General features: G+C 64.5%; 55 protein-coding genes (2 of these 55 only partly in view). 34 read left to right on the forward strand and 21 right to left on the reverse strand.

Annotated elements, in window-relative coordinates; all coding sequences use genetic code 11:
• Both hemL and thiD read right to left on the reverse strand, forming a co-directional pair.
• A protein-coding gene (gene hemL, locus AAHE99_RS10805; protein WP_342117155.1) for a glutamate-1-semialdehyde 2,1-aminomutase crosses the window boundary here: on the reverse strand, window positions 1-482 show its start. It extends 802 nt beyond the left edge of the window; 482 of the gene's 1,284 nt are visible here — the first part of the coding sequence; the start codon lies at window positions 480-482; its stop codon lies beyond the left edge, outside the window.
• A complete protein-coding gene (gene thiD / locus AAHE99_RS10810) occupies window positions 479-1,288 on the reverse strand; it encodes a bifunctional hydroxymethylpyrimidine kinase/phosphomethylpyrimidine kinase (protein ID WP_342117156.1) in 810 nt (269 codons plus the stop codon). The genes hemL and thiD overlap by 4 nt, the downstream gene beginning before the upstream one ends.
• A gap of 96 nt (window positions 1,289-1,384) precedes the next feature.
• On the opposite strand from thiD, the gene AAHE99_RS10815 reads away from it, so the two are divergent.
• The 6 genes from AAHE99_RS10815 to AAHE99_RS10840 all read left to right on the forward strand — a co-directional run bounded on the left by AAHE99_RS10815 (window position 1,385) and on the right by AAHE99_RS10840 (window position 11,581).
• Window positions 1,385-1,537, forward strand: coding sequence for a rubredoxin (locus AAHE99_RS10815; protein WP_028104578.1), 153 nt, complete (start codon window positions 1,385-1,387; stop codon window positions 1,535-1,537).
• A 147-nt stretch (window positions 1,538-1,684) separates the two neighbouring features.
• Entirely contained in the window at window positions 1,685-2,074 is a 390-nt protein-coding gene (locus tag AAHE99_RS10820; RefSeq protein ID WP_342117158.1) for a response regulator, read from the forward strand.
• 28 nt (window positions 2,075-2,102) lie between these two features.
• Entirely contained in the window at window positions 2,103-2,468 is a 366-nt protein-coding gene (locus tag AAHE99_RS10825; protein ID WP_342117159.1) for a response regulator transcription factor, read from the forward strand.
• 3 nt (window positions 2,469-2,471) lie between these two features.
• The gene (locus tag AAHE99_RS10830; protein WP_342117160.1) at window positions 2,472-3,017 is read left to right on the forward strand and encodes a chemotaxis protein CheW; all 546 of its coding nucleotides are present in this window, start codon (window positions 2,472-2,474) and stop codon (window positions 3,015-3,017) included.
• A 56-nt stretch (window positions 3,018-3,073) separates the two neighbouring features.
• Window positions 3,074-5,383, forward strand: a complete 2,310-nt coding sequence (locus AAHE99_RS10835; protein WP_342117161.1) for a methyl-accepting chemotaxis protein — start codon at window positions 3,074-3,076, stop codon at window positions 5,381-5,383.
• Between the two features lie 12 nt (window positions 5,384-5,395).
• The gene (locus AAHE99_RS10840; RefSeq protein WP_342117163.1) at window positions 5,396-11,581 is read left to right on the forward strand and encodes a hybrid sensor histidine kinase/response regulator; all 6,186 of its coding nucleotides are present in this window, start codon (window positions 5,396-5,398) and stop codon (window positions 11,579-11,581) included.
• Here the strand turns inward: AAHE99_RS10840 and AAHE99_RS10845 are convergent.
• The 3 genes from AAHE99_RS10845 to AAHE99_RS10855 are packed head-to-tail and all read right to left on the reverse strand — an operon-like array spanning window position 11,578 to window position 16,204.
• Window positions 11,578-12,645, reverse strand: coding sequence for a HupE/UreJ family protein (locus AAHE99_RS10845; protein ID WP_342117164.1), 1,068 nt, complete (start codon window positions 12,643-12,645; stop codon window positions 11,578-11,580). The two genes, AAHE99_RS10840 and AAHE99_RS10845, sit on opposite strands and share 4 nt — an antisense overlap.
• Entirely contained in the window at window positions 12,646-14,766 is a 2,121-nt protein-coding gene (locus AAHE99_RS10850) for a YHYH protein (RefSeq protein WP_342117166.1), read from the reverse strand.
• 55 nt (window positions 14,767-14,821) lie between these two features.
• Window positions 14,822-16,204, reverse strand: coding sequence for a cryptochrome/photolyase family protein (locus AAHE99_RS10855; protein ID WP_342117167.1), 1,383 nt, complete (start codon window positions 16,202-16,204; stop codon window positions 14,822-14,824).
• A 184-nt stretch (window positions 16,205-16,388) separates the two neighbouring features.
• Between AAHE99_RS10855 and AAHE99_RS10860 the strand changes: the two genes are divergently transcribed.
• Genes AAHE99_RS10860 through AAHE99_RS10890 form a run of 7 tightly spaced genes read left to right on the forward strand, consistent with a single transcriptional unit; the run spans window position 16,389 to window position 21,364 of the window.
• A complete protein-coding gene (locus AAHE99_RS10860) occupies window positions 16,389-16,964 on the forward strand; it encodes a YqgE/AlgH family protein (protein ID WP_342117168.1) in 576 nt (191 codons plus the stop codon).
• Complete coding sequence (gene ruvX, locus AAHE99_RS10865) at window positions 16,957-17,355, forward strand: Holliday junction resolvase RuvX (protein WP_342117169.1); 399 nt, start codon at window positions 16,957-16,959, stop codon at window positions 17,353-17,355. The genes AAHE99_RS10860 and ruvX overlap by 8 nt, the downstream gene beginning before the upstream one ends.
• Window positions 17,342-17,863 carry a bifunctional pyr operon transcriptional regulator/uracil phosphoribosyltransferase PyrR gene (gene pyrR / locus AAHE99_RS10870; RefSeq protein ID WP_342117170.1) on the forward strand — a complete coding sequence of 174 codons (522 nt, stop codon included), beginning with the start codon at window positions 17,342-17,344 and terminating at the stop codon, window positions 17,861-17,863. The genes ruvX and pyrR overlap by 14 nt, the downstream gene beginning before the upstream one ends.
• Entirely contained in the window at window positions 17,856-18,821 is a 966-nt protein-coding gene (locus tag AAHE99_RS10875) for an aspartate carbamoyltransferase catalytic subunit (RefSeq protein ID WP_342117171.1), read from the forward strand. The genes pyrR and AAHE99_RS10875 overlap by 8 nt, the downstream gene beginning before the upstream one ends.
• Window positions 18,818-20,125, forward strand: a complete 1,308-nt coding sequence (locus tag AAHE99_RS10880; protein WP_342117172.1) for a dihydroorotase — start codon at window positions 18,818-18,820, stop codon at window positions 20,123-20,125. The genes AAHE99_RS10875 and AAHE99_RS10880 overlap by 4 nt, the downstream gene beginning before the upstream one ends.
• Window positions 20,106-20,903, forward strand: a complete 798-nt coding sequence (locus AAHE99_RS10885; protein ID WP_342117173.1) for a lysophospholipid acyltransferase family protein — start codon at window positions 20,106-20,108, stop codon at window positions 20,901-20,903. The genes AAHE99_RS10880 and AAHE99_RS10885 overlap by 20 nt, the downstream gene beginning before the upstream one ends.
• Entirely contained in the window at window positions 20,900-21,364 is a 465-nt protein-coding gene (locus AAHE99_RS10890) for a TPR end-of-group domain-containing protein (RefSeq protein WP_342117174.1), read from the forward strand. Before AAHE99_RS10885 ends, AAHE99_RS10890 begins: the two co-directional genes overlap by 4 nt.
• On the opposite strand, the gene AAHE99_RS10895 is transcribed toward AAHE99_RS10890, so the two are convergent.
• Complete coding sequence (locus tag AAHE99_RS10895) at window positions 21,361-22,206, reverse strand: symmetrical bis(5'-nucleosyl)-tetraphosphatase (RefSeq protein ID WP_342117176.1); 846 nt, start codon at window positions 22,204-22,206, stop codon at window positions 21,361-21,363. The two genes, AAHE99_RS10890 and AAHE99_RS10895, sit on opposite strands and share 4 nt — an antisense overlap.
• A 50-nt stretch (window positions 22,207-22,256) precedes the next feature.
• Here AAHE99_RS10895 and rfbB point away from each other — a divergent pair, with 50 nt between their 5' ends.
• The 12 genes from rfbB (at window position 22,257) to AAHE99_RS10955 (ending at window position 34,529) form a co-directional block, all read left to right on the forward strand.
• On the forward strand, window positions 22,257-23,324 hold the full coding sequence (rfbB, locus tag AAHE99_RS10900) for a dTDP-glucose 4,6-dehydratase (RefSeq protein WP_342117177.1): 1,068 nt from the start codon (window positions 22,257-22,259) through the stop codon (window positions 23,322-23,324).
• Window positions 23,324-24,223, forward strand: coding sequence for a glucose-1-phosphate thymidylyltransferase RfbA (rfbA, locus tag AAHE99_RS10905; RefSeq protein ID WP_342117178.1), 900 nt, complete (start codon window positions 23,324-23,326; stop codon window positions 24,221-24,223). The genes rfbB and rfbA overlap by 1 nt, the downstream gene beginning before the upstream one ends.
• Window positions 24,220-24,765, forward strand: a complete 546-nt coding sequence (gene rfbC / locus AAHE99_RS10910; RefSeq protein ID WP_342117179.1) for a dTDP-4-dehydrorhamnose 3,5-epimerase — start codon at window positions 24,220-24,222, stop codon at window positions 24,763-24,765. Before rfbA ends, rfbC begins: the two co-directional genes overlap by 4 nt.
• Window positions 24,762-25,622 (forward strand): dTDP-4-dehydrorhamnose reductase, encoded by an 861-nt coding sequence (rfbD, locus tag AAHE99_RS10915; RefSeq protein WP_342117181.1) that lies wholly within the window; start codon window positions 24,762-24,764, stop codon window positions 25,620-25,622. Before rfbC ends, rfbD begins: the two co-directional genes overlap by 4 nt.
• Window positions 25,623-25,796: 174 nt before the next feature.
• Complete coding sequence (locus AAHE99_RS10920) at window positions 25,797-26,894, forward strand: MraY family glycosyltransferase (RefSeq protein WP_342117183.1); 1,098 nt, start codon at window positions 25,797-25,799, stop codon at window positions 26,892-26,894.
• Window positions 26,895-26,945: 51 nt separating this feature from the next.
• On the forward strand, window positions 26,946-27,260 hold the full coding sequence (locus AAHE99_RS10925; protein WP_342117184.1) for an H-NS histone family protein: 315 nt from the start codon (window positions 26,946-26,948) through the stop codon (window positions 27,258-27,260).
• 30 nt (window positions 27,261-27,290) lie between these two features.
• Entirely contained in the window at window positions 27,291-28,670 is a 1,380-nt protein-coding gene (locus tag AAHE99_RS10930; RefSeq protein WP_342117186.1) for a phosphomannomutase/phosphoglucomutase, read from the forward strand.
• Window positions 28,670-29,635 (forward strand): lipopolysaccharide heptosyltransferase I, encoded by a 966-nt coding sequence (gene waaC / locus AAHE99_RS10935; RefSeq protein ID WP_342117187.1) that lies wholly within the window; start codon window positions 28,670-28,672, stop codon window positions 29,633-29,635. Before AAHE99_RS10930 ends, waaC begins: the two co-directional genes overlap by 1 nt.
• Window positions 29,636-29,637: 2 nt before the next feature.
• Complete coding sequence (gene waaA, locus AAHE99_RS10940) at window positions 29,638-30,921, forward strand: lipid IV(A) 3-deoxy-D-manno-octulosonic acid transferase (protein WP_342117188.1); 1,284 nt, start codon at window positions 29,638-29,640, stop codon at window positions 30,919-30,921.
• A gap of 89 nt (window positions 30,922-31,010) precedes the next feature.
• Window positions 31,011-32,810: a CIA30 family protein gene (locus AAHE99_RS10945; RefSeq protein WP_342117189.1), complete on the forward strand. Its 1,800-nt coding sequence runs from the start codon at window positions 31,011-31,013 to the stop codon at window positions 32,808-32,810.
• Window positions 32,811-32,817: 7 nt separating this feature from the next.
• Complete coding sequence (locus AAHE99_RS10950; RefSeq protein WP_342117192.1) at window positions 32,818-33,927, forward strand: sensor histidine kinase; 1,110 nt, start codon at window positions 32,818-32,820, stop codon at window positions 33,925-33,927.
• Window positions 33,924-34,529, forward strand: a complete 606-nt coding sequence (locus AAHE99_RS10955; RefSeq protein ID WP_342117194.1) for a response regulator transcription factor — start codon at window positions 33,924-33,926, stop codon at window positions 34,527-34,529. Before AAHE99_RS10950 ends, AAHE99_RS10955 begins: the two co-directional genes overlap by 4 nt.
• Here the strand turns inward: AAHE99_RS10955 and AAHE99_RS10960 are convergent.
• From AAHE99_RS10960 to glyQ, 5 genes are all read right to left on the reverse strand, one after another.
• A complete protein-coding gene (locus tag AAHE99_RS10960; RefSeq protein WP_342117195.1) occupies window positions 34,526-35,326 on the reverse strand; it encodes a M48 family metallopeptidase in 801 nt (266 codons plus the stop codon). The genes AAHE99_RS10955 and AAHE99_RS10960 overlap by 4 nt on opposite strands.
• Window positions 35,327-35,409: 83 nt before the next feature.
• Window positions 35,410-36,111, reverse strand: coding sequence for a lysophospholipid acyltransferase family protein (locus AAHE99_RS10965; protein ID WP_446728913.1), 702 nt, complete (start codon window positions 36,109-36,111; stop codon window positions 35,410-35,412).
• 54 nt (window positions 36,112-36,165) lie between these two features.
• Entirely contained in the window at window positions 36,166-36,720 is a 555-nt protein-coding gene (gmhB, locus tag AAHE99_RS10970; RefSeq protein ID WP_342117198.1) for a D-glycero-beta-D-manno-heptose 1,7-bisphosphate 7-phosphatase, read from the reverse strand.
• A gap of 1 nt (window position 36,721) precedes the next feature.
• Complete coding sequence (gene glyS, locus AAHE99_RS10975) at window positions 36,722-38,824, reverse strand: glycine--tRNA ligase subunit beta (protein WP_342117200.1); 2,103 nt, start codon at window positions 38,822-38,824, stop codon at window positions 36,722-36,724.
• A 13-nt stretch (window positions 38,825-38,837) separates the two neighbouring features.
• A complete protein-coding gene (gene glyQ / locus AAHE99_RS10980) occupies window positions 38,838-39,734 on the reverse strand; it encodes a glycine--tRNA ligase subunit alpha (protein ID WP_342117202.1) in 897 nt (298 codons plus the stop codon).
• A gap of 173 nt (window positions 39,735-39,907) precedes the next feature.
• On the opposite strand from glyQ, the gene AAHE99_RS10985 reads away from it, so the two are divergent.
• Window positions 39,908-40,855 carry a hypothetical protein gene (locus tag AAHE99_RS10985; protein WP_342117204.1) on the forward strand — a complete coding sequence of 316 codons (948 nt, stop codon included), beginning with the start codon at window positions 39,908-39,910 and terminating at the stop codon, window positions 40,853-40,855.
• Here the strand turns inward: AAHE99_RS10985 and lnt are convergent.
• From lnt to miaB, 6 genes are read right to left on the reverse strand one after another with little or no spacing between them, the layout of a single operon-like run.
• Entirely contained in the window at window positions 40,852-42,390 is a 1,539-nt protein-coding gene (gene lnt, locus AAHE99_RS10990; protein WP_342117206.1) for an apolipoprotein N-acyltransferase, read from the reverse strand. The genes AAHE99_RS10985 and lnt overlap by 4 nt on opposite strands.
• Entirely contained in the window at window positions 42,390-43,268 is an 879-nt protein-coding gene (locus AAHE99_RS10995; protein WP_342117265.1) for an HlyC/CorC family transporter, read from the reverse strand. The genes lnt and AAHE99_RS10995 overlap by 1 nt, the downstream gene beginning before the upstream one ends.
• Before the next feature lie 42 nt (window positions 43,269-43,310).
• Window positions 43,311-44,426 (reverse strand): acyltransferase family protein, encoded by a 1,116-nt coding sequence (locus AAHE99_RS11000; protein WP_342117208.1) that lies wholly within the window; start codon window positions 44,424-44,426, stop codon window positions 43,311-43,313.
• Entirely contained in the window at window positions 44,423-44,884 is a 462-nt protein-coding gene (gene ybeY, locus AAHE99_RS11005) for an rRNA maturation RNase YbeY (protein WP_342117209.1), read from the reverse strand. The genes AAHE99_RS11000 and ybeY overlap by 4 nt, the downstream gene beginning before the upstream one ends.
• Complete coding sequence (locus AAHE99_RS11010) at window positions 44,868-45,938, reverse strand: PhoH family protein (RefSeq protein ID WP_342117211.1); 1,071 nt, start codon at window positions 45,936-45,938, stop codon at window positions 44,868-44,870. Before AAHE99_RS11010 ends, ybeY begins: the two co-directional genes overlap by 17 nt.
• A complete protein-coding gene (gene miaB / locus AAHE99_RS11015) occupies window positions 45,935-47,269 on the reverse strand; it encodes a tRNA (N6-isopentenyl adenosine(37)-C2)-methylthiotransferase MiaB (RefSeq protein WP_342117213.1) in 1,335 nt (444 codons plus the stop codon). The genes AAHE99_RS11010 and miaB overlap by 4 nt, the downstream gene beginning before the upstream one ends.
• A 94-nt stretch (window positions 47,270-47,363) precedes the next feature.
• On the opposite strand from miaB, the gene AAHE99_RS11020 reads away from it, so the two are divergent.
• Window positions 47,364-47,669 (forward strand): hypothetical protein, encoded by a 306-nt coding sequence (locus AAHE99_RS11020; RefSeq protein ID WP_342117215.1) that lies wholly within the window; start codon window positions 47,364-47,366, stop codon window positions 47,667-47,669.
• Window positions 47,670-47,871: 202 nt separating this feature from the next.
• Entirely contained in the window at window positions 47,872-48,213 is a 342-nt protein-coding gene (locus tag AAHE99_RS11025; RefSeq protein WP_342117216.1) for a hypothetical protein, read from the forward strand.
• A gap of 8 nt (window positions 48,214-48,221) precedes the next feature.
• Here the strand turns inward: AAHE99_RS11025 and AAHE99_RS11030 are convergent, their stop codons facing one another.
• Complete coding sequence (locus AAHE99_RS11030) at window positions 48,222-49,067, reverse strand: HDOD domain-containing protein (protein ID WP_342117218.1); 846 nt, start codon at window positions 49,065-49,067, stop codon at window positions 48,222-48,224.
• Window positions 49,064-49,402 (reverse strand): hypothetical protein, encoded by a 339-nt coding sequence (locus tag AAHE99_RS11035; RefSeq protein ID WP_342117219.1) that lies wholly within the window; start codon window positions 49,400-49,402, stop codon window positions 49,064-49,066. Before AAHE99_RS11035 ends, AAHE99_RS11030 begins: the two co-directional genes overlap by 4 nt.
• A 122-nt stretch (window positions 49,403-49,524) precedes the next feature.
• On the opposite strand from AAHE99_RS11035, the gene AAHE99_RS11040 reads away from it, so the two are divergent.
• The 3 genes from AAHE99_RS11040 (at window position 49,525) to AAHE99_RS11050 (ending at window position 51,984) form a co-directional block, all read left to right on the forward strand.
• Window positions 49,525-51,120, forward strand: coding sequence for a sensor histidine kinase (locus AAHE99_RS11040; protein ID WP_342117220.1), 1,596 nt, complete (start codon window positions 49,525-49,527; stop codon window positions 51,118-51,120).
• A 54-nt stretch (window positions 51,121-51,174) separates the two neighbouring features.
• Window positions 51,175-51,720 carry a DUF1697 domain-containing protein gene (locus tag AAHE99_RS11045; protein WP_342117222.1) on the forward strand — a complete coding sequence of 182 codons (546 nt, stop codon included), beginning with the start codon at window positions 51,175-51,177 and terminating at the stop codon, window positions 51,718-51,720.
• A gap of 90 nt (window positions 51,721-51,810) precedes the next feature.
• Window positions 51,811-51,984, forward strand: a complete 174-nt coding sequence (locus AAHE99_RS11050) for a hypothetical protein (protein WP_342117224.1) — start codon at window positions 51,811-51,813, stop codon at window positions 51,982-51,984.
• Window position 51,985: 1 nt separating this feature from the next.
• On the opposite strand, the gene AAHE99_RS11055 is transcribed toward AAHE99_RS11050, so the two are convergent.
• Together AAHE99_RS11055 and AAHE99_RS11060 are read right to left on the reverse strand one after the other, a co-directional pair.
• Window positions 51,986-52,195 (reverse strand): tautomerase family protein, encoded by a 210-nt coding sequence (locus AAHE99_RS11055; RefSeq protein WP_342117226.1) that lies wholly within the window; start codon window positions 52,193-52,195, stop codon window positions 51,986-51,988.
• 10 nt (window positions 52,196-52,205) lie between these two features.
• A complete protein-coding gene (locus tag AAHE99_RS11060) occupies window positions 52,206-52,937 on the reverse strand; it encodes an SDR family NAD(P)-dependent oxidoreductase (protein WP_342117227.1) in 732 nt (243 codons plus the stop codon).
• Between the two features lie 100 nt (window positions 52,938-53,037).
• Here AAHE99_RS11060 and AAHE99_RS11065 point away from each other — a divergent pair, with 100 nt between their 5' ends.
• The 3 genes in view from AAHE99_RS11065 to AAHE99_RS11075 are tightly spaced (at most 42 nt apart) and all read left to right on the forward strand, a layout consistent with a single transcriptional unit that may run on beyond the window.
• Window positions 53,038-53,937, forward strand: coding sequence for a LysR family transcriptional regulator (locus tag AAHE99_RS11065; RefSeq protein ID WP_342117229.1), 900 nt, complete (start codon window positions 53,038-53,040; stop codon window positions 53,935-53,937).
• A 22-nt stretch (window positions 53,938-53,959) separates the two neighbouring features.
• Window positions 53,960-54,781 carry a ChaN family lipoprotein gene (locus AAHE99_RS11070; RefSeq protein ID WP_342117230.1) on the forward strand — a complete coding sequence of 274 codons (822 nt, stop codon included), beginning with the start codon at window positions 53,960-53,962 and terminating at the stop codon, window positions 54,779-54,781.
• A 42-nt stretch (window positions 54,782-54,823) separates the two neighbouring features.
• Window positions 54,824-55,592, forward strand: the 5' portion of a protein-coding gene (locus AAHE99_RS11075; RefSeq protein ID WP_342117231.1) for an aldehyde dehydrogenase (NADP(+)). Its footprint extends 809 nt past the window's final position; the window shows 769 of its 1,578 coding nt (coding positions 1-769); its start codon is at window positions 54,824-54,826; the stop codon falls past the right edge of the window.

Raw genomic sequence — 55,592 nt, forward strand, 5'->3', positions numbered from 1 at the left:
GTGAGCAGGCCGCTGCCGGCCTTCACCAGCAGCGAGTCGGCGTGGCCGTGGTAGCAGCCTTCGAACTTGACGATCTTGTCGCGGCCGGTGGCGCCGCGCGCCAGGCGCAGGGCGCTCATGGTCGCTTCGGTGCCGGACGACACCAGGCGCACCTGTTCCAGCGACGGCACCAGGCGGCACAGTTCTTCCGCCATCTCGATTTCCGCTTCGGTCGGCGCGCCGAACGACAGGCCGCGCGTGGCGGCTTCCTGCACCGCCTTCACCACTTCAGGATGGGCGTGGCCGACAATCGCCGGGCCCCAGGAGCCGATGTAGTCGATATAGCGCTTGCCATCCGCATCCCAGAAGTACGGGCCTTCGGCGCGGGTGATGAAGCGCGGCGTGCCGCCCACCGAGCGGAAGGCGCGCACTGGCGAGTTGACGCCGCCCGGGGTGGATTTCTGGGCGCGTTCGAACAGGATGTCGTTTTTCGAAGTGGTCATGGTTTAAAGAATCGATTAGGGACAAAACGGCCCATGCCGTAACGCTGGGCATGGAGCAGGGTCTGGTAAGTGTATTGTTCGGCGCGTTCCACTGCCTCCGGTACCGGCAGGCCGTGCGCCAGCCAGGCGGCAATCGCGGCCGACAGGGTGCCGCCGGCGCCCACGAACGGGCCTGGCAGGTGCTGCCATTTATCGTGGCGCTGCACGCCTTCCGCGCTGTACAGGGTGTTGGCGCGCTGGCCGCCGCCGGCATTGGTGCCGGTCACCAGCACGTATTCGCAGCCCAGGTCGATCAGGTGCTCGGCATCGTCGGCCATGGTTTCGCCGTTGCCAAGGTCGCGCCAGGTTTCGGCCATGCGCGTCAGTTCCACCTCGGACAGCATCAGCAGCGTGCCCTGCGGCACCAGCAGCTGGCGCAGCACGGTCAGCAGCTCTTCGGGATCGTCCTCGTCGTCGGGCGGCGGCAGCTGGCTGCCGAAGGGATCAAGTACCAGCGGCGCGTCCGGATAGTCGGAGACGATTTCGGCGATGGTCGAGACATGTTCCAGGTGGTCCAGCGCGCCGACCTTGAAGGCTTGCACCGGCACGTCTTCCAGCACCATGCGGGCCTGGTCGGCCACCATGTCGGGATCGACGTGCTGCTGGTCCTCGACGCGCGCGCTGTCACCCACCAGCAGGGCGGTGGTGGCAGCCAGGCCGCGGCAGCCGAGGGCGTTGAACACTGCCAGGTCGGCATGCACGCCGACCGCGCCGACCGGGTCGGCCACGCCAAAGGTCAGGATCAGGGGAGAAGTTTGGTTTTGCACGGCGGGTAGATTAAGATACCTAATTCAGCATTTTACTTTATTAGAAGGTGACTCAACGTGAGCAGCATTGAACCAAGCCAGGAATTCCAAAGCTGGATGTGCCTGATCTGTGGCTGGATTTATGACGAAGCCGCCGGCCTGCCGGAAGAAGGCATCGCGCCTGGTACCCGCTGGGCCGACGTGCCCATGAACTGGACTTGCCCCGAATGCGGCGCGCGCAAGGATGATTTCGAGATGGTGGCCATCTGAAATTGCATTTCGACCAATTGAGTTTCCGTTAACCTAATAGGTGTTTCAAAGTAGTCATTTAAATAAGTGTTTCTTTTAAGCAGCAGTTGCCGCCACGGGCCAAATCCCTGTGCTATCGTAGCGAGACTATAGGGGAATGACTTTCAAATGACGCAAGGAACCGGACTGAAAATCATGGTGATCGACGATAGCAGCACCATCCGTCGCTCCGCCGAAATTTTCCTGACGCAAGCAGGCTACCAGGTAGTCCTGGCCGAGGACGGCTTCGATGCGCTAGCCAAGATCAACGACCACCAGCCGGCGCTGATCTTTTGCGACATCCTGATGCCGCGCCTGGACGGCTACCAGACCTGCGCGCTGATCAAGAAGAGCGCCAAGTTCCATTCCACCCCGGTGCTGATGCTCTCCTCCAAGGATGGCCTGTTCGACCGTGCGCGCGGCGCCATGGTCGGCTCGGCCGCCTACCTGACCAAACCCTTCACAAAAGATAGCTTGTTGGCTGCGGTGCGCGAGCACACGGCAGCCGCCAGCGCATAAAAATATATTGCATTACTAGAGGCAAAGCATGGCCATTCAACGAATCCTGATCGTCGACGACTCCCCAACCGAGCGTTACTACCTGACCGATATCCTGGTGCGCAGCGGTTTTACCGTCTCCACCGCTGAAAACGGCGAAGAAGCCCTGGCCAAGATCAAGGCCGACAAACCGCAACTGATCCTGATGGACGTGGTGATGCCTGGCCAGAACGGCTTCCAGGTCACGCGCGCCATCGCCAAGGACCCGGACCTGCAGGATGTGCCGATCATCATCTGCTCGTCCAAGAACCAGGAAACCGACCGCATCTGGGGCATGCGCCAGGGCGCCAAGGACTACCTGGTCAAGCCGGTCGATGCGGCCGAGCTGCTGGCCAAGATCGCCGCACTCGGTTAAGCGATGGCCACCGACCAGCAGGCGCCGACCGGCGCAGAACGCCGCAGCCGCCTGCGCCAGTACCAGGTGACGCTGCTCGAGCGCATGCAGGCCGCCAAGGCCGGCACCGGCAATGCCGGGCGCGAACTGGGGGTGCTGCTGGGCGGCCGGCGCTGCCTGCTGGACCTGACCCAGGTGGGCGAGATCGTGCCTTACCAGGCGGTGACGGCGGTGCCGCTGGCGCAGGACTGGTATCGCGGCCTGGCCAATATCCGTGGCAACCTGGTCGGCGTGGTCGACCTGGCGCGCTACATGGGCGAAACCGGCACCGTACCGGCGCCGGACAGCCGCCTGGTGACCTTTGCCGGCCACCTGGGCTTCAATTGCGCCATCCTGGCCAGCCGCGTGCTGGGCTTGCGCAACCTGGATGAAATGGTGGAGCAAGCGGCAGACGCTGGCGCGCCCCTGTGGGGCAGCCAACAATTCCATGACCGTGAATCGCAGCCGTGGACCAGGCTCGACCTGGCCGAACTGGCGCGCGAAGCACGGTTCCTGCAAATCGGCCTGTAACAGCGCACCGCCGGCGGCGGTCGCCAAAAAATCAAAAGCTATTGGGGGACGTAGTAATGGCATTTAAATTGTTCTCGCGCTCCGCACCGGAGTCCAGCGCAGAGCTGGGTTCCAATTCGGAGTTTTCCAGTTTCAGCCACTCGCAATACGGCAACACTACGGTGGCTGAACCGGCTGTCGAGCCGGAAACCGACGCTGCCACGGCCGAAGCGGCCGGCGGTGTGCGCGGCCTGCTGCAGCGCATGCGCAGCGGTGCGGTGGGCGAGAGCGCTGCCAACGTCAAGCTGCCCCTGATCGGCCACCTGCCCAGCCAGCGCCAACTGAGCCTGCTGACCACCACCCTCGGCGTGTCGATCATGCTGTCGGTGCTGTTCGTAGCCTGGAACGCCTACAACAGCGGGGTGGCCTCGACCCGTACCCAGATCGCGTCCGACGTGCTGATGCACTCGCAGCGTATCGGTAAGGCGGCGCCCAACGCGATTAAAGGCAATAAGGACGCTACCGCCCAGCTGGAAGATTCGCGCAGTGAACTGAACCGCGCCTTGCTGGTGCTGGCCGACGGCGGCCGCTATGCGGGCCGTTCCATCATTTCGGCGCCGGGCTCGGTGCTGCCGGTGCTGAACGAGGCGCGCAAGAAGTGGTCGGCCTCCGACAAGGCGGCCGCCACCATCGCCAAGTACAAGTGGGACCTGGCCGGTCTGGACGAAGTGCTGCAGAAACTGAACGCCATGTCGCCGGACCTGCTGTCGCTGACCGAGGAAGTGACGGCGGCGCGCCTGAAGCAGGGCGGCAGCGCGAAAGAACTGGCCGCGCTCGGCAAGCTGGGCATGCTGACCCAGCGCATGAGCCGCAGCGCCTCCAACTTCCTGACCGAGGGCGGCGTGTCGTCCTCCGAAACCGCGTTCCAGCTGGGCCGCGACGCCACCGTGTTCCGCCAGACCGTGGACGGTTTCCTGAGCGGCGGCGCGGGCTTGCCGGCCGTCACGGACGGCGAAACCCGCGAAAACCTGCTGGCGCTGAAAAAAGGTTTCGAAGACTACGACAAGCAGATCAAGTTCATTCTCGACCGTCTGGAAAAATTCTCGGCGGCGAAGGCCGGCGAACGCCTGCTGTTCGCGGAAAACGAACAAGTGCGCGCCAGCTTTGCCGCGCTGCAGGGCAAGCTGCGTGACGAACAGGACTCGTTGGGTGTCGCGTTCTGGTTGATGGTGGCCGGCCTGCTGATGACCCTGATCTCCGCGGCGGCGATCGGCCGCGTGCTGCTGCTCGATTCCCAGAACCGTGGCCGCGCTTCCGAGCGCCGCCGCCAGGAAGCGGAAGCCATGCGCCAGAAAGCGCAGCAGCAGGAAGAAGAAGCCAAGGCCATGAACGAGCAGAACCAGGCCGCGATTCTGCGCCTGATGAACGAACTGCAGGAAGTGGCGGACGGTGACTTGACCGTGCAGGCAACCGTGTCGGAAGACATTACCGGCGCGATTGCGGACTCGGTTAACTACACGGTGGAAGAACTGCGCGGCCTGGTGGGCCGCGTGACGGTGACGGCGGAGCAGGTTACCGCGGCATCGACCCACGCGCAGGGTATTTCGACCGACCTGCTGAATGCATCGCAGGCGCAGTCGAAGGAGATCCAGGAGGCATCCAATACCGTTGTGAAGATGGCCAACGAAATTACCGACGTGTCGCGCAGCGCGGCCGAATCGGCGGACGTGGCGCGCCAGTCGGTTGCGGCGGCACGCCAGGGTTCGACCGCGGTGCAGAACGCCATCAAGGGCATGGACGAAATCCGCGAGCAGATCCAGGAAACCTCGAAGCGCATCAAGCGCCTGGGTGAATCCTCGCAGGAGATCGGCGAGATTACCGAGCTGATTTCCGACATTACCGAGCAGACCAACGTGCTGGCGCTGAATGCGGCGATCCAGGCGGCATCGGCGGGTGAAGCTGGGCGCGGCTTCTCGGTGGTTGCGGAAGAGGTCCAGCGCCTGGCGGAACGTTCGGCCGAAGCGGCCAAGCAGATCGGCGCGCTGGTGAAAACCATTCAGACCGACACCCACGACGCGGTGGCGGCAATGGAAAAATCCACGCAGGGTGTGGTGGAGGGTGCCAAGCTGTCCGACGCTGCGGGTACTGCACTGAACGACATTTCGCAGGTTTCGGACCGCCTGGCGGAGCTGATCCAGGGCATTTCCTACGCAACCGGCATGCAGGCGACATCCGCCAACGGCGTTGCGCATAATATGCAGCACATTCTGCAGGTAACGCAGCAGACCCAGGATGGTACGCAGCAGACCGCGTCGTCGGTGCGTAAGCTGACCGTGCTGGCGCAGGAGCTGAAGAACTCCGTGTCGCGTTTCCGCATCTCCGCATAATTTATTGATTCTATGAGCAAAACTGATCTTTCCTTCACCGCCTTGCCGCAATACGACACCGGGCCGCTGTCCTGGGTCATGGGGGAAATCCGCGAGGCGCTGGCCCGCTCCCGCACCGCGCTGTTCGAGGCCGGCGGACGTGAACCGGAAGATCAGACCACGGCGCTGATGCACGCCAAGTCCCACCTGCACCAGGCGCACGGCGCCTTGCAGATGGTGGACGTGGACGGCGTGGCGCTGCTCACGCAACTGGCCGAAGTGGTGCTGGACCGCATGCGCGACGGCAGCCTGAAATGCACGCCGGACCATGCGCAGCTGCTGGCCAATATGTACCAGGCGCTGGTGGAATTCCTGGAGGAGCTGCTGGCCGGTGCGCCGTTCCAGCCGGTGCGCCTGTTCCCGTTCTTCCGCGACGTGCAGGATTTGCTGGGCATCGACCGCGTGCACCCGGCCGACCTGTTCTTCCCGGACGTGTCGCACGTGCCGGAGCTTCCTTCCGCCTTGCCGGCGGCCGGCGCCCCGACCGCAGCACCCGATTACAAAGCCCTGCGCGGCCGCTTCGAGCGCGCGCTGCTGCCGTACCTGAAAGCCGGCGATAACGCCAGCCAGGCGATCCATGCGGCGGCCTTGCAGGCGGCCATTACCGATGTGGCGGACCAGCAGCGCGAGCACAAGCCGCGCGTGTTCTGGCGCGCCATGCAGGCCTTCTCCGAGCTGGTGGTGGGCGGCCAGCTGGAAAGCAATCGTTACGTCAAACAGCTGTTCGGCCTGATCAACCTGCAGCTGCGCCGCCTGTCGGCCGGCGAGCCGGACCTGCCGGACCATGTGCTGCGCGAGGCGCTGTTCTTCGTGGCCGCCGCCGATCCCGCCACCTTGCCGCCGCTGGCGCGCCAGCTGCGCGCCGGCTATGCGCTGGATGGCATGGTGCCGCACGATTTCGAATCGCGCCGCTATGGCCGCATCGACGACGAGTCGCTGGAGGCCGCGCGCGAGGGTATCGCCCAGGCCCGTTCGGCCTGGCAGCGCATGGAGCAGAACGAGAGCAATCCCGAGCTGGATAACGAATTCGGCCAGTCCCTGGCCAAGGTGGCGGTGGCCAGCGACAAGCTTGGCCTGGGCGCGCTGGCGGCGCTGATGCGCCAGCTGGCGGAAGTGGCGCGCAATGCCGGCGCCGCCGGCCGCAGCGAAGCGCTGGGCCTGGAGATGGCGACTTCGCTGCTGTTCGCCGAACACGGCATCGCCCAGATCCGCCACCTGCCTGACGATTTCAACGCGCATGCCGATACCATCGCGGCGCGCCTGCAAGCCTTGCAGGCCGGCGCTGCGGCGCCGGAGCCGGCGCAGTGGCAGGGCAGCCTGGCGCGCCAGCTGCATGAGGACGATACCGTCGTCGCGCTGGCGCAGGAAATGAAGACCGGCCTGCGCCAGGTCGAAAAGGTGCTGGACGAGTACTACACCGACCCTGCGCACCGCGCGGCGCTGGGCGAACTGGATAAGGTGCTGCACCAGCTGCACGGCGCCTGCGCCATCCTGGACCAGGATGATGCGATGAATGCGGCAGCCCATGTGCGGCTGGAGATCGGCCGCCTGGCGGCCGGCAATGCCGACCCCGCGCACGAAGCCAAAGCGCTGGACGAGATTGCGCAGAACGTTGGCGCGCTGGGCTTCTTTGTCGATATGCTGGGGCAGAACCCGGCAGGTGCGCGCGAGCGCTTCTCCTTCGATCCCGAGCATGGAACTTTCCGCGCCGTGCCGTTCAAGAAGATTTCCGGCCCCGAGTCGATCCCGGTGCTGGAAGAAGCGCTGCCGGAGCCGGAAGCGGCGCCTGAGCCGGTGCTGACCGCGCCCGTGCCCGAAGCCGGCGCCGCCGGCGACGAGGCGGTGGAAGCCGAATTGCTGGAGATCTTCATCGGCGAGGCGCAGGAAGTGCTGTCCTTTGTGCGCGAGACGCTGGCGCGTCCGCATGATGAGATCTCCAATCTCGATACCCTGACCATGCTGCGCCGCTCCTTCCACACGCTGAAGGGCAGCAGCCGCATGGTGGGGCTGAACCGCTTCGGCGACGGCGCGCATGCGATCGAGAAGGTGATGAACCTGTGGCTGGCCGAGGAACGCGCCGCCAATGAGACGCTGTTTGGCCTGCTCGATTATGCGAGCGAGGAAATGTCGGCATGGGTTGAGGAGCTGGTGGCCACCGGCCATTCGGCCCGCAGCGAAGCGCCGATCGTCGCGGCCGCCACCCGCGTGCTGGATGGAGGGGCGTTCGAGCACCCTGGCTCCACCGCCGCCGGAGCACCCGCCGCGCCCGGATCCGCCGAGCCGCCGGCCGATGCCGATGCCGATGCCGATGCTGCTGCCGCTGCCGCCGTCGAGGATGCCGCCGAGGACGCCGCCGTGCCGGACGCGCCATCCGCCGACGCCCCATTCGTGCTGGAAGAACTGACACTCGACGTCCTGCCGGCCGACGACAGCGCAGAACCGCCCGCATCGCGCCCGACCAACGTCATCGAATTCCCAAGCGCCACCGCGCCGACTCCGCCAGCCCCGCCGGCTGACGACAACATGAAATTCGTCGGCCGCCTGGCGATCCCGCTGCCCCTGTACAACATCTACATGGCCGAGACGGACGAACTGGTCCGCCTGCTGTCGCGCGATTTCGGCGAATGGCGCCATGAACAGCGCCCGGTCAACCCGGACGCTTTGCATGCCGTCCACACCCTGACCGGCACCTCCGGCACGGTAGGCTTCAAACCGCTGCGCGAACTGTCCTACGCGCTGGAAACCACGCTGCAGCAGCTGCAGGCCCCAGCCCCGCACCTGGACCACGCCCAGCACGACCTGTTCGACTTCACCATCGAACGCGTACGGCAGATGTTGCAAAGCTTCGCCACCGGCGAACTGCCGCCGGAGCAGCCGGAGCTGATCGAAGCGCTGCACAAGCTGCGCGACAAACTGGCGCACCCGCCGGAAGTGGGCGACGCGCTCGACGCGCGCCTGGAGAATATCGTCGGCGAACCGGAGACCGAGGTGCTGGAAGAGCGCCTTGACCACCTCTTCACCGACACTTACCACAGCCTGATCGCCGACCCACCGCCGGCGCCTGAGCGCGCGGCCAAGCCGAAGCAGCAAGTCGTCACCCAGGACGAGAACATCGACAACCTGTTCGATTCCGCCTTCGACGACGCCTTCGACGCCCCGGCCCTCAAGCAGATCGCCCCCGCCGCCGAACCGCTGCACCTCGTGCCGCCCACCGACGCCACCGGGCCCGACGCCGCTGCCGCCGCCGACGCCACCGAGCCCGACGCCGCTGCAGCCGCCAACACTGAGCTCGACGCCGACGCCGCGTCCAATGCAGACGCCACCGCATCCGACGCCGCGCCCGCCGCCGCCAATGATGCTGACGCCGCCGCGTCCAGCGCCGACGCCGCTGCTTCCGCCGCAGCGCCTGCCACCGCCAACGAAGCTGACGCCGCCGATGCCGTCGCAGCATCCGACGCCGACGCCATCCCCGCGTCCGGCGACGCCGATGCAGCGACCGTCACCGACGCCACCGCGCCCACCATCGCCGAACCATTCCCTGCAGACGCCTTCGCCAGCGAATCCACCACCTCCAGCGAGGCAGCGGACATCGAAGCAGCCGCCCTGCGCGCAGAGCAGGATTCCGCCTCCGCCGAAGCAGCGATCGAAATCGACGCCATCGACGCCACCGCCCTCGCGGCAGGCGAAAGCATCGACGACGCCGTAGACCTCGACCACGCCTCCCCAGGCGAAGTACAAGTCGTAGAACTGGAAGAAAGCCCGCACCTGCTAGGTGCCAGCCAAACCGACATCCACGACGAGCTCGACCCCGACCTGCTGCCAGTGTTCCTGGAAGAGGGCGCCGACCTGCTGCCGCAAATCGGCGAAACCCTGCGCGCCTGGCACGCCAAGCCAACCGACTTCAGCCACGCCCACAGCCTGCAGCGCGTGCTGCACACCGTGAAAGGCAGCGCCAGGATGGCCGGCGCAATGCGCCTCGGCCAGCACGCCCACGAAATCGAAACGCACATCGAAAACATGGTGCACGCCGGCAGCGCGTCCCCGCACTCGTTCGACGAGCTGATGGCGCACTACGACCACGCCCTGCTGCTGTTCGAACAACTGCAAAACCCCGAAGCCTACGCCGCCGCCATGGCCGCCGCCCAAGCCGCCGCTGCGGCCGAGGAAGCCGGCCAGCCAGCGCAGCCAGCACCAGGCGCGCCGGCAGCACAGGACGGCGCTGCAGCCGCCGCGTCATCGGTCACCGCCCTGGCGGCACGCCTGGCCGCCGCCCACGCCCCGGCCGCGAAGGCCGACGAAGCGGAAGGCAGCGCCAAAGCCTCGCCACTGGTGCGCGTGCGCGCCGACATCCTCGACCGCCTGGTGAACCAGGCCGGTGAAGTGTCGATCACCCGCTCGCGCCTGGAAAACGAAGTCGGCTCCCTGCGCACCGCGGTCTCCGACTTCAACGAAAACTTGAACCGCCTGCGCCGCCAGCTGCGCGAAGTCGAAATGCAAGCCGAATCGCAGATCGCCTCCCGCATGTCGATCGCCGGCGAACGCGAATTCGACCCGCTGGAGTTCGACCGCTTCACCCGCCTGCAGGAACTGACCCGCATGATGGCCGAATCGGTGAACGACGTGGCCTCCTTCCACGAAGGCCTGATCCGCTCCATCGACAGCGCCTCCGGCGACCTCGGCCAGCAAGCCCGAATGACGCGCGACCTGCAGCGCGACCTGATGCGCGTGCGCATGGTGCCATTCAACAGCATCTCCGAGCGTCTGTTCCGCGTGGCACGCCAGGGCGCCAAGGAAACCGACAAACGCGTCAACCTCGACATCCGTGGCGGCGCGGTCGAAATGGACCGCAGCGTCCTGGAACGCATGGCCGCCCCGTTCGAACACCTGCTGCGCAACTCCATCGTGCACGGCATCGAACAGCGCGAGCGCCGCGTCGAACATGGCAAAGGCGAGACCGGCGAACTGCTGGTGCAAGTCAGCCAGCAGGGCAACGAAGTGGTGCTGGAATTCAGCGACGACGGCGCCGGCCTTGACCTCGAACGTATCCGCGCCAAGGCGCGCAGCGTCGGCCTGCTGGCCGAAGGCCAGGAAGTCAGCGATGCCGAAGCGTCCAACCTGATCTTCCAGCCCGGCTTCTCGACCGCCGATACGCTGACCGAACTGGCCGGCCGCGGCGTCGGCATGGACATCGTGCTGTCCGAAGCGCAAGCGCTCGGCGGCCGCGTGGAAACCTTCACCGAACAAGGCAAAGGCACCCGCTTCACGATCCGCCTGCCGTTGACGCTGGCCGTCACCCAGGTGGTGCTGATCGCCGCCGGCGGCCGCACCTTCGCGGTGCCAGCGCTGATGGTGGAGCAGGTGCTGCAGATGAAGGAAGGCGCACTGGCCGAAGCCACCGCCAAGGGCGCCGTGGTGCATCACGGCCAGCACATCGCGCTGCGCTACCTGGCCACGCTGCTGGGCGACGCCGAAGCACGTCCATTGCTGCAACGTTCCTCGCCGGTGATGATGCTGCGCAGCGGTTCCGACCGCGTGGCGCTGCACGTCGACGAGATCGTCGGCAACCGCGAGGTGGTGATCAAGAACATTGGCCCGCAGCTGTCGCGCATGCCCGGCATCGCCGGCGCCACCGTGCTCGGTTCGGGCGAGATCGTGCTGATCCTGAATCCGGTGGCCTTGCAGCTGCACGTGGCGCAGCATCCGGAACTGGCGCCGCGCACTGCCGCCACGCCGGCGCCCGCGCCGGCTGCCGCCGCCGGCGCCGCCGAAGCGGCCGTGCCGACCCGCGCCCACGGCACCATCATGGTGGTCGACGATTCGCTCACCGTGCGCAAGGTGACCCAGCGCCTGCTGGAGCGCGAAGGCTACCACGTCATGCTGGCGAAAGACGGCGTGGATGCGCTGGAGCAGATGCAGGACCGCCTGCCCGAGCTGATGCTGGTCGATATCGAAATGCCGCGCATGGACGGCTTCGACCTGACCCGCAACGTGCGCGGCGACGAAGCCACGCGCGAGATCCCGATCATCATGATCACCTCGCGCTCGGCGGACAAGCACCGCAACTACGCCTTGCAGCTGGGCGTGAACGCCTACTTCGGCAAGCCGTTCCAGGAAGATATCCTGCTCGGCGCTATCGCCGGCCTGCTGCCGCAGCGTTAAACCAAACGCTGCACCAGCCAGAGCGCGCCAACGGCGGCGGCCACCATCGAGGCCGCCGTCACCAGGCGCGCCCGCCAGTGCGGGTCCAGCGTCCGTCCGGCCAGGGCGAGCAGCAATAACGCGCCCGCCACGAAGGCCACCTGGCCTGCCTCCACACCGAGGTTGAAAGCCAATAAGCTCAGCGTCCGGTTGCCATCGGACAGGCCCATCTCCACCAGCACGGTGGAGATGCCCAGCCCGTGCAGCAAGCCGCAGCCGAACACCAGCCAGCTGCGGTGCCTGGTGGCGGCCGCGCCGCGCCACAGGTTATCGAGCGCCAGCAGCACGATGGAGGCCGCGATCAGCGGTTCCACCAGCGCCGGCGGCGCGCGGAAATAGCCAAGCGCGGACAGCGCCAGCGTGATGGCATGCGCCACCGTGAAGCTGGTCACCACCAGCAGCCAATAGCGCCAGCTGGCGCCGGCCACCAGTACCGTCAGCAGGAATAGCAGGTGGTCGGGCCCCAGCAGGATATGCTCGGCGCCCAGCGCGAAGTAGTCCTGGAAAACCGCCCATGGTCCGGCGAAAAACTGGTGTGCATTGCGTTCGCGCGTCAGCACGGCCACCTGCGTTTCTGCGCCCCGCACCACCTGCAGCGCGAGCCGCTGGCCCGCCGTGGCATCCGCATGAAATAGATGGACGGTGACGTGGGGTGCGGTGACGGGTGCGCCCCATTGGTAGCGGCGCAGCAGGACGAATTCGCGCTCGCCCTGTTCCGGGTGCGATAGCAGCATATCCTCGAACAGCACGCGGCCCGGCTGGCCATTGCTGCGCACTTCGAACATGGCGCTCAGCTGCGCGCTGATCATGCTGCGGTGCGCGTTGATTTCCGCCGCGTCGATCAAACCGTTGCCGTTGTCGTCGAAGCCGGCCAGTGCGGCGACCGGAATCGACACCGTCAGGTAGGCCGAATCGCCGACCAGCCGCAGGCCGCCCTGGCCGCCTGGCATCAGGTGCGCATGTGCGGCCGGCAGGGCAAGCAGCAGCAAGGCCGCCAGCCACCGCCAGGCCTTCAGAAGAACCATTTAGCGCGCGCCCGTGGTCGATGCCGCCGTGCCTTTGACGCAGCGCTGGATGAACGGGTAGGTATCCGTGATGTAGTAGTGGTAAATCCCGTTCGGGAACTCCGGCGTGACGCCGGTGCGGCCATTGCACTCGTCCAGGTCGCCCAGGCCGGCCACATACTCGTAGTCCTGCGTGAAGGTGCCCATGGCGGCGATGGAGGTCGATGGCCGGCCCGCCGACGCCGTGGTCTTCAGGCGGTAGCTGGAGGTCATGACCTTGGTGCCGCTGGTGGCATCGGTGGCGACGGTATAGCCGTAGCGCGCGTACATCGGGAAGCCATCCACCGCAAAGCCCACCAGCACCATGCCGGTCCCTTTGCCCAGCTTGGTGATGTATTTCTCCGGCATGCCGTGGTAGTGGTAGGCGCCGTCCGGCTGCACATGGGCGTTATTGACGTCGGTGCCGAACTTGAAATACGTCTGGTTCAGCGCTTCGATCTTCCATACGCCTGCGTTCTGGTAGCTCTCCGCCGTCGATGGATCGAACTTCACGCCGTTCAGCGCAAAGCCCAGGATGTGGGCGACCGCCGTGCCGGTGGTGCTGACCACGGCCGGCGCGGTGCTGCCGGTGAAGTTGACGCTGACTGCGCCGATGGTGTTCGGGTTGCCCGAGTTGGGGAAGGCGCCCACCTCGTGGTCGGGCACGCCGTTGCCGGTCAGCTTGCGCTGGGTGCCGGTGCAGGTGGTGGCCACGGTGCTGGCCATGCCGGTGGTCGGGTTGGTGGTGCTGTTGCTGTAGTTGCAGAACAGGCTTGCGGTGCTGGTGCTGTCGCCCGACGATCCGGAAGACGGTGTGACGCTGACCGCCGCCGAGGCGGCGCTGGTGCCGGCCGCATTGGCCGCCGTCACACTGCAGCTGTAAGCCGTGCCATTGCTCAGGCCTGTGACGGAGATCGGGCTGGCCGCACCGCTGCCGGTCCTGGTGCCGCCGCCGCCGGTGCAGCTCGCGGTATAGCCGGTGATGGCGGCGCCGCCGTTCGAGGCCGGCGCGGTAAACGCGATGCTGGCGCTGCCGTTGCCAGCCGTCGCCGCGCCGATGGTGGGCGCGCCCGGCACGGTTGCCGGTGGAAGATTGGGTTCGACCGGCGTCACGGTAACGCTGGCCGATGCCGCGCCGCGTCCCAGCGCATTGGTGGCGGAGACGCTGCAGGTGTACAGCACATTATTGGTCAGCCCCGACACCAGCAGCGGACTGTCCGCGCCAGTCGCGCTCTTGCTGGCGCCATTGCCGCTGCAGGTGGCGGTGTAGGCGGTGATGGCCTTGCCGCCATTGGAAGCCGGCGCCGTGAAGGCGATGGTGGCAGCGCCATTGCCCGCCGTCGCCGTCGCAGCTGTCGGCGCGCCGGGCACGGTATCGATCGCGACGCGGGTCATTGGCGTATACCGGATGCCGTTCACAATCGTCGGCAGCACCGCATCGTAATTTTCCTGGCTCGAGGCAAAAGCCGCCAGCACGTCTTCGAGCGGCGCCAGTTTCTGGTTCAACACGCTGAGCCAGAAATCGAAGCCGCCCTGTTCCGGAGCGCGGTGCAGGACGTTCAGGTAGAACGCCGTCACATACTGGCTGTTGCTGAGATTGGCGCCGAACAAATCCTTGAATTCCGTCGACGAGATGAACGCTGCCGACACCGCGCTCATGGCGACGCCGTTATCCAGCATGCTGATCCAGAATCCCAGACCGCCCGCATCCGGCGTGCGGTTCAGCGCCGCCTGGTAGAGGCGGAATGCCTTGCCGGGAATGCCGTCGACATCGAGGCTGATATTGGTATCGGCAAATTGCAGGCGCTGCGTGCGCGTGACGGTGGTGGCGCCGTCGCTGCCTTCCGTATCGGTCACGGTGTACTTGTCGCCGCTGGCGGTAATCGTGTAGCGGCTGGCAATGCCGCTGAATGCGACCGTCGAAACGCCGTTGCTGGCCGTGCTGCTGGTGGGCGCTGCCTGTTTTACGGCACCGCCCATTACCTTGCGTGCCGCAGCCGTTGCGCTATCGGCGTTGTCGGCTCCCCCGCAGCCGCTCAATAAGGCGGCGCCCGCGCACAGCGCCAGGACGGCGCTGGCGGCCGGATTCAATTTTATCGGCATAGTTGATCCCCACTGGATGTTTTTTCTTCCATTATCCGTGGGAATTGTGGATGAATTATGCAGATGTTGTTTTCACGACAGCATAGCGTTCCAGGGTACGTTTGCGGGCCTCGTCGTGGTCGACGATGGGCGCGCGCGGCAGGTGGATTTCCTTGGCCGACAGGCCTGCCAGCTGCGGCAGGTAGCGCTTGATGAACTTCCCTTCAGGGTCGAATTTCTGCGACTGGGTGATCGGGTTGAAGATGCGGAAGTAGGGCTGGGCGTCGCAGCCGGACGAGGAGGCCCACTGCCAGCCGCCGTTATTCGACGACAGCTCGAAGTCGTTCAGGTGCAGCGCGAAGTAGGCCTCGCCCCAGCGCCAGTCGATGCCCAGGTCCTTGCACAGGAAGGACGCCGTCACCATGCGCAGGCGGTTGTGCATATAGCCGGTGCGGTTCAGCTGCAGCATGGCCGCATCCACCAGGGCGTAGCCGGTGCGGCCCTCGCACCAGGCGGCGAACAGCTGCTCCGCCTCCGGCCCGCTTTCCCATTCGATCTTGTCGTAAGCCGGCTTGAACGAGCCGCCCACCACATGCGGGTTGTGGAACAGGATCTGCATGTAGAACTCGCGCCAGACCAGTTCCGACAGCCACACCGCACCGCCTTCGCCTGCCGCGCCGCGTGCCGACATGGTCATCACCGTGCGCACCAGGTGGCGGACCGATACGGTGCCGAAGCGCAGGTGCATCGATAAATACGACGGCCCCTTGATGGCCGGATAGTCGCGCGCCACGCCGTAGCCGGCGATGCGTTCCAGGAAGCCGTCAAACAGCTGCGGCCCGTTGCCGATGCCCAGTTCGTGCAGGTTGGTGCGTTCGAAGCCAAGGTCGGCCAGCGACGGCAATACGCTGCGCCCCGCCGCGAAGCGTCCGCGCCGCCCCGGCTCCACGGTCCACGGCGCCAGCACCGACGGGTCGGCCTCCAGCTTGCGCAGCCAGGCGTTCTTGTACGGCGTGAAGACGGTAAACGGCTTGCCGCCCTGCGTCAGCACCTCATCGCGCTCGAACACCACCTGGTCCTTGTAGGTGCGCAGCTCACGGCCCGCAGCGCGCAGGCTCGCGGCGACCGACGCATCGCGCGCGATGGCGGCCGGTTCGTAATCGTGGTTGGCGAACACCACCTCCGCGCCCAGCTCGGCGGCAAGGGCTGGAATTGCCGTCTCGGCAACATCATGGCGTACGATGAGGTGCCCGCCGGCTGCTTCGAGCTCGGCAGCAAGTGCGGTCAGCGTGTCATGGATAAACTCAACCCGGCGGTCGGCGGCCGGCAGGGAATCCAGGATGGCGCGGTCAAAAATAAAGGCGCAGTAGACTGTTGCACTAGAGGCAAGTGCATGGTGCAAGGCAGCGTGATCGAACAACCTTAGGTCTCTGCGCAACCAGACGAGGGCGTTTTTCATGGCTGGATCGGCAATTCATAGTAAACTGTCGTTATATCCGACAGTTGCAGCGCGGATATTACAGTAAAGAACTCTTAACAGTCCTGCATAGAGAGCAATCATGAAAAAAGTCAAATTGACCAGAAGCATGCCTGTGCCGGGATTGTTGCCGGAAACTAGTGAACTGAAGGAGCTAAAGGCACATATGACTGCCCCTGCGCTCAACCTGGCGAATCACTTCCTGATCGCCATGCCATCCATGCAAGACCCGATTTTTGGCGGCACGGTCGTGTATGTATGCGAACACAATGAAAACGGCGTGCTGGGCGTCGTGATCAACAAGCCTACCGATATGACCATGGAAGTGCTGTTCGACCGGATCGACCTGGAAGTGTCGTCCGCCGCCGAGCGCCACCTGGAATCCGAGCCGATCATGTTTGGCGGCCCGGTGCAGGATGACCGTGGTTTCGTGCTGCACACCCCCGGTGCGCATTACTCGTCTTCGCTGACGGTGACCAACGACGTCGCCTTCACCACCTCCATCGACGTGCTGGAAGCAGTGGCCCGCGGCCATGGCCCGGAACGCATGATGGTGTCGATCGGCTACGCGGGCTGGAGCCCTGGCCAGCTGGAGGACGAGCTGGCCCGCAACGGCTGGCTGACCGTCGCCGCCGACCCGCGCATCGTGTTCGATGTGCCGATCGAGGACCGCTACAACGCCGCCATGAAACTCCTGGGCTTCGATCCGCTGATGCTCAACTCTGAAGCGGGTCATGCATAGTCCGGAAACTGTTTTAGGCTTCGACTTCGGCATTAAACGCATCGGTGTCGCAATGGGAAACACAATGATCGGCCAGGCCTCTCCCCTGGCCGTCATTCAATCCGCCGTCAACGATGTACGCTTCGCCGAAATCAAGGCCCTGATCGACAAATGGGGGCCGACCAGGCTGATTGTGGGCCTGCCTTTCCACCCGGACGGGGCAGAGCACGAAATGACGGCGCGCTGCCGCAAGTTCGCCAATCAGCTGAACGGCCGTTTCAACCTTCCCGTGGTGCTGGTCGACGAGCGCTACTCTTCGGCGATGATCGCAGCCAAGCGCGGCGAAATCATCGACGACCGCGCCGCCGCCATCATCCTGCAACAATACTTTGACGAATATGTCCCACATTGATCCCCAACTGCTCGACGCGGAAGCGCTCTACGCCAACCTGCTGCAGCAAGTGCGCGCCGGCATTGAAGGCGCGAACGATCCGGCCATTGTCGGCATCCACTCCGGCGGCGCCTGGATCGCCGAGCGCCTGGCCAAGGACCTGAACCTTACCGCGCGCCTGGGCGTGCTGGACGTCTCCTTCTACCGCGACGACTACGCGAAGAAGGGCCTGCCGGCGGAAGTGAAGCCGACCCATATCGGCTTCGACGTCAACGGCGCCAGCATCGTGCTGGTGGACGATGTGCTCTACACCGGCCGCACCACGCGTGCCGCCATCAACGAATTGTTCGACTACGGCCGCCCGGCGCGCATCATGCTCGCCGCGCTGGTGGACCGCGGCGAACGCCAGCTGCCGGTGGCCGCCGACTTTGTCGCCGCGCACACCCGTTGCGCGCCGGGCCAGGCGCTGCGCCTGACGCAAACCGGCGACGGAAAGTTTTCCCTGACTATTGAACAGAACCATGCTTAATCCGCAACTCAACAAAAACGGCGAGCTACAGCACTTGCTGTCGACCGAGGGCCTGCCCAAGGCCATCATCAACCAGATCCTCGATACCGCCTCCTCTTTCGTGTCCGTCTCGGACCGCGAAGTGAAGAAGGTCCCGCTGATGCGCGGCAAAAGCGTTTTCAACCTGTTTTTCGAGAATTCCACCCGCACCCGCACCACCTTCGAGATCGCGGCCAAGCGCCTGTCGGCCGACGTGATCAACCTGAATATCGCCGCGTCTTCCGCCAGCAAGGGCGAGTCGCTGCTGGACACAATCGACAACCTGTCCGCGATGCACGCCGATATGTTCGTGGTGCGCCACTCGCAATCGGGCGCGCCCTACCTGATCGCCAAGCACCTGCAGGATACCAAACAGAACCACGTGCACGTGGTGAACGCGGGCGACGGCCGCCACGCGCACCCGACCCAGGGCCTGCTGGACATGTACACCATCCGCCACTACAAGAAGGACTTCACCAACCTGCGCGTGGCGATCGTGGGCGACATCCTGCACAGCCGCGTGGCGCGTTCCGACATCCACGCCCTGACCACGCTGGGCGTGCCTGAAATCCGCGCCATCGGCCCGCACACCCTGCTGCCGGGCGGCCTGGAGCAACTGGGCGTGCGCACCTTCACCAATATGGATGAAGGCCTGAAGGATGTGGACGTGATCATCATGCTGCGCCTGCAGAACGAGCGCATGAGCGGCGCGCTGCTGCCGTCCGCCGGCGAATACTTCCGCGCCTACGGCCTGACGCCGGAGCGCCTGGCGTTGGCCAAGCCGGACGCCATCGTGATGCACCCGGGCCCGATGAACCGCGGCGTCGAAATCGATTCCGCCGTGGCCGACGGCCCGCAAGCGGTGATCCTGTCGCAGGTCACCTTCGGCATCGCAGTCCGCATGGCGGTAATGAGCATCCTCGCAGGTACCCAGGCATGAGCAACGTATATATCAAGAACGGCCGACTGATCGATCCGGCCAACAAGATCGACTCCAAGCAAGACCTGTACATCGTGGACGGCAAGGTTGCCGCCATCGGCAGCGCACCGGCCGGCTTCAAAGCCGACCGCACCATCGACGCCGCCGGCAAGGTGGTGGCGCCGGGCCTGGTCGACCTGTCGGCGCGCCTGCGCGAGCCGGGCTTCGAATACAAGGCCACGCTGAAATCGGAAATGCAGGCGGCGGTGCAGGGCGGCGTGACCTCCCTGGTATGCCCGCCCGACACCGACCCGGTGCTGGACGAGCCGGGCCTGATCGAAATGCTGAAGCACCGCGCCAGCGCCCTGAACCAGGCCCACGTGCACCCGCTGGGCGCACTGACCCACGGCCTGAAAGGCGAAGCGCTGACCGAGCTGGTGGAACTGACCGGCGCCGGCTGCATCGGCTTCTCGCAGGCCGAGACCCCGATCAAGGACACCACCGTGCTGCAGCGCTGCATGCAGTACGCCGCCACCTTCGGCTTCACCATCTGGCTGCGTCCGCAGGACGCCTGGATCGGCCGCGGCGGCGTGGCCCACAGCGGCCCCCTGGCTTCGCGCCTGGGCCTGTCCGGCGTGCCGGTGATGGCCGAGACCATCGCCCTGCATACCATCTTTGAACTGATGCGCTCCACCGGCGCCAAGGTCCACCTGTGCCGCATGTCGTCCGCCGCCGGCCTGGAACTGGTGCGCGCCGCCAAGGCAGAAGGCCTGCCGATCACCTGCGACGTGGGCGTGCACCACGTGCACCTGACCGACACCGACATCAACTTCTTCGACTCGAATTCGCGCGTCGACCCGCCATTCCGCACCCAGCGCGACCGCGATGCGATCCGCGCCGGCCTGCTGGACGGCACCATCGACGCCATGTGCTCCGACCACACCCCGTGCGACGACGATGAAAAGCTGCTGCCGTTCGGCGAGGCTTCGCCGGGCGCCACCGGCCTGGAACTGCTGCTGTCGCTGGCCATCAAGTGGGCCGACGACTACGCCGCGGCGCAGGGCAAGGACGAAGCGCTGTCGCGCGCCATTGCGCGCGTCACCAGCGACGCCGCACGCGTGGCCGGCTTGGGGCAAGCCGGCCAGCTGGGCGTCGGTAGCGTGGCCGACGTGGTGGTATTCGACCCGGCCGCGCGCTGGACCGTTACCGGCAGCGCCCTGGCCAGCCAGGGCAAGCACACCCCATTCCTCGGCTACGAGCTGGCAGGTCAGGTAGAAGCAACCATCGTAGCAGGGCATGTGGCATATGAACGGAACGCCAGCTAAGAAAAACCTGGACTGGCGCCTGATGCTGCGTATCGGGCGCATGGTGGTGCACCTGCTGGCCGGCATGGCGATCTGCGCCTTTGTCTTCCCCTTCATCGGGCCGGACCAGCGCAACGTCCACGTGCGCCGCTGGTCGCGCCAGCTGCTGGCCATCTGCAACGTCAGCGTGCAGGTGGCGCAGGGCAGCGCGGTGCCGCTGGAGCAGGGCATGGTGGTCTGCAACCACGTCTCCTGGCTGGACATCTTCGTCATCAACGCGCTCTATCCCTGCCGCTTCGTGGCCAAGGCGGAGATCCGCGACTGGCCGCTGGCCGGCTGGCTGGTGGCGCAGGCAGGTACCGTGTTCATCGCACGCGGCAACAAGCGCGAGCTGCGCAACATCTTCAAAGGCCTGGTGCATGCCTTGCAGGACGGCCAGCGCGTAGCCTTCTTCCCGGAAGGCACCACGGCCGCGCAAGGCAGCATCCTGCCGTTCCACGCCAACCTGTTCGAGGCGGCGGTGGACGGCAAGGTCAAGGTGCAGCCTTTCGCGCTATCCTATGTGGACCCGGCCGGCCAGCCGCATCCATCGGTGGACTTCATCGGCGATATGAGCTTTGTGCAAAGCGTGGTCAATATCCTCGACGGCAAGCCGGTGCGTGCACGCCTGGCGGTGCTGGAGCCGATGGAAGGCGCCGGCGCGCACCGGCGCGAACTGGCGGAAGCGGCGCATCATGCCATCGGCACGGCGCTGGGCGTGCTGCCCGAGACCAATACATTACAGGAGCAATCGGTATGACCAGGATCAGTGTGCTGGCGGCTAGCCTGTTGTTGGCAGCCTGCAGCGGCGATATCTTCGCCAACGCCAAAACGCTGCGCACCCAGGCCACGGAAGGCCTGGTGCAGAAGAACTACGGCATCGCCGCGGAGAAGGCCTACGCCGCCACCATCAAGGCGCCGAAGGACGCGGAAGGCTTCTACCTGCTGGCGCAAGCGCAGGCGCAACTGGGCCGCAAGAATGCCGCCATGGCGTCGCTCGAGACCGCGATCGCCAACGGCTTCACCGATGAAGAGGCGATCAAGGGCAACGCCAACCTGGCGCCCTTGCGCAATGCGGAAGCTTACAAGGAGCTGATGGCGGCCACCTTCCCGCCGGCCGCGGCGCCGGCAGCGGATGGCGCCGCACCGGCAGCGGAAGGCGCCGCAGCCCCGGGCACGGCGCCGGCGCAAGCCTCAAGCGAAGTCGCGCCCAAGCATTAAACCGCCCGGTATTCCGGGCAATCCACCTGCAGCAGGCTGCGGTCGTCGAGGCAGACGGCCGACAGCTTGCCGCCCCACACGCAGCCGCTGTCGAGCGCGATCAGCTTTGGCTTGATCTGCAAGCCGAGCGCCGACCAGTGGCCGAAAACCACCGTGGTATCGGCGGTACGGCGCCCAGGCGCCTCGAACCAGGGCATCAGGCCCGAGGCCGGATCGGCGCTGGCCGACTCCTTCAGTTTGAAATCCATCACCCCGTCCGCCGTGCAAAAGCGCATGCGGGTCAGTGCATTGACGATGCAGCGCAGGCGCGCCGTGCCGGCCAGGCCGTCATCCCAGCGGTCCGGCTGGTTGCCGTACATATCGCGCAGGAAATCCACCCATTGCTCGCCGCGCAGCGCGGCTTCCACCTCGCAGGCCAGCGCCACGGTCTGCTGCGCCGTCCATTGCGGCAGCACGCCGCCATGCACCAGCAGGTGTTCCCGGCGCAGGATGGCCATGGGGCGCAGGCGCAGCCAGTGCAGCAGCGCCTCGCGGTCGGCGGCGGCCAGGATGTGCTCAAAGGTGTCCGAACTGGACTCGGGCCGGATGCCGTTGGCCACGGCCAGTAGGTGCAGGTCGTGGTTGCCCAGCACGGCGTCGATGCGGCCGTCGCTGCCCTGGCTCAGGGCCTGCACATAGCGCAGGGTGGACAGCGAATCCGGGCCGCGGTTGATCAAATCGCCGCAAAACAGGATGGACGGCGGCTGGTTCCCGGCGGCATGCTCTGTTTCCAGGATTTTTTCAACTAGTGTTACAGTCTCGCCGTGACAACCCTGCAGGTCGCCCACTACATATGTTTTCATTTGGGATTATCAAATACAATCATGGTGACATTTACACGTAAGGATAACGCATGATATTCGTCACTGGCGGTGCAGGTTTTATCGGTTCGAATTTTGTACTGGACTGGCTGGCGCAGTCGGACGAACCCGTCCTGAACTTCGATAAGCTGACTTACGCAGGCAACCTGCAGAACCTGGCGTCCCTGCAGGGCGACGCGCGCCACATTTTTGTGCGCGGCGATATCTGCGACCAGGCGCAGGTGCTGGCGCTGTTCCGCCAGCACAAGCCGCGCGCGGTGGTGCATTTTGCGGCCGAGTCCCACGTGGACCGCTCGATCCACGGTCCGGGTGAATTCATCCAGACCAATATCAACGGCACTTTCAGCCTGCTGGAAGCGGCGCGCGCCTACTGGAGCGAACTGGCGGAAACCGACAAGGCGGCCTTCCGCTTCCTGCACGTTTCGACTGATGAGGTGTACGGCACCCTCGGCCCGGACGATGCGCCGTTCAGCGAAACCACGCCGTATGCGCCCAACAGCCCGTACAGCGCATCGAAAGCCGCTTCCGACCACCTGGTGCGTTCCTACCACCACACTTACGGCTTCCCGACGCTGACAACTAATTGTTCGAATAACTACGGTCCTTACCACTTCCCGGAAAAGCTGATCCCGCTGATGATCGCCAATGCGCAAGCCGGCAAGGCCCTGCCGATCTACGGCGACGGCCAGCAGATCCGTGACTGGCTGTACGTGAGCGACCATTGCACCGCGATCCGCCGCGTGCTGGCGGACGGCCGCCTGGGCGAAACCTATAACGTCGGCGGCTGGAACGAGAAGGCCAACCTGGACGTGGTGCACACGCTGTGCGATATCCTGGATACGCTGAAACCAAAAGCCGACGGCAGCAGCTACCGCAGCCAGATCACCTATGTGAAGGACCGTCCCGGCCACGACCGCCGCTACGCGATCGACGCGCGCAAGCTGGAGCGTGAGCTGGGCTGGAAACCGGCCGAAACCTTTGAAACCGGCATCCGCAAGACCATCCAGTGGTACCTGGATAATCCGCAGTGGGTGGCCGACGTGCAGTCCGGCGCCTACTCCAAATGGGTCGAGACCAACTATAACAACCGGGGGCAATAATGAATCCAGTCAGCGACCGCAAAGGCATTATTCTGGCCGGCGGCTCCGGCACCCGCCTGTATCCGATCACCAAGGCGGTATCGAAGCAGCTGCTGCCGATCCACGACAAGCCGATGATCTACCATCCGCTGACGGTGCTGATGCTGGCCGGCATGCGCGACATCCTGATCATCTCCACGCCGCAGGATACGCCGCGCTTCCAGGAGCTGCTGGGCGACGGCAGCCAGTGGGGCATCAACCTGTCGTACGCGGTGCAGCCATCGCCTGACGGCCTGGCGCAAGCCTTCATCATCGGCAAGGAGTTCGTCGGCGACAACCCGTCGGCCCTGATCCTGGGCGATAACATCTTCTACGGTAACGACCTTGACGCCATGCTGCGCAGCGCCGCCGAACGCGTTGAAGGCGCCACGGTGTTCGCCTACCACGTGACCGACCCCGAACGTTACGGCGTGGTGGAATTCGACGATGAGCGCCGCGCGCTGACTATCGAGGAAAAACCGCCAGTGCCGAAATCGAACTACGCCGTCACCGGCCTGTATTTCTACGACACCGGCGTGTGCGATATCGCCGCCAGCATCAAGCCGTCCGCGCGCGGCGAGCTGGAAATCACCGACGTCAACCGCGCCTACCTGGAAGCGGGCAAGCTGAAGGTGGAGCTGATGGGACGCGGCATGGCCTGGCTCGACACCGGTACCCACGATTCGCTGCTGGACGCCTCGCAATTCATCGCCACCATCGAACGCCGCCAGGGCCTGAAAGTGGCCTGCCCGGAGGAGATCGCCTACCGCAAGGGCTATATCGACGCCGCGCAATTGCGCCAGCTGGCCGAGCCGCTGAAGAAGAATGGCTACGGCCAATACCTGCTGCGCATCCTTGAAGACAAAGTGATCAACCGATGAAAGTACTCCCGACTCCGATCGAAGGCCTGCTGGTGATCGAGCCGACCGTGTTCGGCGACGACCGCGGTTTCTTCTACGAGAGCTTCAATGCGCGCCGCTTCGAGGAATTGACCGGCGTGCGCACCGAATTCGTGCAGGATAACCATTCGCGCTCGGCTAAGGGCGTGCTGCGCGGCCTGCATTACCAGGTCGAGCAGGCGCAAGGCAAGCTGGTGCGCGTCACCACCGGCGCCGTGTTCGATGTGGCGGTCGACTTGCGCCAGTCCTCGCCCACCTTCGGCCAGTGGTACGGCCTGGAACTGTCGGCCGAGAACAAGCGCCAGTTGTGGATTCCGGCCGGCTTTGGCCACGGTTTCGTGGTCACCAGCGAGGTGGCGGAATTCCTGTACAAGACCACCGATTACTACGCACCGGCCCATGAGCGCTGCGTGATCTGGAACGATCCCACCATCGGCATCGCGTGGCCGCTGGACGGCGAGCCGCTGCTGTCGGCCAAGGACAAGGCCGGCCTGCCGCTGGCGCAAGCGGAAGTGTTCCCATGAAGATCCTGCTGACGGGCGCCAGCGGCCAGGTCGGCTATGAGCTGGAGCGCAGCCTGCAAGGGCTGGGCGAAGTGGTGGCGGTGGACCGCAGCCGCATGGCGCTCGACAACCTGGACCAGGTGCGCAGCGTGATCCGCGAGGTGAAGCCGCAGCTGATCGTCAACCCGGCCGCCTACACGGCGGTCGACAAGGCCGAGAGCGAGCCGCAACTGGCGCACCGCATCAACGCCGAAGCGCCGGGCGTGATGGCGGAAGAGGCCAAGCGCCTGGGCGCGGCCCTGGTGCACTATTCGACCGACTACGTTTTCCCCGGCAACCAGCCCGGCGCACGGCGCGAGGGCGACGCCACCGGACCGGCCAATGTCTACGGCGCCAGCAAGCTGGCGGGCGAGCAGGCGATTGCCGCCAGCGGCGTGCCGCACCTGATTTTCCGCACCAGCTGGGTGTACGGCATGCGCGGCAAGAACTTCCTGCTGACCATGCTGCGCCTGGCGCAAGAGCGCGACGAACTGCGCGTGGTGGCCGACCAGCACGGCGCGCCGACCTGGAGCCGTACCATTGCCGACACCACGGCCCTGGTGCTGGCGCAGGCGCGCGGGCCGGGCGAGGGCTGGTGGCAGGACCACGGCGGCATCTACCACCTGGCCAGCCAGGGCGAAACCACCTGGCATGGCTTCACCCAAGCCATCCTGGCGCAAGCCGGGATCGACTGCCGCGTGCTGCCGATCACCAGCGCCGAGTACCCGGTGCCCGCCAAGCGCCCGGAATTTTCGGTGCTGGACTCCGGCAAGCTGATGTCACAATTCTGCAACTTGCCCTCCTGGCAAGAAGCCCTGCGTCTGTGCATGGCGGGTTAATTAGTTCAGAAACGTATCAATTGGTAAGTAATTGCCGAGGGCGCAACGCCCTCGGCTAGAATTTCCCGTCGGCCTGCGCGAATCCGGTACAATCGCCCGGTTAGCGCGTGGGCAATCTTTCTTGCTGCGCTGCGATAAATACAAGCGGCTGGCTCCCTATACTGATAAGAACTAATGTTTTCCTTCCTCGTGAGCTTTGTCGCGTCTGCACTGTTGACCTTGTGGGTCATCAAGGAAGTGCGGCTGCATGGCCCGGCGCTGGACACCGATTTCAATGGCGTGCAAAAAGTGCACGTGCATCACGTGGCCCGCATTGGCGGCCTGTCGATTTTCCTGGCGGTGGCGCTGAGCGCCTGCATTTCGGTGTGGCGTGTGCCCGCCATGACCAGCTGGATGCTGTGGCTGATGGTGTGCGCCGTGTTCGCCTTTGTCGGCGGCATTGTCGAAGACTATACCGGCAAGGTCAGCGCCGCGCGGCGCCTGCTGTTGACCATGTTTGCCGCCTTGCTCGGCTATTTCCTGCTGGACGCCCGCATCGACCGCATCGACTGGGTGGTGTCGGCCTGGCCGCTGCCCTATTTATGGCTGACCTTGCCACTGACCGTGCTGGCGGTGGCGGGCATCGCCAACGCCATTAATATCATCGACGGATTCAATGGCCTGGCCAGCGTGGTCACGATTTGCATGCTGCTGTCGCTCGGTTATGTCGCGCTGCAGGTCAATGATATGTTCGTGCTGGTGGCGGCGCTGATGGTGGCGGGGGCCACGGCCGGTTTCCTGATTTGGAATTACCCGGTCGGCCTGATTTTCCTGGGCGATGGCGGCGCGTACTTTATCGGCTTTATGTTAGGCGAATTGGCGCTGCTGCTGGTAATGCGTAATCCCCAAGTTTCTACTTGGTACGCAGTATTGCTATTAATATACCCCGCGTTTGAAACCCTGTTCAGCGTTTATCGCCGCCTGTTTATCCGCGGGAAATCGCCAGCCATGCCGGATGGTATCCATTTGCACAGCCTGATTTTCCGCCGCGTGGTGCAATGGGCCGTGGGCCGCAAGGATGCGCGCGCCCTGGTGCGCCGCAATTCCCTGACGTCGCCTTATTTGTGGATGTTTTCACTGATGGCGGTGATTCCCGCCACGGTATTCTGGCGCTACACCTGGGTGCTGATGCTGTTCTGCCTCTTATTTATTGCAAGTTATGTTTGGCTTTATGTGCGCATCGTGCGATTTAAAGCGCCGCGCTGGATGATTCGCCACAAGAAAAGCCATTGACGCAATTTCGTGTATATTTCCATACGTCGAACACAATAAAGGATAGAGAATATGGATCTGTCGAATTTGTCGTCTCCGGAATTGCGCAATCTGCAGGAACAGATTAAGCGCGAATTAAAGCAGCGCGAAGGCCAGGATAAGCAAAAGGCGCGCGAACAGATTTTTGCCATCTCGCAGCAGGTGGGCGTGCCGCTCAAGGAATTGCTGATCGGCTTCCCGGGCACCCGCAACAAGGGCGGCAAGGTCGAGGCGCGCTACCGCAACCCGGCCAATGCTGCTGAGCAGTGGACCGGCCGTGGCCGCCAGCCGAAATGGGTCAAGGATTGGGTGGACGCAGGCAAGTCGATGGACGGGCTGCGCATCTGATCGTTTCTAATCTTCACTTTACGTATTTTTATGGTTGCTCTTTCTAAATCCATCTTCAAAGCCTACGATATCCGCGGCATCATCGGTAAAACGCTGGACGCTGGCGTTGCCCGTTCGATCGGCCATGCTTTTGGCACGGCTGCCGCCGCCAAGGGGGAGCGCAGTGTCGTGATCGGCCGCGACGGCCGCCTGTCCGGCCCGGAACTGATCGCCGCCCTGGCGCAGGGCCTGCAGGCCGCCGGCATGGACGTGATCGACCTGGGCGTGGTGGCCACGCCGATGGTGTACTTCGGCACCCAGGTGCTGGACACCCGTTCCGGCATCATGGTCACCGGCAGCCATAACCCACCGGATTACAACGGCTTCAAGATGGTGCTGAAGGGCGAGGCCATCCACGGCGAAGCGATTACCGGCCTGTATAACGCGATTGAGGCAGGTTTGCTGCCGGCCGCGACGCCGGGCAAGTACGGCACCCACGATATCCGCGCCCAGTACCTGCAGCGCATCATCGGCGACGTGAAGATTGCGCGCCCGATCAAGATCGCGGTCGACTGCGGCAACGGCGTGGCCGGCGCCTTCGCGGGCGACCTGTATCGCGGCATGGGCTGCGAAGTGGTCGAGCTGTTCTGCGAAGTGGACGGCACTTTCCCGAACCACCACCCGGACCCGGCCCATCCTGAGAACCTGCAAGACCTGATCAAGGCGCTGCAGGATACCGATGCGGAAATCGGCCTGGCCTTCGACGGCGACGGCGACCGTCTGGGCATCGTCACCAAGGACGGCCAGATCATCTTCCCGGACCGCCAGATGATGCTGTTCGCGGAGGATGTGCTGTCGCGTAATCCCGGCGCGGAAATCCTGTACGACGTGAAGTGCACCCGCCACCTGGCGCCTTACATCGAGAAGGCCGGCGGCAAGCCGCTGATGTACAAGACCGGCCACTCGCTGGTGAAGGCCAAGCTCAAAGAAACCGGCGCACCGCTGGGCGGCGAGATGAGCGGCCATATCTTCTTCAAGGACCGCTGGTACGGCTTCGACGACGGCCTGTATGCCGGCGCGCGCATGCTGGAGATCCTGACCAGGCACGCCGACCCGTCCGCGCTGCTGAACGCACTGCCGAAGTCGGACAGCACTCCGGAACTGCACCTGCACCTGCATGAAGGCGAGAATTTCGCGCTGATGGCCAAGCTGGTGGCCGACGCCAAATTCCCTGGCAATGAGCGCATCATCGATATCGACGGCCTGCGCGTGGAGTACGCGGATGGCTTCGGCCTGGCGCGTTCGTCCAACACCACCCCGGTGATCGTGATGCGTTTCGAAGCCGAGTCGCCGGCCGCGCTGGCACGCATCCAGGGCCAGTTCCGCGACGTGATCCTGGCTGCCAAGCCTGACGCACAGCTGCCGTTCTGATGAATATCCTGCTGGTGCGCGTCTCCTCGCTGGGAGATGTGCTGCACAATATGCCCATCGTGGCTGACATCAAGCGCCACTTCCCGCATGCGAATATCGACTGGGTGGTGGAGGAGGGCTATGTCAGCCTGGTGCGCCTGAACCCGATGGTGCGCAATATCCTGCCGTGGGGCCTGCGCCGCTGGCGCAAGAGCCTGGGCAAGAAAGAGACGCGCGCCGAAATCGGCGCGTTCTTCAGCAAGCTGCGCGAAGTGGAATACGACTATGTGTTCGACACCCAGGGCCTGCTGAAGACCGGCATCATCATGGGCGCCGCGCGCGGCAAGCACAAGATCGGTCTGGCCAACGGCAGCGAAGGCTCGGGCTACGAAGGCATCTCGCGCATCTTTCACACCAAGAGCATTCCGCTGGATCCCCGCACGCACGCGGTGGCGCGCGGCCGCCTGGTGGTTGGCGCAGCGCTCGGCTTCAATGTGGATTACCCGGCCAATTTCGGCCTGCCGGAAGTGCCGGCCGGCGAGCCGCGTCCGGAGTGGATGGGCGCGGCGCCGTATGCCGTGTTCTTCCACGGCACCGCGCGCGACGCCAAGAAGTGGTCGCCGGCCAACTGGATCGAGCTCGGCAAGGCGCTGGCGCCGATGCCGGTGCTGCTGCCATGGGGCTCGGACAAGGAAAAGGCCGAAGCCGAAGCACTGGCCGCCGGCATCCCGAACGCGCGCGTGCTGCCCAAGCTGTCGATGGCCGACGCCGTCATGCTGGCGCGCCGCGCCGACCTGGCGGTGGGCGTCGATACGGGCCTGACCCATATCGCGGCAGCCTTCTCGCGCCCGGTGGTGGAAATCTACGCCGATTCGCCCCGCTGGAAGACCGAGGGCAACTGGTCGCCGCGCATCATCAACCTGGGCGATAAAGGCACGCCGCCCGGCGTGGCCGAAGTACTGGCCGCCGCCAGGAGCCTGCTCTGACCATGCGCCACTTCTATACCTTCATGTGGTGGCTGGCCTTGCCGCTGGTGCTGGGCCGCCTGTGGTGGCGCGGCCGCAAGGAGCCGGGCTACCGCGAGCACTGGGGCGAGCGTCTGGGCTTCTACGGCCCGCGCGCCGCCAACGACGAACCGATGACCCTGTGGGTGCATGCGGTATCGGTTGGCGAAACGCGCGCCGCCGAACCGCTGGTCGATGCGCTGCTGGCGAAGTACCCGCAGTCGCGCATCGTGCTGACCTGCATGACGCCGACCGGCCGCGCCACCGGCAAGAGCCTGTTCAGCAAGCATGGCGCGCGCGTGGTGCAGTCCTACCTGCCATACGACATGCCGCTGCTGGTGGGGCGTTTCATCCGCCATTTCGAGCCGCGCGTCTGCATCTTGATGGAGACGGAAGTGTGGCCCAACCTGATCCAGCAATGCCAGCGCGATAGCGTGCCGGTGGTGCTGGCCAATGCGCGCCTGAGCGAGCGTTCGCTGGGCAAGGCGCAGCGCCTGGGCAAGATGATCCGCGACGCCGCGCAAGGCATCACCCTGGTGGCGGCGCAGACCGACGCCGACGCGCTGCGCATCCGCGAACTGGGCGTGGCCAATGTCAGCGTCACCGGCAGCATCAAATTCGACGTGGTGATCCCGCAGGCGGCGCTGGCGACCGGCGCGCTGCTGCGCCAGCAGATCGGCATGCGTCCGGTATTCCTGTGCGCCAGCACGCGCGAAGGCGAGGAGGGCATGATCCTGGAGGCTTTCCAGGCATCGCGCGCCGCCTTGCCTGCGGACGTCCTGCTGCTGATCGTGCCGCGCCACCCGCAGCGCTTCGACGAAGTGGCCGCCATGGTGGCCGAACGCGGCCTGTCGCTGCAGCGCCGTTCGGCGCTGGCCGCGCCGGGCGCCGTGGTGGCGCCGGAAACCGAAGTGCTGCTGGGCGATTCGATGGGCGAGATGTTCGCCTATTACTCGGCCTGCGACGTGGCCTTCATCGGCGGCAGCCTGCAGCCGCTGGGCGGCCAGAACCTGATCGAACCGGCGGCCTTGGGCAAGCCGGTCATCGTCGGCGAGCATACTTTCAATTTCGCCCAGGCGACCGAAGACTGCTTGCAGCAGGGCGGCGCGGTACGCATCCACAACAGCGACGGCTTGATCCGGCAGGCTGCGATCCTGCTGGCCGACAGCAAATCGCGCGCCGAGATGGGTGCCCACGCGCTGACCTTTGCCAACACCCACCGCGGCGCGACCGCACGCACGATTGCACTACTTCCAGACTTGAAGTGACAAATGTCATGCGCAAGTCATGGCAATTCATTCTGGTGCGCGGGGCCCGCGCACCGGATACTGCGGTTACTGACCACAAGGAGACCGCAATGCAAACGTTCCACAAGCTGATCGTCGCCGCCAGCCTGTCCTGCGCCCTGCCGGCAATGGCTGCCGAAACCACCTTGATCAAGGACGTCCGCGTATTCGACGGACAGAAGGTGCATGCCAAGCGCAGCGTGCTGCTGGAAGGCGGCAAGATCGCCAGTGCCGATTTCAAAGGTGCGGTGCCCGCCGGCGCCAAGTTGATTGACGGCACCGGCCGCACCCTGATGCCCGGCATGATCGATTCCCACGTCCACGCCTACCGCCTGCAGGAGCTGCCGCTGCTGTTCGGCGTAACGACCCAGATCGACATGTTCATGCCGGTGACGGAAATGCAGAACGTCCAGCGCCGCATGGCAAAGGGCGAGAACCAGGCCTCCACCGACATCTTCACGGCCGGCATGCTGGCCACCGCGCCGGGCGGCCATGGCGCCGAATATGCCGTGGCGGTGTCGACCCTGACTTCGCCGGCCGAGGCGCAAGCCTGGGTCGATGCGCGTATCGCCGAAGGTTCCAACTTCATCAAGATCATCATGGAGGATGGCAGCAATATCGGTAAGCGCAAGTTCAATTCGCTCGATGCGGCCACCGTCAAATCGCTGATTGACGCCGCGCACAAGCGCGGCAAGCTGGCGGTGGTGCACATCTCCACGCTTGCAGACGCGCGCGCCGCGCTGCAAATGGGCGCCGATGGCCTGGTGCACCTGTTCAATGCCGATGCCATCAGCGACGCCGACCTGAAAGCCTTCACCAAGCTGGCACGCGAGCGCAAAGCCTTCATCATCCCGACCTTCAGCGTGATGGAAAGCCTGGCGGGCCTGCGCGCCAGGGACATCATCGAGGACAAGTCGCTGAATGCCCTGCTGGACAAAGCCATGATGGCCCCCCTGAACAACACCTACGGTGCCGAGCCGGCTCCGCAGCGCATGACGGCGCCCAACGCGATCGTGGCGGCGCTGCACAAGGCTGGCGTACCGCTGCTGGCCGGTACCGACGCGGGCAATGCGGGTACCCAGTACGGCGTGAGCATGCACCACGAAATGCTGTCCATGACCAAGGCCGGCATGACGCCGCTGGCGGTGCTGGCGTCGGCCACCTCGGTGCCGGCCAAGGCATTCAAACTGGGCCAGCGCGGCCAGGTGGCCAACGGCTTCAAGGCCGACTTGGTGCTGGTGGAAGGCGACCCGACCACCGATATCCTGGCCACGCGCCGCATCGTGGAAGTGTGGAAGGATGGCGAGCTGGTTTCGCCGGCGCGCGCCAAACAGCAGGAACTGGTGGCGCAAGAATTGAGCCGCAAGAGCGTGCCGCTGGTGCTGCCGGCCGATGGCCGTATCAGCCTGTTCACCAAAGAAAAATTGGCCAGCCCGTTCGGCACCGGCTGGATGCCTGCCAACGACTCCTTCCTGGGTGGTAAATCGACGGTGAAGGTCGAATACGCCGAAGAGGCGGCGGTGACCGTGAGCGCCAACGTGCAGGCAGGCTTCGCCTACCCGTGGGCCGGCCTGGCTTTCATTCCCGGCCACGGTCAGATGGGCGCCGCAGACCTGAGCAACGCCAAGGTGCTGCGCTTCCGCGTCAAAGGCGATGGCAAACGCTATGTGGTGGCCATCATGTCGAAGGCGGGGCAGATCCCGGTCAACGTGCCGTTCGAAGCTGGCGCCGAGTGGGCGGAAGTCAGCCTGCCGCTGGCCGGTTTCAAGGGCGTCGATGCCAGCGCGATTACAATGATTGCTTTTAATGCAGGGCCGCAGACGGGCGAGTACAAGTTCCAGCTCGCCGACGTGCGCCTGATGCCGCAATAAGGAAGCCATGTTGGAGAAGTTCAAGCGACTGCTGGCAGGACCGTTGGTGCCGCCCTTCATGGGCAAGGGACCTTATCTCTGGCTGCTGTCGCTGAACTTCCTGTTCTGGAAGTACCTGGGCGGATTGCCGTCGCCGTTCGAGGCGGCCATGCTGGCGCTGTCGCTGTTGGTGTTCCTGCCCCTGTATTTCGCAACGTTCTGGCTGTACGACCGCCGCGTGGTGCTGCTGATCGCCGGCATGTTCTGCCTGGGTGCTGCATGGGCGCCGTACAATTTCGGCGCCGGCACCTTCATCATCTTTGGCTGCGCGGCCTGCGCTGCGTTCGAAAAGTCACGCCACGGCTACCTGATGCTGGCGCTGGTGCTGGCGGCGGCGCTGGGCTTTGCCGGGGCCACCGGCCTGCCGCGCGGGTTCATCGTGTCCATCATGGCGGTGGGCGTCCCAGTCGGTATCGCCAGCATCATGGATGGCCGGCTGCGCCGTTTCAATATGCAGCTGCTGCGCAAGCAGGAGGAAGTCGAGCATATGGCCCGCATCGCAGAACGCGAACGCATTTCGCGCGACCTGCACGACCTGCTGGGCCACACGCTGTCGCTGATCGCCATCAAGGCCGAACTGGCGGGGCGCCTGCTGGAGCGCGACACCGCCGCCACCGCCAGGGAGATCAAGGATATCGAAACCACCGCCCGCCACGCGCTGGCCGAAGTGCGCAGCGCCGTCAGCGGCTATCGCCAGACCGGCTTTGTGCAGGAGCTGGCGCAGGCACGTGCCGCCCTGGCCGCTGCCGACGTGCAGCTGGAGGCAGATGTGCAGTCCTTCGCCATGCCCGCCACGGCGGAGAACGTGCTGGCGCTGGCACTGCGCGAAGCGGTCACCAATATCCTGCGCCACGCCAGCGCCACACGGTGCCAGGTCAGCGTGCGGCAGGAGGGCGGCCAGATCGTCTGCCATATCAGCGACGACGGCCGCGCTCCGGTCGACCGCGAAGCCCTGGCGCGCGGCAATGGCCTGCGTGGGATGCGCGAGCGTGTGGCTGCTGCCGGCGGGCGCCTGACCCTGAACGCCGGCAGCGGGTTGTCGCTGGAACTGTATTTGCCGATGGGAGCTGTTGCATGATCCGCGTATTGATCGCAGAAGACCAGTCGATGGTGCTGGGTGCGCTGGCCGCGCTGCTCAAGCTGGAACCCGACCTCGACGTCGTCGGCCAGGCCCGCAACGGCCAGGAAGCGCTGGCCCGGTGCGAAGAGCTGCGCCCCGACATCCTGCTGACCGACATTGAAATGCCGCTGATGACCGGCCTTGAGCTGGCCGCAGCGCTGGGTGAGCGCGGCGCCGCGACGCGCGTGGTGATCGTCACCACCTTTGCCCGCTCCGGCTACCTGCGCCGCGCCATGGCGGCCGGCGTGCGCGGCTACCTGCTGAAGGACGCCCCGTCCGAATCGCTGGCCGCCGCCATCCGCAGCGTACACGCCGGCGGCCGCGCTATCGCCCCCGAGCTGGCGCTGGAAAGCTGGAGCGGCGGCGAAGATCCATTGAGCGAACGCGAACGCCAGGTGCTGCGCCTGGCCGGCGAAGGCCGCAGCGGCGCCGAAATCGCCAGGCAACTGAGCCTGTCCGAAGGTACCGTGCGCAATTACCTGTCCGAAGCAATCAGCAAGCTCAACGCCGGCAACCGGGTGGAAGCCTTCCGCCTCGCCCGCGAAGCCGGCTGGCTTTAAGTAAATAGCGGCGGCAGTTCGGCGGCGCGTTTGCGCAGGAGCTGCTTGGCTTCCTCGTATTGCGGGTAGATGCGGCCGACGTTGGCCCAGAAGCGCGGGCTGTGGTTCATTTCGAGGATGTGCGCCAGCTCGTGCGCGGCGACGTAGTCGATCAGCGGCAGCGAGAAGTGGATCAGCTTCCAGTTCAGGCGGATGGTGCGCTGCGCCGTGCAGGAGCCCCAGCGTGTGTCGGCGGACGACAGCGAGAAGCCGGCGTACTGCACGCCCAGGCGCGCCGCGTACAGGTCCAGGCGCTGCTGGAACAGGCCTTCGGCCTGTGCCTTATACCAGTTCTTCACGCGCTCCTTGAGCAGCTGTTCGGTCGCGCCCTGCACCAAGCCCATGGAAAGCTCCATCGAGACCGGATCGAACTCGGTGCGGTTGCGCGGCGCATGGTACAGGCGCAGGGTGATTTCGCCACCCAGGTAGGGCAGCTTGGCGCCGTCGTCCCACACGATGGGAGGCTTCTCCAGCCGCGCGGCGCGGCGCTGGCGGCGCTCATCGAGCTTGGACAGGATCCAGTGCTGCTTGGCGCGGATGGCGTTGTCGATATCGGCCAGGGTGCAGCGCTTGGGCGCGGTGACATACAGGCCGGTATCGTCCACTGTAAAGCCGATCGAACGGCGGGTGGAGCGCTTCAGCACATATTCGAGGATGTATTCGCCGACAAGTAGTTGTCGCTTGTCCTGGTCGCCGGTGACGGGCGGGGAGACGGGATCGGGGCGGCGCAGTTGCACCGGAGGGCGCAGCAGGTTCACTGCCGCGGGAGCGGGAACGGGAAACGGGGACGAAGGCGCGGCCGCTGGCGGCGGCGCCTCCTGTTGCGCTTCAGCCTTTTCGGCTAGCCAGCGCTGTAGGCGTGGGGCGAAATGACGCGCATTTCTGATTCGATCCACTGTTCCACCTGTTCCATGAGTTCGTCCGGGGTCCTGCCCTCAGCCGAAATCGGTTTGCCCACCGACACCGTGATGGTGCCAGGTCGCTTGATAAAGGAATTCTTTGGCCAGCATTCGCCGGAGTTCAGCGCGATCGGTACGACGGGCGTATTGGTTTCCACCGCCAGGCGCGTGCCGCCGCTCTTGTACTTACCCTGCGAACCGACGCGCGTACGCGTCCCTTCCGGGAACATGATAATCCATTGGCCGTCTTTCAGGCGGCGCTTGCCGTGCGCAACAACAGATTTGAATGCATTCTTGCCTTGCTTGCGGTCGATCGGGATCATGCGCAGCAGTGCGATGCCCCAGCCGAAGAAGGGGATGTACAGAATTTCTTTTTTAAATACAAACACCAGCGGGCGTGGCAGATTCGCCAGCAGGAAGATGGTTTCCCACGCCGACTGGTGTTTGGACAGGATGATGGCAGGGCTGTCCGGGAAGTTCTCGTAGCCCTTGAACTGGTAGTTAATGCCGCAGATCCACTTGGCGCACCAGATCATGAAGACATTCCAGCGCGAAGTGACGTAATAGCGTTTGTTGTATGGCAGCGGCGCTGCCAGCATGCAGACTCCCGACCAAATGACGGTGGCGACCACCATCAGCAACATGAACACGAGGGAACGCAGGAACGGAACGATATTACGCAACGACAGTCTCCAGGATTATTCGGATTTCAAAATATGATCGACGGTGGCCGCCAGGTCGGGGAAGACCCGCGTACCGGGCGGCAGGCCGCCGGTGGCATTGGTCTTCTCGCCTTTGCCGGTCAACACCAGGAAGGGCACGCAGCCGCTGTTGAAGCCCGCTTGCAGGTCGCGCAGCGAGTCGCCCACGGTCGGCACGCCTTTCAGGCTGATTTCGAAGCGTTTCGAAATTTCCGTGAACATGCCGGGCTTCGGCTTGCGGCAGTCGCAATTGTCGGCCGCCGCGTGCGGGCAGAAGAAGATGGCGTCGATGTCGGCGCCAACCTGCTGCGCCAGGCGGTGCATCTTCTGGTGGATCGCGTTCAGGGTATTGATGTCGAAGTACTGGCGGGCGATGCCCGACTGGTTCGACGCAATCACCACGCGATACCCCGCCTGGTTCAGGCGGGCGATCGCTTCCAGCGAACCGGGGATGGGGATCCATTCCTCGGGGGACTTGATGAAGTCCGGCGAGTCGTGGTTGATGACCCCATCGCGGTCGAGGATGATCAGCTTTTGCAGTGCTTGCGGCATATCAGGCGGCCAGCTTGGAGATGTCCGCGACGCGGTTCATCATGCCGTGCAGGGAAGACAGCAGCGCCAGGCGGTTGTTGCGCAGCGCGATATCTTCGGCCATCACCATCACGTCGTTGAAGAAGGCGTCGACTTCTTCCTTCAGCTGCGCCAGGGTCTTCAGGGTGGCAGTGAAGTCGCCCTTGGCCCATGCCGCATCCACTTCCGGCGCTACGCGGCCCATGGCGGCGTGCAGGGCCTTCTCGGCTGCGTCCTGCAGCAGTTCGGCCTTGACGGTGGTGGCTTGCGCCAGCGCTTCTTCGTTCTTCTTCAGGATGTTGGTGATGCGCTTGTTGGCGCCGGCCAGCGAGACCGATTCCGGCAGGGCGGCGAAGGCTTGCACGGCCTCCAGGCGCTGCACGATGTCGTCCAGGCGGTCAGGGTTCTGCGCCACCACCGCTTCGATCTCGTTCACGCTGAAGCCGCGCTCGCGCAGCATGCCGCGCAAGCGGTCCATCATGAAGGCGGTGACTTCGGCGGTCGGGTCCTTGAAGTTCGGCACGGCCACGAACTGCGCGACGGCGTCGCCCAGCAGCGCCGAGATGGCCAGCGGCAGGCGCTTTTCGACCAGCATGCGCAGCACGCCCAGGGCGTGGCGGCGCAGTGCGAACGGGTCCTTGTCGCCGGTCGGCTGCAGGCCGATGGCCCAGATGCCGACCAGTGTTTCCACCTTGTCCGCCAGCGCCACGGCGGTGCCGGTGGTGGTGGACGGGAGGTTGTCGCCGGCGAAGCGCGGCTGGTAATGCTCGGAAGCGGCCAGCGCGACTTCTTCATGCTCGCCGTCGTGGCGCGCATAGTAGGTGCCCATGATGCCTTGCAGCTCAGGGAACTCGCCCACCATATCGGTCAGCAGGTCGGCCTTGGACAGGCGTGCGGCGCGCTCGGCCAGCGCCTTGTCGCCGCCGATGCGGCCCGCGATGGCGGCTGCCAGCGAGGTGACGCGCTCGGAGCGCTCGGCCTGGGTGCCCAGCTTGTTGTGGTAGACCACGTTCTTCAGCAGCGGCAGGCGCGATTCCAGCGACTTCTTCTTGTCCTGCTCGAAGAAGAACTTGGCGTCGGACAGGCGCGGGCGCACCACGCGCTCGTTGCCGCCGATGATGGCGGCCGGGGTGTCAGTCGCGATGTTCGACACGATCAGGAAGCGCGAGCGCAGCTTGCCGTTGGCGTCGGTCAGGGCGAAGTATTTCTGGTTGGTCTGCATGGTGAGGATCAGGCATTCCTGCGGCACGGCCAGGAACTCTTCCTCGAAGTGGCATTCGTACACCACGGGCCATTCGACCAGGGAGGCCACTTCTTCCAGCAGCGCTTCCGGCATCAGCACCTGGTCGGCGCCGGCCCTGGCCAGCAGCGCGGAGCGGATGGCGTCCTTGCGCGCGTCGAAGCCTGCGACGACCTTGCCCGCTTCGGCCAGGGTGGCGGCGTAGGACTCGGCGTCGGCGATGGTGACTTCGCGCTTGCCTGGTGCGGTCAGGAAGCGATGGCCTTCGGTCTTGTTGGCGGCGGTCAGGCCCAGCAGGGTCAGTGGCAGCACGGTGGCGCCATGCAGGGCGATCAGCGCGTGGGCTGGACGCACGAACTGCACGGTCTCGCCGTCCGGGCGCTGGTAGCTCATGACCTTAGGGATCGGCAGCTTGGCGATGGTTTCTTCCAGCGCGGCCTGGGCGCCCGCTTGCAGGGCGGAGCCGGCGGCCAGTTTGGTGTAGAAGAAGCTTTCGGCCTTGCCGTCCTGGGCGCGCTCCATATCGGCCACGCCGATGTGCGACAGGCCCATGGCGGCCAGCTTCTTGGTCAGCGGCGCGGTGGCGTTGCCGTCGGCGTCCAGTGCGATGGAAACCGGCAGGATCTTTTCGCGTACCTGCTTGTCCGGCGAGGTGGCGCGCACCTTGGTGATGGACACGGCCAGGCGGCGCGGGGTGGCGTAGGTGGTGGCGACGCTGTCTTCTTCCAGGAAGTCGCGCGCTTTCAGGCCGTTGACGATGCCGGTGGCGAAAGCGGCGCCCAGCTTGGACAGGGCTTTCGGCGGCAGTTCTTCGGTCAGCAGTTCGATGAGCAGGGTCTGATTCATGTTCGGTATTCTTTTATTTGGCGACCATCGGGAAGCCGAGGCGTTCGCGGGACTCGTAGTAGGCCTGGGCGACCATGCGCGACAGGTTGCGCACGCGGCCGATGTAGGCGGCGCGCTCGGTCACGGAGATGGCGCCACGGGCGTCCAGCATGTTGAAGCTGTGCGAGGCTTTCATGATCTGCTCGTAGGCCGGCAGGGTCAGTTGCAGCTCGATCAGGCGCTTGGCTTCGGATTCGTGGTTGGCGAATTGGGCGAACAGCAGTTCGGTGTTGGCGTGCTCGAAGTTGTAGGTCGACTGCTCCACTTCGTTCTGGTGGAATACGTCGCCGTACTTGAGTTGTTTTTTAACGCCGTTCTCTTCCCACTCGGTCCAGACCAGGTCGTAGACGTTTTCCACGCCTTGCAGGTACATCGCCAGGCGTTCGACGCCGTAGGTGATCTCGCCCAGCACCGGCTTGCAATCGAGGCCGCCGACTTGCTGGAAGTAGGTGAACTGGGTGACTTCCATGCCGTTCAGCCAGACTTCCCAGCCCAGGCCCCAGGCGCCCAGGGTTGGGCTTTCCCAGTCGTCTTCCACGAAGCGCACGTCGTTCTGTTTGAGGTCCAGGCCGAGCGCGGCCAGGGAACCCAGGTACAGGTCCAGGATATTTTCCGGGGCTGGCTTCAGGACCACCTGGTACTGGTAGTAGTGCTGCAGGCGGTTCGGGTTTTCGCCGTAGCGGCCGTCTTTCGGGCGGCGCGATGGCTGCACATAGGCAGCGCGCCATGGCTCAGGGCCGATTGCGCGCAGGAAGGTGCCGGTGTGGAAGGTGCCCGCGCCGACTTCCATGTCGTACGGCTGGAGCAATGCGCAGCCCTGCTTGTCCCAGTAGGTTTGCAGGGTCAGGATGATTTGTTGAAATGTCAGCATCGTGTAGAGTTGGTAGCGCCTGGGCGCGAGCGTTATCGGTTCGCTAAAACGGCTCATTTTAGCGGGTTTTGCCGCGAACCTGTAGAGTTTCGCCCGCTCTGGCGCGGGTTTGATCCATATCAAAGCCGGTGCGCCGGGCCGGAACTGCCGCGCCGCAGCATCGTCCAAGCTCCATGGACACCATCAATGCCGATTACGATGCCGTGTGGAAGCAGGTCATCGCGCGCTATATCGTTGATTTTTCATCGTTTTTCCTTGGCGAAGCGTGGGAAGGTGCGCCCATGCCAGACAGTCTTGATGCCGAGCTCGCCAAATGCAGCCGCGACGGCCGGGTCGGCGTGCGCAGGGTCGACAAGCTGCTGCGCGCCGTTGGCCCGGATGGCGGGGATTGCCTCTGGCATATCGAAGTCCAGGCGGCCAGGCAGCGCGACTTTGCGGAGCACATGCTGGTTTGCCACTATCGCCTGCACGACCAATTCCGGCTCCCGGTGCGCAGCATCGCCATCCTGGGCGACCCGAGCCCGACCTGGCGCCCAGAGCGCATTCAGCTGGCTGCGGGGCACACGACGTTTTCGCTGGCGTTCGAGTCCTTCAAATTGCGTGATTTTGAAGACCAGCTAGCTGAATTGCTTCTCACCGACAACATCTGCGCCTGGCTGGTCGTGGCGCATCTGCTTACTTTGAGCACGCGCCGGGAACTTGGTGACCGCATGCTTGTCAAAAGCAGTTTGTTAACGGGATTGCGCGCATGCGGCTGGGAAGAGCAAAAGTTTCGGGATGCGTTTGATCTGATCAACTGGATGATGGCGCTGCCGAAAGCGTTGCAGGACGAGGTCGATAAGGGAGGGCAAAAAATGGCATGGAGATATATGTTTGAAGTCGCTGCCGCAGAACGTGGGCGGAAGCTGGGCCTGGAAGAGGGTCTGGAAGCGGGCCGAGAAGAGGGGCGTGAGGAGGGGAGGCTGGCGGGGATGCGGGCCTTGCTTTGCGCGCAGCTGGCGCAGCGGTTCGGGCAGGTCAGCGATGCGGTGCGGGGACGAGTGGAGGCGGGGACGCCGGAAGATCTGCAGCGCTGGTGCCTGGCGGTGGTGACCGCCAGGTCCATTGAGGAGGTGTTTTAGCCGCGTGGCTTGCGCGACCAGAGCCAGGCGCCGGCGATGGCCAGCGCGGCGAGGGCGAGGAACAGCTTGTTCTGCAGCTTGATGTACGGCGTGTCGCCCGACATGCCTTGCACCGTTGCGCTCAGCACGCCGGCTTGGCGGAGAGGCAGCGAGTGCACAACTTCGCCGCGCGGCGAGATCACCACTGTGGCGCCGGTATTGGTAGCGCTCAGCATCGGACGCCCAGTCTCCAGCGCGCGCATTTGCGACATCTGCAAATGCTGCGGGATGGCGATCGATTCACCATACCAGGCCAGCTCCGACACGTTCAGCATCACGGTGGCGCCGGTCAGCGAGATCTGTTCCGCGATCTCTTCGCCAAACACGTTCTCGTAGCAGATATTCGGCAGTACCTTCTGGTCCTTGACCGGGAACGGCGCCTGGATCGTCGCGCCGCGGGTCTGGTCGCCGAGCGGGATCTGCATCAGGTTGGTGAACCAGCGGAAGCCGGTCGGGATGAATTCGCCGAACGGCACCAGGTGGTGCTTGTCATAGCGGTAGGTATGGGCGGCCAGCGATGGCGGCAGACCCAGCACGCTATTCGAATATTCGGGGCCATTGGTCATCGGCATGCCCAGCACGATATGGCTGCCGGTACGGCGCGCGAACTGCCCGTAGGTGTCCAGGTAGCCAGGCGGCAGCTGCGATGGGAACAGCGGCACGCCGGTCTCCGGAATCGCAATCAGGTCCGCCGGAGCGGAGGTCACCACCTGCTGGTACATGCGCAAGGTATTGCCGATATGCTGGATATCGAATTTATTCTCCAGCGCGACATTGCCCTGCACCAGGCGCACCGACAGCGGCTGGCCGGATGGCGCAGTCCACTCCACGCGGCCAAGCCCAAAGCCGCCCACCCAGATGGCGGCAACCAGCGCAATCGCCTTGTAGCGGAAGGGATGCATCAGCAGCGGCAAGGCGCCGGCGGTGACTGCGGCCAGCCAGCTGATGCCGTACACGCCGAGTAGCGGCGCATAGCCCGCCAGCGGCGAAGTATTGTGGGCATAGCCCGCCGTCACCCAGGGGAAACCAGTGAACAGCCAGCCGCGCAGCATTTCGAAAGCCGCCCAGCAAGCCGGCAGCACCAGCAGCGTGGCAGCCGGCAGCGGCAACGGCCAGCGCTTGCGCAGCCAGGCCGTAGCGCCCATGGCGCCAGCGGCGTACAGTGCCATGGCGGCGGCCAGCAGCGCGATGGAAACCGCAGCCAATGGCGCCGGCATGCCGCCAAAGCGGTGGATCGCGACGTAAAGCCAATGGAAACCAGCCGCGCACCAGCCAAAGCCGAACGCCCAGCCCACCAGCGCCGCCGCGCGCACCGAATCCGCACGCAAAGCCTGATAGGTCAGCAGGGCCAGCGCGATAATCTGCAGCGGCCACCAGCCGAACGGCGCAAACGCAAATACGCCGATCGCGCCGGTGACGGCGGCGATCAGCATGCGGCTACGGGTGGAACGGGGCGCGGCAGGCGCTTCGCCTGCCTTGGTCTTACGCCAGCGCATCAGTCCTGCTCGTCCACGGAGGCCGGCAGTTTTTCAACCGTCAGCACATGGACCTGGCGCGCATCGGCGCGCAGCACTTCGAAGCGGAAGTTGGCGATGTCGAAGGTATCGCCCTTGTGTGGCATACGGCCCAGGTGCTTGGCCACCAGGCCGCCGATGGTGTCGACATCCTCGTCGGCCAGGTCGGCATCCAGCTCTTCGTTGAACTGTTCCAGCTCGGTCAGCGCCTTGATACGCCAGCGCGGGCCGATACGGCCTTCCTTGATGGAGAGGATATTGTCTTCTTCTTCGTCGAAATCGTATTCGTCCTCGATATCGCCGACGATCTGCTCCAGCACGTCCTCGATGGTAATGAGGCCGGCCACGCCGGAATACTCATCGACCACGATGGCCATATGGTTATGGTTGGCGCGGAAGTCGCGCAGCAGCACGTTCAGGCGTTTCGATTCCGGGATGAAGATGGCCGGGCGCAGCATATCGCGCACGTCGAATTCTTCTTCCGCGTAGTAGCGCAGCAGGTCCTTGGCCAGCAGGATGCCGACTACCTTGTCGCGCTCACCTTCGATGGCAGGGAAGCGCGAGTGGGCCGTTTCCAGCACCAGCGGAATCCATTCCTCGATCGGTTTGGTAATGTCGATGACATCCATCTGCGAGCGCGGGATCATGATGTCGCGCGCCGACAGGTCCGACACCTGGAACACGCCTTCGATCATCGACAGCGCATCGGCGTCGATCAGGTTGCGTTCATGGGCGTCGTGCAGGACTTCAAGCAGCTCCGAGCGGCTCTCGGGCTCAGGGGAAATCAGGGCGGTGAGTCGCTCGAACAGCGACCGGTGTGGTTTAGCGTCATTCCTGACGCTACTAGAGTGCTCTTGCATAATTGGCATGAAAGCCGTTGTTTCGAAGTGCTATAGCATACACTAAACCGCCGCAGCCGGTCCGTTTTTGTCTGTTTGCCAACCTCGGGCGCGGCCGCGCCCGAAGGAAGCAAAGGGACGCTCGATCCAGCGCTCGCTGGCCCAGGCCAGCGGGTAGGCGATCAGCAGCGACAGCAGGCCGACCAGGATGCCGGTCGTTACCGGGTAGGCCCGGCTCGCTTCCAGGTGATTGGTCCAGGCGCCCCACAGGATGAACTGCACCGGCACGGTATACAGGTAATGGCTGAAGCTGACCCGGCCCAGCGCCTGGGCGAAACGGCCCTCCAGGAAGCGGTGCAGGCCGCTGCGCTGGCCGTGCAGCAGGCCGCCCACCAGGAAGGAGCAGCAGATTGCGGCGGTAATCACCGGTGCAATCGCACCGTGGTGGCCGGACAGCACGCGGCCAAAGACCGCCAGGAACAGCACCAGCCACCAGGCGCGCGCCGGCACCTGCTGCAACATGCCGCGCAGCGACGGCTCGGCCACCAGCATGCCGCCCATGAAGAACATGGCGTAGACGTGCATCGATGGCATGCCGAACATCAGCGGCATGTTCTGCAGCGCCTGCACGGAATACACAAAGGCCAGCAACAGCCCCGCCACGCCAAACACACCGCGCAGCAGCCAGGCGGCCAGGATCAGCGGCACCGCCAGCATTTCCGCCTGCAGCGTCGCGCTGGGGCCGTGGATCGGCGTCGAGAGCAGCAGGGCGTTATCGAGCAGGGCGCGCGCATCCCAATGCGGCAGGCCGGGAATATTGAACTGGCACAGGGCGAACATCAGCAGCAGGCATACCACCAGCGGCGGGTACAGGCGCAGCACGCGGTTGCGCGCGAAGGTCCAGGCAGTGACGAAGAAATTTCCGCCATCGCGCCGTTGCAGCGACATGCTGAGCACCGTGCCGGACAGCACGAAGAAGATCAGCACCGCCGTCTCGCCATGGAAAATGGTGAGGGCGATTTTGGCCCACAGGTTCTGGCTGTCAGCCGCCGCCTGGATCGGCTGGTACAGCACGCGGTCGATCAGCGACAGGTCATTGTGCAGGATGGCGTGGTAGATGGCGACTGCGGCGGCGGCAAAGCCGCGCAGGCCGTCCAGGGCGGGCGCACGGCTGGTCATGCGTAGGGGTCTGCGTAACCGAGGCCGGTAACGATTTCGGTTTCCAGCGCTTCCATTTCGGCCGCTTCCTCGTCGTCTTCGTGGTCGTAGCCCTGGGCGTGCAGCACGCCGTGGATCACCAGGTGGGCGGTATGTTCTTCCACGGTTTTCTTTTGCTCGGCCGCTTCGCGCTGCAGCACGTCGGTGCACAGGATGATGTCGGCGCGGGTCGGTTCGTCCTCGGCGATTTCCTCGCCTTCGTTGTAGGCGAAGGTCAGCACATTGGTGGCGTAGTCCTTGCCGCGGTAGTCGCGGTTCAGCTCCTGGCCTTCTTCCGCATCCACAAAGCGGATGGTGAATTCGGCTGGTGCGAACAGCGCCGCCTTGACCCATTTGCGGATCATGGGGCGGGTGATTTCTTCCTGCAGGCGCGGGTCGGCGTATTGGACGGAAAGGGTCAGCTTATTTTTTTCGGACATTGCGAACGGCCTTCACGGCGGCAGGTTTGACGGTTTGCAGCAGGGGCGCGACTTCGGCCGCCGCTTCCTGCGATTTTTCATAGGCGTCGACAATGCGCGCCACCAGCGGATGGCGCACCACGTCGGCGCTGGAGAACTGGCTGAAGGCGATACCGCGCACATTGCGCAGCACGTGCATGGCGTCGACCAGGCCGGACTTCTGGTGCTTCTGCAGGTCGACCTGGGTCACGTCGCCCGTCACCACGGCCTTGCTGCCAAAGCCGATACGGGTCAGGAACATCTTCATCTGTTCGACGGTGGTGTTCTGCGCCTCGTCCAGGATGACGAAGGCGTGGTTCAGCGTACGGCCGCGCATATAGGCCAGCGGGGCGATCTCGATCACCTGCTTCTCGAACATCTTCTGCGTGCGGTCGAAGCCGAGCAGGTCGTACAGCGCGTCGTACAGCGGGCGCAGGTACGGGTCAACTTTCTGCGTCAGGTCGCCCGGCAGGAAGCCCAGGCGCTCGCCCGCTTCCACCGCAGGGCGGGTCAGGATGATGCGCTTGACCGCGTCGCGCTCCAGCGCATCGACCGCGCAGGCCACCGCCAGGTAGGTCTTGCCGGTACCGGCCGGGCCGATGCCGAAGCTGATGTCGTGCTCCAGGATATTGCGCAGGTAGCGGATCTGGTGCGGCGTACGGCCGCGCAGGTCGTGGCGGCGCGTCTTCAGCTGCGGGCTGGTGATGTCCGGCTCGTGGAACGGCGGCTCTTCTTCGCCAGGGCCGAAATCGTCGGTCGCTTCGCTGGCGCGCTGCTCGACCAGGGCCAGCTGCACTTCCTCCACCGGCACCACCTTGTCGGCCACGTCGTAGAAGCGTTCCAGGATGGCGACCGCGCGTTCGGCATTGGTGCCGCTGACGATAAACTTCTCGCCGCGGCGGAAAATGGTCACGTCCAGCGCGGCGGAAATCTGGCGCAGGTTTTCATCGAGCGGGCCGCACAAATGGGCCAGGCGCGTGTTGTCCAGGGGTTCCGGGACGAAGTAGTGCGGTTGCACCGGTGTTTTTGTTTTCAAAGGTTTGCTTCTCCGCGCAGGGAGTAATCCAGGCTTTCAGTGATGCGCACATTGACCATCTGGCCGATCAGGGCTTGTGCGTTGGCGCCACCGTCGAAGTGGACGGTGCGGGTATTGCTGGCGCGGCCCTGCATTTCGTTGCCGCCGCGCTTGGACGGGCCTTCCACCAGCACCTGCATGGTCATGCCGACCATGGCGGCGCTGTGGCGCCTGGTGTTCTCGTCGAACAGCGCTTGCAGGCGCTGCAGGCGGGCCGATTTCACTTCTGCCGGCGTGTCGTCGGCCAGGTTGGCGGCCGGCGTGCCGGGGCGCTTGCTGAAGATGAAGCTGAAGCTGTTGTCGAAGTCGACGTCCTGCACCAGCTTATACATCGCGTCGAAATCCTCGTCGGTCTCGCCGGGGAAGCCGACGATGAAGTCCGATGAAATCACCACGTTCGGGCGCACCGCGCGCACCTTGCGGATGATGGACTTGTATTCCAGCGCCGTGTAGCCGCGCTTCATGGCGCCCAGGATCTTGTCCGAACCATGCTGGGCCGGCAGGTAGAGCTGGTCGGCCAGCTTGGGAATGCGCGCGTAGCAGTCGATCAGGCGCTGCGTGAATTCTTTCGGGTGGCTGGTGACGAAGCGGATCCGCTCAATGCCAGGGATCTCGGCCACGTATTCGATCAGCATGGCGAAATCGGCGATGCTGCCGTCAGCGGTCTCGCCACGGAAGGCATTCACGTTCTGGCCCAGCAGCATGACTTCCTTCACGCCCTGCGCGGCCAGGCCGGCGACTTCGGTCAGCACGTCCTCGAAGCGGCGCGACACTTCCTCGCCGCGGGTGTAAGGCACCACGCAATAGGAACAGTATTTGGAGCAGCCTTCCATGATGGAGACGTAGGCGAAAGCGCCTTCCACGCGTGCCGGCGGCAGGTGGTCGAACTTCTCGATCTCGGGGAAGCTGATGTCGATCTGCGGCTTGCCGGACTGGCGGCGCAATTCGATCATTTTCGGCAGGCGGTGCAGGGTCTGCGGGCCGAACACCACGTCCACCAGCGGCGCGCGCTTGACGATGGCTTCGCCCTCTTGCGAGGCAACGCAGCCGCCCACGCCGATCACCAGTTCAGGCTTGGCTTGCTTGAGTTTCTTGAAGGTGCCCAGGTCCGAAAACACCTTCTCCTGCGCCTTTTCGCGCACGGAGCAAGTGTTGAGGAGGATAACGTCCGCGTCTTCCGGGGTGTCGGTGCGCACCAGTCCCTCGGACGCGCCGAGCAGGTCTGCCATCTTGTCCGAGTCGTACTCGTTCATCTGGCAACCGAAGGTTTTGATAAATACTTTTTTCTGCATACCCGCAAGTTTACCGTAAATCGGCGCCCACCCCTTGAAATCAGGGCGCGCGAGGCCTAGAGTAAAAAGAGCAACTATTGCCGGAGAGACTGCCATGGCTGTCAATGGAGTAGGACCGACCACCCCGAATTTCCAGCAGGTCGACAACGCCGCCAACGAACGCCGCCTGGCTGAGCAACGCCAGCTGCGGCAGGAAGAGCAGCGTATCCGCGAACAGCAGGCCGAGCGCACCGAGCAAACTAACACCCGCCGTCAAGAAACTCAGGCGCTGGAGGCGGAGCGCGCCGCCCAGCAGCAAGACTTTCTGACCCGCCAGGACCTGTTGGCGCAAAATGCCCAGGCCAACCGCCCGACGCCGGGCACCCCAGCGCCGGGCAGCATCATTTCCGTTACCGCCTAAGGCAACGAAGTAACAATTTCCGTGAGGTTCTTTCGTGCGACACAGGAATAATGACTGTGTTGAAATGGCATTGTTGTCAAGATTTTCGCGGAATCATCGCTAAGTCTTGATGTTGAACAAGGCTCGCCTCGCAGTGCAGCATGAAAATTTGCTAACGCTGCAGGGCCCTTCCTCAACACCCCACTGTCAAGAGAGGATCATCATGGCACACCACGCTCTCGCTTCCCAGGAAAGCTACAACCCGAATCACCTGCTGGACATTCTGCTGGGCAAAATGCAATTGAAGAACGATGCTGCGCTGTCGCGCATGCTGGAAGTTGCGCCGCCCGTCATCAGCAAGATCCGCCACCACCGCTTGCCGGTCGGTGCATCCCTGCTGATCCGCATGCACGAGGTAACCGGCATGAGCATCCGCGAACTGCGCGACCTGATGGGCGACCGCCGCACCAAGTACCGCCTGTCGGACGCCCAGGGCCGCCCGAAACCAGAAGACAAGCCGGCCGGCGCCAGCACGCAGGGCGGCATGCAAGCCAGCGCCCACTGACGGCGCGCTTAAGCCAGCAGCACCATCGCGATTTCTTCGTATTGCAGTTCGGTCTCGCGGAACAGGTGCAGGCAGGTCTCTTCGCTCAGGTTGAGCGCCTGCCAGGCGACGGTGGAAACGGGCGGCACCAGGTCGTCCGGTTTCTGCACCAGGTCGAGCCCATGCACGACCGCATCCGCCACGTGGATGATGGTGGCCAGGAAGCCGGCGCCCGGCTTCTCCGGCTCATGGTGGCCGGCAATCGCCAGCCGCATCGTATCTGAAAAATTCCAATGCTCGGCGAGCGCCAGCCCGGCTTCGACATGGTCGATGCCGATCACCGCGCGCTCAGCCTCCAGCGTGTAGCAGTCCTTATCCTTCTGGTAGACAATCACTTCCGCATACAGCTCAGGGAAGCTGGACACCAGCACCAGGCGGCCGATATCGTGCAGCAGCCCGGCGGTGAACGCATAGTCCTGGTTGAAGCGCACATGGCGCGCCAGCACTTTGGCGCAGGCAGCCGTGGCGATCGAATGGCGCCAGAACGTGCGGTGGTCAAAGCCCGGGCATTGCTTGTCGGCAAAGCAGCCGGTGACCGCGGCGGCGGTAATCAGGTTGCGCGTGCTCTGGAAACCGAGAAAGGTGATCGCTTGCTGAATAGTAGTAACTTTGACCTGCAAGCCGAACAGCGATGAATTGGCCAGGCGCAGCGTCTTGGCGGTCAGGGCCTGGTCGTGTGACACCTTCTTGGCCAGCACGGCGATATCGATCTCTTCCTGATCGATGCTGTTGAGCAGTTCCATCACGACGGCCGGCAGCGAAGGCAGGTCGTCCAGGTTTTTCACCACGTCGTCATAAGTGAGCGTTGCGCTCATGCAGCCTCCTTGCCGACGCGGAAATCGGTGATCAGCTTACGCAGGGAATTGGCTGCCCAGTCTTCGCCATTGTCCGGGTCGTGGCGGCGGAACAGTACGGCAATGCGTTCCAGCTGGGCCTCGCGCTGGGCGGCGGTCTGGACCGGATCGGCCGGGGTGTCGTCGACCACGGCCAGCGATTCGACGCCATGGCCGGGCATACGTTCCAGCATCTTGTCGGTCAGCACGGTGCCGGCCGGCAGCAGGACCTGGCCTTGCTTGTCGAGCAGTTCGTCGGATAGCACCATGCCGGCTTGGACTTCAGCCAGCGGCAGGTGGCGGTAGGTGGCCGTCATTCTTTTCTTCTCCCTGGTAAGCAAGTCAGATCTTACCAAAGTGCAGCGGAGGCATCACCTCTTAAAATCTTGCCAAGCGACACTGGTTCCCGTACATTGCTATGAATTGGGGGAGGGACTTAATGTTTGGTATCCAAGGCCGGCTGACTGCACTGTTCGTGGTGATCGTCACCGTGGTGCTGGGAATTTCCGGTACTTATGCGCAGTACAGCCTGGGTCATGAATTGGAAGTGGCAAACCAGCGCCTGCGCGAGGGCGTGCTGACGCGTTTGCAAACCAGCCTGCCGTCCGCCCTGTGGGACCTGGACAAGGCCAAGGTCGACAATATCGTCGCGGCTGAAATGCTGCCACCTGAGCTGGTGGCGATCCGCGTCTACGATACCTCGGTCGGCCTGTTCTCCGGCAAGCGCCGCAAGGAAGACGGCTCCATCGTCCCCATCGAATCCGAAACGACAGTGACCGGTGCGCCGGTGGTGGCCGACCTGGCCTACCGCGACGCGGGCGCCGCCGGCAGCGCGCTCAAGCCGGTCATCGTGGGCCGCGTGGTGGTCAATTTCAGCCGCGCCCAGATCGACGCCACCCTGGCTGCCGAGGTGCGCCGCAAAGTGGTGGAAGTACTGACCCTGGACCTGATCCTGGTGGTGGCGTTGGCGCTATCGCTGCGCATCGTGTTCGACCCGCTCAAGAAACTGCGCGACGGTCTGTTTGAACTGGCGACGCGCGGCACGGAGGAAGTGGAAGAGCTGCCGGAAAAACGCAGCGATGAACTGGGCGATGTGATCCGCGGCTTCAATGCCATCCAGCGCAAGGTTAAGTCGATTCTCAAACGCACCCGCGAGGCGGAGGACCAGGCGCGCCGCTCGGCGCAGGAAACCGCGCAAGCGCTGGACGACTTGCAGCGCACCCAGGAATCGCTGCTGCAGGCGGAACGGCTGGCGTCGCTGGGCTCGCTGGTGGCGGGTGTCGCGCACGAAATCAATACGCCGGTCGGCATTGCCCTGACCAGCGCCTCGGTGCTGATGGATGCCACCACGGCGGTCGATGAGTCGATGAAGTCGGGCCAGGTCAAGAAATCGGAAATCCAGAAATACATCGAGACGGCGGGCGAAAGCGCGCGCCTGATCATGAACAATGCCTACCGCGCCGCGCACCTGATCCACAGTTTCAAGCAGATCGCGGTCGACCAGGTCAGCGAAGCGCGCCGCCGCTTCGAGCTGAAAGAGTACATCGGCGAGGTGGTGTCCAGCCTGCAGCCCAAGCTGAAGAAGACCCGCATCGTGGTGGAGATCAACTGCCCCGACGACATCATGCTCGACAGCTATCCGGGCGCGCTGGCGCAGGTCATCACCAACCTCACGCTGAACTGCGTGGAGCACGCCTTCGAACCGGATGGTGCGGGCAATATCAATATCAATGTGATCCCCGATGGCGAGATGATCGAGATGCAGGTGGTCGACAACGGCAAGGGCATTGCGCCCGATATGCTGGACAAGGTGTTCGACCCCTTCGTCACCACCCGCCGCGGCCAGGGCGGCACCGGACTGGGCCTGAACATTGTCTTCAACCTGATCGTCAAGCAGTTCGGCGGCACCATTTCCGTCACCAGCACGCAGGGGAAAGGCGCCAGCTTCGTGCTGCGTATCCCGCGTGAAACGCCGTCCGAGCACGGCGACGACAAGCATCCGGACGCCCCCCTGCATACCCCAGCTGCGAGCTGAGCGCCGCCACCCCTGCTTCTGCAGCATACTGGCGCCATGCAGGGAGAAGATTTTATGGGTAAGCGGCGTCTGATCGCTTTGCTGCGCGGCATCAATGTCGGACGCGCCAAGCGCGTCGCGATGGCCGATTTGCGCAAGGTGCTGAGTGAGATGGGGTACAGCGGCGTGCGTACGCTGCTCAACAGCGGTAATGTGGTGTTCGATTGCAACTCGGCCGATGCGGCCAGCAGTGCGGCGCGCATCGAGGATGCCCTGGTGCTGAAGCTGGGTGTGCCGGCCAAGGTGACCGTGCTGGATGCGGCCCGGTTGGCCGAAATCGTCGAGCAAAACAGCCTGGAGGCGGTAGCCAGCGACCATTCGCGCCTGGTGGTGGCCGTTCTCAATAATCCGGATGAAGACCGCAGCAAACTGGAGCCGCTCGCCAGCCAGAGCTGGCAGCCGGAGGCTTTTGCGTTGGGCCGCCACGCTGCCTATATCTGGTGTCCGAACGGGGTGCTGGCCAGCCACGCGGCAGCCGCGATGGGCAGGGCGCTGGGCGATGGCGTCACCTCGCGCAACTGGAGTACGATCAGCAAACTGCACGCCCTGGCGTGTACATAGTTGGAAATTCGCGACTATTGCCTCGCCGCCCTTGGCGCGGCGCGCCTTGAGCGTCTAGAATCGGTTGTTCGCAATTTTGTCAGAGAAGCAATGAAAATGAGTGATACGCTACGCGGCGCCCTGATTCTTGGCGCCGTGGTTGTAGCCCTGGTGATTGGCGGTTTCGCCGTGTCCGACAATGGCTGGCAGAAAGTCAGCTGCGTTGGCCGCGCCATTGTCGGTGGTGTGTCGCTCACCAGTATCCACAGTGTCTGCGGCTTTTAATTCAGCCGCCCCGGGCGCGCCGCTCGGTCACTGACTCCAGACCTACTCCCCAGTTGTCGGTTTCCACCTCGTCGATGATGACGAAGGTGGTGGCCGGGTCTTTGTCCAGCACCTCCTGCAGCATGCGCGTGGTGCGGGCGATCAGCTCCTTCTTCTGCTGCGTGGTCGGGCCGCCGCGTTCGCGGGTTACCTTGATGTTCACGTAGGGCATGGCAGCCTCCTTACCAGTTGCCGGCGGCAGCGCCGTCGTCGACCGTCAGCACGTGGCCAGAGATGAATTTCGATTCGGTCAGGTATAGCACCGCATCGGCGATATCCTCCGCCGAACCCAGGCGATGGGTCGGCACCAGGCCCTTCAGGAATTCCTGAGTCCCGTCATCCTTGCTGTGCATCGGCGTGCTGATGATGCCCGGCGCCACTGCATTGACCTTGATGTTCTTGCTGGCGACTTCCAGCGCCAACGCCTGGGTGGCCATATTCAGGCCGCCCTTGATCAGCACCGGCAGCAGGGCGGTGGCTTTCGGCGGCGTCACGCCGAGGCTGGCGGTGATGTTGACGATATGGCCGCCGCCGTTTGCTTCCATATGGCGCACCGCTTCCTGCGCCGGGAACAGGAATCCCTTCAGGTTGGTCGACACCAGGGCATCCGTGTCGGCCTCGGTGTAATCGACGGCAGGCTTGGCGATGAAAATGCCGGCGTTATTGACCAGCACATCGACCTTGCCGAAGCGCGCCTTGGCTTGCGCGAACAGCGCCTTGGCGGTGTCCGGGGCCGCGATATCGCCGGCCACCGGCAGGAAGTTGGCCGGATTGCCCAACTGGGCGGCGGCGGTTTGCAGGCGGTCCATGGTGCGGGCATTGCCGACCACGTTGTAGCCGCGTGCCAGGTAGGCTTTGGCGATGGCGAAGCCCAGGCCGCTCGAGGCGCCGGTGACGATCACAGTTTTAGTCATTTCGAACTCCATGGTTCAGTTAAGGTGAGTCCACTATACTTATGACGTAGAAGTTGATAAATTGGGTTTTGAGCAAATAACTTGATACATGGGGTAATGAATGCAGCGGCATTTTGACGATATGCAGCTGGGCAGCATCGAGTTGTTCGTGCTGGCGGGGGAGCAGGGCAGTTTTACCGCAGCGGCCAATATGGCGGGCGTCACGCCGGCGGCCGTGAGCCGCTCGATATCGCGCCTGGAGGAGCGGCTGGGCGTACGCCTGTTCGTGCGCACCACGCGCCAGATCCGCCTGACCGACAGCGGCCGGGCGTATTTCGAGCAATGCCGCCAGGCCTTGTCGCAGCTGGTGGAAGCGGAACGCGAGGTGACCGGCCAGCAGTCGGCGCCGGCCGGCAAGCTGCGCATCAGCGCGCCCACGCCCTATGCGCATTACCGCCTGCTGGAGCAGGTGGCGGCGTTCCGCCAGCGCTACCCCGAGGTGCAGGTCGAAGTCCATATCAGCAACCGCAATATCGATTTCGCCGAAGAGGGCTATGACCTGGCCGTGCGCGGGCGCCTGCCGCAGGATTCAAGCCTGATCGCGCGCAAGCTGGAAGACGCGGCGCTGGTGCTGGTGGCCTCGCCCGCCTACCTGAAACGGCGCGGCACGCCCAAGGCCATCGACGAACTGGCGCAGCATGACTGCATCTACTTCGAACTTCCCAGCACGGGGCGGCTGGTGCCGTGGACCTTCCGCATCGACGGCGATATACGCGAGCTGGCGACCAGCGAGGCCGTGGTGTGCGCCGACGATTTCCTGGGCCTGAACACCATGGCCTTGCATGGCGGCGGCATCGCGCACACCTACCGCTTTACCGTGGAACGCGAACTGGCCAGCGGCGCGCTGGTGGAAGTGCTGCCGCAATACAGCGGCTGCACGCGCCCGTTCTACCTGATCTACCCGCACGCCCGCCACCTGCCGCTGCGCGTACGCAGCTTCGTCGACGCCCTGTTAGACTAGGCGTTTTCGAGGATTGTAATCGATGAAAGCAAACAAAGTCGCACTGATGCTGGCCTGCCTGGCGCTGGCCGCCTGCAGTAGCAGCAAGAAAACCGTGGAATACACCGGCCCGGCCACCGCCTCCAACCCGCAAGTGCTGTTACTGGGCGAAGTCCATGACAATAAGGACGGCCACAAGCTGCGCTTCGAAGACCTGCAGCGCCGGGTGGAAGCGGGTTGGCGCCCAGCCATCGCGATGGAGCAGTTCGACCGCGAAACGCAGGGCCTGCTGGACGACGCGCAAAAAGGCTGCCTGGACGCCTCCTGCGTGATCAAGGTGATGAACGGCAAGCGCTGGGAATGGCAGTACTACCACCCGGTGATCCAGCTGGCGCTGACCCACCAGCTGCCGCTGATTGCCGCCAACCTGTCGCGCAACGACGCCTCCAAGGTGGTGCGCGACGGCGTCGCCTCCAGCTTCGATGCCGCCACTGTCGCTGCCTACAAGCTGAAAGACCCGCTGCCCGCAGACCTGCGCCGCGGCCAGGAGAAGGCGATTCAGGAAGGCCACTGCAATATGGTGTCCGAGATGATGCTGCCCGGGATGGTCGATGCCCAGGTGGCGCGCGACATCTGGATGGCCAAGCTGATCCGCGCCCAGCAGCCGCGCGACGTGGTGCTTATCGCCGGCAATGGGCACGTGCGCAAAGACATTGGCGTGCCGCGTTGGCTGAATGCTATTGAACCCAAGCTGACTGTCCGCACCATAGGCTTTGTCGAGCCGGATGGCCTGCAAGGCAGCTATGACGAAATCCGCAAGATCCCCGTGCAAAAGCGCACAGACCCTTGCGCAAAATTCAAGTAAACTATCGGCCCTGCCGACCCCCAATACAAACAGGAGCAAAGAATGCAGATCGCAGGTGAAATGCTGATTGGACAAACCGCCTTCAAAGGCAGCGCCGGCCAGATGAAGGCGACCGACCCGGCCCGCAATATCGAGATCGAGCCGGCATTCGGCATGGCCACCGCCGCCGACCTGCAGCGCGCCTGCGAACTGGCCGCGCAAGCATTCGACTCCTACCGCGAAACCACGCTGGAAAAGCGCGCGCAATTCCTGGAGCAAGTGGCGCAGAACATCATCGACATCGGCCCGCAGCTGATCGAGCGCGCCATGCAGGAGTCCGGCCTGCCGCAAGCCCGCCTGGAAGGTGAGCGCGGCCGCACCGTCAACCAGCTGCGCCTGTTCGCCGGCGTGGTGCGCGACGGCCTGTTCCTGGGTGCCACCCTGGACTCCGCGCTGCCAGAGCGCGTGCCGCCGCGCGCCGACCTGCGCATGCGCAAGATCGGCGTCGGCCCGGTAGCCGTCTTCGGCGCCTCCAACTTCCCGCTGGCGTTCTCGGTGGCTGGCGGTGATACCGCCTCCGCACTGGCTGCCGGCTGCCCGGTGGTGGTGAAGGCGCACCCTGCGCACCTCGGCACCTCCGAACTGGTGGGCAAGGCGATCCAGAAAGCGGTGAAAGACTGCGGCCTGCACGAAGGCGTGTTCTCGCTGGTGATTGGCGATGTGCAGATCGGCGGCGACCTGGTGGCGCATCCCGCCATCAAGGCGGTGGGCTTCACCGGCTCGCGCGGCGGCGGCCTGGCCCTGGTGCGCATCGCCCAGGCGCGCAAGGAAC

Source organism: Pseudoduganella sp. OTU4001 (assembly GCF_038440195.1).
Lineage (GTDB): Bacteria > Pseudomonadota > Gammaproteobacteria > Burkholderiales > Burkholderiaceae_D > Rugamonas.

Coding starts and splice junctions, on each gene's coding strand:
- pyrR (WP_342117170.1), top strand. CDS start 17,342: ATGTCCCACATTGATCCCCAACTGCTCGACGCGGAAGCGCTCTACGCC.
- rfbC (WP_342117179.1), top strand. CDS start 24,220: ATGAAAGTACTCCCGACTCCGATCGAAGGCCTGCTGGTGATCGAGCCG.
- AAHE99_RS10835 (WP_342117161.1), top strand. CDS start 3,074: ATGGCATTTAAATTGTTCTCGCGCTCCGCACCGGAGTCCAGCGCAGAG.
- ruvX (WP_342117169.1), top strand. CDS start 16,957: ATGCATAGTCCGGAAACTGTTTTAGGCTTCGACTTCGGCATTAAACGC.
- AAHE99_RS10860 (WP_342117168.1), top strand. CDS start 16,389: ATGACTGCCCCTGCGCTCAACCTGGCGAATCACTTCCTGATCGCCATG.
- AAHE99_RS10855 (WP_342117167.1), bottom strand. CDS start 16,204: ATGAAAAACGCCCTCGTCTGGTTGCGCAGAGACCTAAGGTTGTTCGAT.
- AAHE99_RS11025 (WP_342117216.1), top strand. CDS start 47,872: ATGGCACACCACGCTCTCGCTTCCCAGGAAAGCTACAACCCGAATCAC.
- rfbB (WP_342117177.1), top strand. CDS start 22,257: ATGATATTCGTCACTGGCGGTGCAGGTTTTATCGGTTCGAATTTTGTA.
- AAHE99_RS10820 (WP_342117158.1), top strand. CDS start 1,685: ATGACGCAAGGAACCGGACTGAAAATCATGGTGATCGACGATAGCAGC.
- AAHE99_RS10945 (WP_342117189.1), top strand. CDS start 31,011: ATGCAAACGTTCCACAAGCTGATCGTCGCCGCCAGCCTGTCCTGCGCC.
- AAHE99_RS10890 (WP_342117174.1), top strand. CDS start 20,900: ATGACCAGGATCAGTGTGCTGGCGGCTAGCCTGTTGTTGGCAGCCTGC.
- lnt (WP_342117206.1), bottom strand. CDS start 42,390: ATGCGCTGGCGTAAGACCAAGGCAGGCGAAGCGCCTGCCGCGCCCCGT.
- AAHE99_RS11070 (WP_342117230.1), top strand. CDS start 53,960: ATGAAAGCAAACAAAGTCGCACTGATGCTGGCCTGCCTGGCGCTGGCC.
- AAHE99_RS10850 (WP_342117166.1), bottom strand. CDS start 14,766: ATGCCGATAAAATTGAATCCGGCCGCCAGCGCCGTCCTGGCGCTGTGC.
- AAHE99_RS10955 (WP_342117194.1), top strand. CDS start 33,924: ATGATCCGCGTATTGATCGCAGAAGACCAGTCGATGGTGCTGGGTGCG.
- AAHE99_RS10895 (WP_342117176.1), bottom strand. CDS start 22,206: ATGAAAACATATGTAGTGGGCGACCTGCAGGGTTGTCACGGCGAGACT.
- AAHE99_RS10925 (WP_342117184.1), top strand. CDS start 26,946: ATGGATCTGTCGAATTTGTCGTCTCCGGAATTGCGCAATCTGCAGGAA.
- AAHE99_RS10880 (WP_342117172.1), top strand. CDS start 18,818: ATGAGCAACGTATATATCAAGAACGGCCGACTGATCGATCCGGCCAAC.
- waaC (WP_342117187.1), top strand. CDS start 28,670: ATGAATATCCTGCTGGTGCGCGTCTCCTCGCTGGGAGATGTGCTGCAC.
- AAHE99_RS11050 (WP_342117224.1), top strand. CDS start 51,811: ATGAAAATGAGTGATACGCTACGCGGCGCCCTGATTCTTGGCGCCGTG.
- AAHE99_RS11020 (WP_342117215.1), top strand. CDS start 47,364: ATGGCTGTCAATGGAGTAGGACCGACCACCCCGAATTTCCAGCAGGTC.
- AAHE99_RS11035 (WP_342117219.1), bottom strand. CDS start 49,402: ATGACGGCCACCTACCGCCACCTGCCGCTGGCTGAAGTCCAAGCCGGC.
- rfbD (WP_342117181.1), top strand. CDS start 24,762: ATGAAGATCCTGCTGACGGGCGCCAGCGGCCAGGTCGGCTATGAGCTG.
- AAHE99_RS10845 (WP_342117164.1), bottom strand. CDS start 12,645: ATGGTTCTTCTGAAGGCCTGGCGGTGGCTGGCGGCCTTGCTGCTGCTT.
- AAHE99_RS11040 (WP_342117220.1), top strand. CDS start 49,525: ATGTTTGGTATCCAAGGCCGGCTGACTGCACTGTTCGTGGTGATCGTC.
- AAHE99_RS10930 (WP_342117186.1), top strand. CDS start 27,291: ATGGTTGCTCTTTCTAAATCCATCTTCAAAGCCTACGATATCCGCGGC.
- AAHE99_RS11000 (WP_342117208.1), bottom strand. CDS start 44,426: ATGACCAGCCGTGCGCCCGCCCTGGACGGCCTGCGCGGCTTTGCCGCC.
- AAHE99_RS11030 (WP_342117218.1), bottom strand. CDS start 49,067: ATGAGCGCAACGCTCACTTATGACGACGTGGTGAAAAACCTGGACGAC.
- AAHE99_RS10995 (WP_342117265.1), bottom strand. CDS start 43,268: ATGCAAGAGCACTCTAGTAGCGTCAGGAATGACGCTAAACCACACCGG.
- AAHE99_RS10985 (WP_342117204.1), top strand. CDS start 39,908: ATGGACACCATCAATGCCGATTACGATGCCGTGTGGAAGCAGGTCATC.
- AAHE99_RS10965 (WP_446728913.1), bottom strand. CDS start 36,111: ATGTTGCTGATGGTGGTCGCCACCGTCATTTGGTCGGGAGTCTGCATG.
- AAHE99_RS10885 (WP_342117173.1), top strand. CDS start 20,106: ATGAACGGAACGCCAGCTAAGAAAAACCTGGACTGGCGCCTGATGCTG.
- AAHE99_RS10875 (WP_342117171.1), top strand. CDS start 17,856: ATGCTTAATCCGCAACTCAACAAAAACGGCGAGCTACAGCACTTGCTG.
- AAHE99_RS10840 (WP_342117163.1), top strand. CDS start 5,396: ATGAGCAAAACTGATCTTTCCTTCACCGCCTTGCCGCAATACGACACC.
- AAHE99_RS11060 (WP_342117227.1), bottom strand. CDS start 52,937: ATGACTAAAACTGTGATCGTCACCGGCGCCTCGAGCGGCCTGGGCTTC.
- AAHE99_RS11045 (WP_342117222.1), top strand. CDS start 51,175: ATGGGTAAGCGGCGTCTGATCGCTTTGCTGCGCGGCATCAATGTCGGA.
- gmhB (WP_342117198.1), bottom strand. CDS start 36,720: ATGCCGCAAGCACTGCAAAAGCTGATCATCCTCGACCGCGATGGGGTC.
- AAHE99_RS10950 (WP_342117192.1), top strand. CDS start 32,818: ATGTTGGAGAAGTTCAAGCGACTGCTGGCAGGACCGTTGGTGCCGCCC.
- miaB (WP_342117213.1), bottom strand. CDS start 47,269: ATGCAGAAAAAAGTATTTATCAAAACCTTCGGTTGCCAGATGAACGAG.
- ybeY (WP_342117209.1), bottom strand. CDS start 44,884: ATGTCCGAAAAAAATAAGCTGACCCTTTCCGTCCAATACGCCGACCCG.
- AAHE99_RS10920 (WP_342117183.1), top strand. CDS start 25,797: ATGTTTTCCTTCCTCGTGAGCTTTGTCGCGTCTGCACTGTTGACCTTG.
- AAHE99_RS11055 (WP_342117226.1), bottom strand. CDS start 52,195: ATGCCCTACGTGAACATCAAGGTAACCCGCGAACGCGGCGGCCCGACC.
- glyS (WP_342117200.1), bottom strand. CDS start 38,824: ATGAATCAGACCCTGCTCATCGAACTGCTGACCGAAGAACTGCCGCCG.
- AAHE99_RS10815 (WP_028104578.1), top strand. CDS start 1,385: ATGTGCCTGATCTGTGGCTGGATTTATGACGAAGCCGCCGGCCTGCCG.
- AAHE99_RS11065 (WP_342117229.1), top strand. CDS start 53,038: ATGCAGCGGCATTTTGACGATATGCAGCTGGGCAGCATCGAGTTGTTC.
- AAHE99_RS10830 (WP_342117160.1), top strand. CDS start 2,472: ATGGCCACCGACCAGCAGGCGCCGACCGGCGCAGAACGCCGCAGCCGC.
- rfbA (WP_342117178.1), top strand. CDS start 23,324: ATGAATCCAGTCAGCGACCGCAAAGGCATTATTCTGGCCGGCGGCTCC.
- glyQ (WP_342117202.1), bottom strand. CDS start 39,734: ATGCTGACATTTCAACAAATCATCCTGACCCTGCAAACCTACTGGGAC.
- AAHE99_RS10825 (WP_342117159.1), top strand. CDS start 2,103: ATGGCCATTCAACGAATCCTGATCGTCGACGACTCCCCAACCGAGCGT.
- waaA (WP_342117188.1), top strand. CDS start 29,638: ATGCGCCACTTCTATACCTTCATGTGGTGGCTGGCCTTGCCGCTGGTG.